General features: G+C 70.1%; 54 protein-coding genes and 1 pseudogene (1 of these 55 cut by a window edge). 25 read left to right on the top strand and 30 right to left on the bottom strand.

Annotation, left to right across the window (positions count from 1 at the left end):
• Window positions 1-1,041, bottom strand: the 5' portion of a protein-coding gene (locus AC2SGK_RS10275; protein WP_488323452.1) for a leucyl aminopeptidase. It extends 543 nt beyond the left edge of the window; the window shows 1,041 of its 1,584 coding nt (coding positions 1-1,041); its start codon is at window positions 1,039-1,041; its stop codon lies beyond the left edge, outside the window.
• Window positions 1,042-1,148: 107 nt separating this feature from the next.
• Here AC2SGK_RS10275 and lptF point away from each other — a divergent pair, with 107 nt between their 5' ends.
• The 6 genes from lptF to rsmA are packed head-to-tail and all read left to right on the top strand — an operon-like array spanning window position 1,149 to window position 8,960.
• Window positions 1,149-2,270 (top strand): LPS export ABC transporter permease LptF, encoded by a 1,122-nt coding sequence (gene lptF / locus AC2SGK_RS10280; protein ID WP_488323453.1) that lies wholly within the window; start codon window positions 1,149-1,151, stop codon window positions 2,268-2,270.
• The gene (lptG, locus tag AC2SGK_RS10285) at window positions 2,267-3,376 is read left to right on the top strand and encodes an LPS export ABC transporter permease LptG (RefSeq protein ID WP_488323454.1); all 1,110 of its coding nucleotides are present in this window, start codon (window positions 2,267-2,269) and stop codon (window positions 3,374-3,376) included. The genes lptF and lptG overlap by 4 nt, the downstream gene beginning before the upstream one ends.
• The gene (locus tag AC2SGK_RS10290) at window positions 3,373-5,751 is read left to right on the top strand and encodes an LPS-assembly protein LptD (RefSeq protein WP_488323455.1); all 2,379 of its coding nucleotides are present in this window, start codon (window positions 3,373-3,375) and stop codon (window positions 5,749-5,751) included. The genes lptG and AC2SGK_RS10290 overlap by 4 nt, the downstream gene beginning before the upstream one ends.
• Window positions 5,752-5,782: 31 nt before the next feature.
• Window positions 5,783-7,051: a peptidylprolyl isomerase gene (locus AC2SGK_RS10295; RefSeq protein WP_488323456.1), complete on the top strand. Its 1,269-nt coding sequence runs from the start codon at window positions 5,783-5,785 to the stop codon at window positions 7,049-7,051.
• On the top strand, window positions 7,048-8,118 hold the full coding sequence (gene pdxA, locus AC2SGK_RS10300) for a 4-hydroxythreonine-4-phosphate dehydrogenase PdxA (protein WP_488323508.1): 1,071 nt from the start codon (window positions 7,048-7,050) through the stop codon (window positions 8,116-8,118). The genes AC2SGK_RS10295 and pdxA overlap by 4 nt, the downstream gene beginning before the upstream one ends.
• The gene (rsmA, locus tag AC2SGK_RS10305) at window positions 8,115-8,960 is read left to right on the top strand and encodes a 16S rRNA (adenine(1518)-N(6)/adenine(1519)-N(6))-dimethyltransferase RsmA (protein WP_488323457.1); all 846 of its coding nucleotides are present in this window, start codon (window positions 8,115-8,117) and stop codon (window positions 8,958-8,960) included. The genes pdxA and rsmA overlap by 4 nt, the downstream gene beginning before the upstream one ends.
• Window positions 8,961-9,021: 61 nt before the next feature.
• On the opposite strand, the gene AC2SGK_RS10310 is transcribed toward rsmA, so the two are convergent.
• The 5 genes from AC2SGK_RS10310 to AC2SGK_RS10330 all read right to left on the bottom strand — a co-directional run bounded on the left by AC2SGK_RS10310 (window position 9,022) and on the right by AC2SGK_RS10330 (window position 13,472).
• Window positions 9,022-9,801: a DUF4167 domain-containing protein gene (locus AC2SGK_RS10310; RefSeq protein ID WP_488323458.1), complete on the bottom strand. Its 780-nt coding sequence runs from the start codon at window positions 9,799-9,801 to the stop codon at window positions 9,022-9,024.
• Between the two features lie 254 nt (window positions 9,802-10,055).
• Entirely contained in the window at window positions 10,056-10,892 is an 837-nt protein-coding gene (prmC, locus tag AC2SGK_RS10315; protein WP_488323459.1) for a peptide chain release factor N(5)-glutamine methyltransferase, read from the bottom strand.
• The gene (gene prfA / locus AC2SGK_RS10320; RefSeq protein WP_488323460.1) at window positions 10,889-11,944 is read right to left on the bottom strand and encodes a peptide chain release factor 1; all 1,056 of its coding nucleotides are present in this window, start codon (window positions 11,942-11,944) and stop codon (window positions 10,889-10,891) included. The genes prmC and prfA overlap by 4 nt, the downstream gene beginning before the upstream one ends.
• A 107-nt stretch (window positions 11,945-12,051) precedes the next feature.
• The gene (speB, locus tag AC2SGK_RS10325) at window positions 12,052-13,011 is read right to left on the bottom strand and encodes an agmatinase (protein WP_488323461.1); all 960 of its coding nucleotides are present in this window, start codon (window positions 13,009-13,011) and stop codon (window positions 12,052-12,054) included.
• Window positions 13,012-13,094: 83 nt separating this feature from the next.
• Window positions 13,095-13,472 carry a rhodanese-like domain-containing protein gene (locus AC2SGK_RS10330; protein ID WP_488323462.1) on the bottom strand — a complete coding sequence of 126 codons (378 nt, stop codon included), beginning with the start codon at window positions 13,470-13,472 and terminating at the stop codon, window positions 13,095-13,097.
• 250 nt (window positions 13,473-13,722) lie between these two features.
• On the opposite strand from AC2SGK_RS10330, the gene rpsF reads away from it, so the two are divergent.
• The 4 genes from rpsF (at window position 13,723) to bmt (ending at window position 16,119) form a co-directional block, all read left to right on the top strand.
• Window positions 13,723-14,163 carry a 30S ribosomal protein S6 gene (gene rpsF / locus AC2SGK_RS10335; RefSeq protein WP_488323463.1) on the top strand — a complete coding sequence of 147 codons (441 nt, stop codon included), beginning with the start codon at window positions 13,723-13,725 and terminating at the stop codon, window positions 14,161-14,163.
• Between the two features lie 13 nt (window positions 14,164-14,176).
• Window positions 14,177-14,404 carry a 30S ribosomal protein S18 gene (rpsR, locus tag AC2SGK_RS10340; protein WP_042247758.1) on the top strand — a complete coding sequence of 76 codons (228 nt, stop codon included), beginning with the start codon at window positions 14,177-14,179 and terminating at the stop codon, window positions 14,402-14,404.
• 13 nt (window positions 14,405-14,417) lie between these two features.
• Entirely contained in the window at window positions 14,418-14,999 is a 582-nt protein-coding gene (gene rplI, locus AC2SGK_RS10345) for a 50S ribosomal protein L9 (RefSeq protein WP_488323464.1), read from the top strand.
• A 163-nt stretch (window positions 15,000-15,162) separates the two neighbouring features.
• Window positions 15,163-16,119, top strand: coding sequence for a betaine--homocysteine S-methyltransferase (bmt, locus tag AC2SGK_RS10350; RefSeq protein ID WP_488323509.1), 957 nt, complete (start codon window positions 15,163-15,165; stop codon window positions 16,117-16,119).
• Here bmt and AC2SGK_RS10355 read toward each other — a convergent pair.
• Window positions 16,116-17,195 (bottom strand): PA0069 family radical SAM protein, encoded by a 1,080-nt coding sequence (locus AC2SGK_RS10355; protein ID WP_488323465.1) that lies wholly within the window; start codon window positions 17,193-17,195, stop codon window positions 16,116-16,118. The two genes, bmt and AC2SGK_RS10355, sit on opposite strands and share 4 nt — an antisense overlap.
• Window positions 17,196-17,292: 97 nt before the next feature.
• On the opposite strand from AC2SGK_RS10355, the gene yghU reads away from it, so the two are divergent.
• A complete protein-coding gene (yghU, locus tag AC2SGK_RS10360) occupies window positions 17,293-18,156 on the top strand; it encodes a glutathione-dependent disulfide-bond oxidoreductase (protein WP_488323466.1) in 864 nt (287 codons plus the stop codon).
• Window positions 18,157-18,285: 129 nt separating this feature from the next.
• Here yghU and ilvC read toward each other — a convergent pair whose 3' ends face one another.
• The gene (gene ilvC / locus AC2SGK_RS10365; RefSeq protein ID WP_488323467.1) at window positions 18,286-19,308 is read right to left on the bottom strand and encodes a ketol-acid reductoisomerase; all 1,023 of its coding nucleotides are present in this window, start codon (window positions 19,306-19,308) and stop codon (window positions 18,286-18,288) included.
• 127 nt (window positions 19,309-19,435) lie between these two features.
• On the opposite strand from ilvC, the gene AC2SGK_RS10370 reads away from it, so the two are divergent.
• The gene (locus tag AC2SGK_RS10370; protein WP_488323468.1) at window positions 19,436-19,891 is read left to right on the top strand and encodes an Lrp/AsnC family transcriptional regulator; all 456 of its coding nucleotides are present in this window, start codon (window positions 19,436-19,438) and stop codon (window positions 19,889-19,891) included.
• Window positions 19,888-20,346 carry an Lrp/AsnC family transcriptional regulator gene (locus AC2SGK_RS10375; RefSeq protein ID WP_488323469.1) on the top strand — a complete coding sequence of 153 codons (459 nt, stop codon included), beginning with the start codon at window positions 19,888-19,890 and terminating at the stop codon, window positions 20,344-20,346. Before AC2SGK_RS10370 ends, AC2SGK_RS10375 begins: the two co-directional genes overlap by 4 nt.
• A 21-nt stretch (window positions 20,347-20,367) precedes the next feature.
• Here AC2SGK_RS10375 and ilvD read toward each other — a convergent pair whose 3' ends face one another.
• Window positions 20,368-22,206 (bottom strand): dihydroxy-acid dehydratase, encoded by a 1,839-nt coding sequence (ilvD, locus tag AC2SGK_RS10380; RefSeq protein WP_488323470.1) that lies wholly within the window; start codon window positions 22,204-22,206, stop codon window positions 20,368-20,370.
• Window positions 22,207-22,378: 172 nt separating this feature from the next.
• On the bottom strand, window positions 22,379-22,693 hold the full coding sequence (locus tag AC2SGK_RS10385; protein WP_488323471.1) for a DMT family transporter: 315 nt from the start codon (window positions 22,691-22,693) through the stop codon (window positions 22,379-22,381).
• Between the two features lie 232 nt (window positions 22,694-22,925).
• Here AC2SGK_RS10385 and AC2SGK_RS10390 point away from each other — a divergent pair, with 232 nt between their 5' ends.
• Window positions 22,926-23,099, top strand: coding sequence for a hypothetical protein (locus AC2SGK_RS10390; RefSeq protein WP_488323472.1), 174 nt, complete (start codon window positions 22,926-22,928; stop codon window positions 23,097-23,099).
• Between the two features lie 10 nt (window positions 23,100-23,109).
• Here the strand turns inward: AC2SGK_RS10390 and AC2SGK_RS10395 are convergent, their stop codons facing one another.
• From AC2SGK_RS10395 to AC2SGK_RS10410, 4 genes are all read right to left on the bottom strand, one after another.
• Entirely contained in the window at window positions 23,110-23,709 is a 600-nt protein-coding gene (locus AC2SGK_RS10395; protein ID WP_488323473.1) for an HNH endonuclease, read from the bottom strand.
• 150 nt (window positions 23,710-23,859) lie between these two features.
• Window positions 23,860-24,516, bottom strand: coding sequence for an alpha/beta hydrolase (locus tag AC2SGK_RS10400; protein ID WP_488323474.1), 657 nt, complete (start codon window positions 24,514-24,516; stop codon window positions 23,860-23,862).
• Entirely contained in the window at window positions 24,513-25,145 is a 633-nt protein-coding gene (locus AC2SGK_RS10405) for a DNA-3-methyladenine glycosylase family protein (protein ID WP_488323475.1), read from the bottom strand. Before AC2SGK_RS10405 ends, AC2SGK_RS10400 begins: the two co-directional genes overlap by 4 nt.
• On the bottom strand, window positions 25,138-25,761 hold the full coding sequence (locus AC2SGK_RS10410) for a GntR family transcriptional regulator (RefSeq protein WP_488323476.1): 624 nt from the start codon (window positions 25,759-25,761) through the stop codon (window positions 25,138-25,140). The genes AC2SGK_RS10405 and AC2SGK_RS10410 overlap by 8 nt, the downstream gene beginning before the upstream one ends.
• A gap of 64 nt (window positions 25,762-25,825) precedes the next feature.
• Between AC2SGK_RS10410 and AC2SGK_RS10415 the strand changes: the two genes are divergently transcribed.
• Both AC2SGK_RS10415 and AC2SGK_RS10420 read left to right on the top strand, forming a co-directional pair.
• A complete protein-coding gene (locus AC2SGK_RS10415) occupies window positions 25,826-26,488 on the top strand; it encodes a pyrimidine 5'-nucleotidase (RefSeq protein ID WP_488323477.1) in 663 nt (220 codons plus the stop codon).
• Window positions 26,489-26,559: 71 nt separating this feature from the next.
• The gene (locus AC2SGK_RS10420; protein ID WP_488323478.1) at window positions 26,560-27,759 is read left to right on the top strand and encodes a UbiH/UbiF family hydroxylase; all 1,200 of its coding nucleotides are present in this window, start codon (window positions 26,560-26,562) and stop codon (window positions 27,757-27,759) included.
• A gap of 64 nt (window positions 27,760-27,823) precedes the next feature.
• On the opposite strand, the gene dapA is transcribed toward AC2SGK_RS10420, so the two are convergent.
• Window positions 27,824-28,699, bottom strand: a complete 876-nt coding sequence (gene dapA / locus AC2SGK_RS10425; protein ID WP_488323510.1) for a 4-hydroxy-tetrahydrodipicolinate synthase — start codon at window positions 28,697-28,699, stop codon at window positions 27,824-27,826.
• 123 nt (window positions 28,700-28,822) lie between these two features.
• On the opposite strand from dapA, the gene AC2SGK_RS10430 reads away from it, so the two are divergent.
• The gene (locus AC2SGK_RS10430; RefSeq protein WP_488323479.1) at window positions 28,823-30,886 is read left to right on the top strand and encodes a lytic transglycosylase domain-containing protein; all 2,064 of its coding nucleotides are present in this window, start codon (window positions 28,823-28,825) and stop codon (window positions 30,884-30,886) included.
• Here AC2SGK_RS10430 and AC2SGK_RS10435 read toward each other — a convergent pair.
• From AC2SGK_RS10435 to AC2SGK_RS10445, 3 genes are all read right to left on the bottom strand, one after another.
• Window positions 30,852-31,805 (bottom strand): DMT family transporter, encoded by a 954-nt coding sequence (locus AC2SGK_RS10435; protein WP_488323480.1) that lies wholly within the window; start codon window positions 31,803-31,805, stop codon window positions 30,852-30,854. The genes AC2SGK_RS10430 and AC2SGK_RS10435 overlap by 35 nt on opposite strands.
• A gap of 99 nt (window positions 31,806-31,904) precedes the next feature.
• The gene (locus AC2SGK_RS10440; RefSeq protein ID WP_488323481.1) at window positions 31,905-32,696 is read right to left on the bottom strand and encodes an inositol monophosphatase family protein; all 792 of its coding nucleotides are present in this window, start codon (window positions 32,694-32,696) and stop codon (window positions 31,905-31,907) included.
• Window positions 32,697-32,766: 70 nt separating this feature from the next.
• On the bottom strand, window positions 32,767-33,681 hold the full coding sequence (locus tag AC2SGK_RS10445) for a LysR family transcriptional regulator (protein WP_488323482.1): 915 nt from the start codon (window positions 33,679-33,681) through the stop codon (window positions 32,767-32,769).
• Window positions 33,682-33,772: 91 nt separating this feature from the next.
• Here AC2SGK_RS10445 and metF point away from each other — a divergent pair, with 91 nt between their 5' ends.
• Entirely contained in the window at window positions 33,773-34,645 is an 873-nt protein-coding gene (gene metF / locus AC2SGK_RS10450; RefSeq protein ID WP_488323483.1) for a methylenetetrahydrofolate reductase [NAD(P)H], read from the top strand.
• Window positions 34,646-34,655: 10 nt separating this feature from the next.
• Here metF and AC2SGK_RS10455 read toward each other — a convergent pair whose 3' ends face one another.
• A complete protein-coding gene (locus AC2SGK_RS10455; protein ID WP_488323484.1) occupies window positions 34,656-35,732 on the bottom strand; it encodes a T6SS phospholipase effector Tle1-like catalytic domain-containing protein in 1,077 nt (358 codons plus the stop codon).
• A 34-nt stretch (window positions 35,733-35,766) separates the two neighbouring features.
• Complete coding sequence (locus AC2SGK_RS10460) at window positions 35,767-36,921, bottom strand: type III PLP-dependent enzyme (protein ID WP_488323485.1); 1,155 nt, start codon at window positions 36,919-36,921, stop codon at window positions 35,767-35,769.
• Between the two features lie 160 nt (window positions 36,922-37,081).
• Here AC2SGK_RS10460 and AC2SGK_RS10465 point away from each other — a divergent pair, with 160 nt between their 5' ends.
• The 4 genes and pseudogenes from AC2SGK_RS10465 to AC2SGK_RS10480 all read left to right on the top strand — a co-directional run.
• Window positions 37,082-37,513: an Lrp/AsnC family transcriptional regulator gene (locus AC2SGK_RS10465; protein ID WP_488323486.1), complete on the top strand. Its 432-nt coding sequence runs from the start codon at window positions 37,082-37,084 to the stop codon at window positions 37,511-37,513.
• 56 nt (window positions 37,514-37,569) lie between these two features.
• On the top strand, window positions 37,570-37,920 hold the full coding sequence (locus AC2SGK_RS10470) for a DUF1428 domain-containing protein (protein WP_488323487.1): 351 nt from the start codon (window positions 37,570-37,572) through the stop codon (window positions 37,918-37,920).
• Window positions 37,921-37,978: 58 nt separating this feature from the next.
• Entirely contained in the window at window positions 37,979-40,840 is a 2,862-nt protein-coding gene (locus tag AC2SGK_RS10475; protein WP_488323488.1) for a valine--tRNA ligase, read from the top strand.
• A gap of 115 nt (window positions 40,841-40,955) precedes the next feature.
• A pseudogene (locus tag AC2SGK_RS10480) lies at window positions 40,956-41,078 on the top strand (DnaJ family domain-containing protein); the annotation flags it as partial.
• A 155-nt stretch (window positions 41,079-41,233) separates the two neighbouring features.
• Here AC2SGK_RS10480 and AC2SGK_RS10485 read toward each other — a convergent pair.
• Genes AC2SGK_RS10485 through AC2SGK_RS10495 form a run of 3 tightly spaced genes read right to left on the bottom strand, consistent with a single transcriptional unit; the run spans window position 41,234 to window position 43,966 of the window.
• Complete coding sequence (locus AC2SGK_RS10485) at window positions 41,234-42,334, bottom strand: pyridoxal phosphate-dependent aminotransferase (RefSeq protein ID WP_488323489.1); 1,101 nt, start codon at window positions 42,332-42,334, stop codon at window positions 41,234-41,236.
• Window positions 42,334-42,570, bottom strand: coding sequence for an Lrp/AsnC ligand binding domain-containing protein (locus tag AC2SGK_RS10490; protein ID WP_488323490.1), 237 nt, complete (start codon window positions 42,568-42,570; stop codon window positions 42,334-42,336). Before AC2SGK_RS10490 ends, AC2SGK_RS10485 begins: the two co-directional genes overlap by 1 nt.
• Window positions 42,571-42,592: 22 nt before the next feature.
• Complete coding sequence (locus AC2SGK_RS10495; RefSeq protein WP_488323491.1) at window positions 42,593-43,966, bottom strand: MATE family efflux transporter; 1,374 nt, start codon at window positions 43,964-43,966, stop codon at window positions 42,593-42,595.
• A gap of 129 nt (window positions 43,967-44,095) precedes the next feature.
• Here AC2SGK_RS10495 and AC2SGK_RS10500 point away from each other — a divergent pair, with 129 nt between their 5' ends.
• The 3 genes from AC2SGK_RS10500 to plsY are packed head-to-tail and all read left to right on the top strand — an operon-like array spanning window position 44,096 to window position 46,910.
• A complete protein-coding gene (locus AC2SGK_RS10500; RefSeq protein ID WP_488323492.1) occupies window positions 44,096-45,055 on the top strand; it encodes an aspartate carbamoyltransferase catalytic subunit in 960 nt (319 codons plus the stop codon).
• Window positions 45,055-46,335, top strand: a complete 1,281-nt coding sequence (gene pyrC / locus AC2SGK_RS10505; RefSeq protein ID WP_488323493.1) for a dihydroorotase — start codon at window positions 45,055-45,057, stop codon at window positions 46,333-46,335. The genes AC2SGK_RS10500 and pyrC overlap by 1 nt, the downstream gene beginning before the upstream one ends.
• Complete coding sequence (gene plsY, locus AC2SGK_RS10510) at window positions 46,332-46,910, top strand: glycerol-3-phosphate 1-O-acyltransferase PlsY (RefSeq protein ID WP_488323494.1); 579 nt, start codon at window positions 46,332-46,334, stop codon at window positions 46,908-46,910. Before pyrC ends, plsY begins: the two co-directional genes overlap by 4 nt.
• Window positions 46,911-46,916: 6 nt before the next feature.
• On the opposite strand, the gene AC2SGK_RS10515 is transcribed toward plsY, so the two are convergent.
• The 7 genes from AC2SGK_RS10515 to uvrC form a co-directional block, all read right to left on the bottom strand.
• Window positions 46,917-47,285 (bottom strand): hypothetical protein, encoded by a 369-nt coding sequence (locus AC2SGK_RS10515; RefSeq protein WP_488323495.1) that lies wholly within the window; start codon window positions 47,283-47,285, stop codon window positions 46,917-46,919.
• Window positions 47,286-47,488: 203 nt separating this feature from the next.
• On the bottom strand, window positions 47,489-48,859 hold the full coding sequence (locus AC2SGK_RS10520) for a glutamate--cysteine ligase (protein WP_488323496.1): 1,371 nt from the start codon (window positions 48,857-48,859) through the stop codon (window positions 47,489-47,491).
• A gap of 71 nt (window positions 48,860-48,930) precedes the next feature.
• Window positions 48,931-49,437: a hypothetical protein gene (locus tag AC2SGK_RS10525; RefSeq protein ID WP_488323497.1), complete on the bottom strand. Its 507-nt coding sequence runs from the start codon at window positions 49,435-49,437 to the stop codon at window positions 48,931-48,933.
• Between the two features lie 28 nt (window positions 49,438-49,465).
• Window positions 49,466-49,906 (bottom strand): molybdenum cofactor biosynthesis protein MoaE, encoded by a 441-nt coding sequence (locus AC2SGK_RS10530; RefSeq protein ID WP_488323498.1) that lies wholly within the window; start codon window positions 49,904-49,906, stop codon window positions 49,466-49,468.
• Window positions 49,906-50,157, bottom strand: coding sequence for a molybdopterin converting factor subunit 1 (moaD, locus tag AC2SGK_RS10535; RefSeq protein ID WP_488323499.1), 252 nt, complete (start codon window positions 50,155-50,157; stop codon window positions 49,906-49,908). The genes AC2SGK_RS10530 and moaD overlap by 1 nt, the downstream gene beginning before the upstream one ends.
• Window positions 50,147-50,779, bottom strand: coding sequence for a CDP-diacylglycerol--glycerol-3-phosphate 3-phosphatidyltransferase (pgsA, locus tag AC2SGK_RS10540; RefSeq protein ID WP_488323500.1), 633 nt, complete (start codon window positions 50,777-50,779; stop codon window positions 50,147-50,149). The genes moaD and pgsA overlap by 11 nt, the downstream gene beginning before the upstream one ends.
• Window positions 50,780-50,885: 106 nt before the next feature.
• Window positions 50,886-52,736 carry an excinuclease ABC subunit UvrC gene (gene uvrC, locus AC2SGK_RS10545; protein ID WP_488323501.1) on the bottom strand — a complete coding sequence of 617 codons (1,851 nt, stop codon included), beginning with the start codon at window positions 52,734-52,736 and terminating at the stop codon, window positions 50,886-50,888.
• Window positions 52,737-52,839: the final 103 nt, after the last annotated feature.

Below are 52,839 nucleotides of genomic sequence, written 5' to 3' on the forward strand. Positions count from 1 at the left end.
CATGTTCTCGACCAGGCCCACCAAACCCACGACATTGGCCTTGGCGCGGCGCAGCGCCAGGGCGCGCATGGTGCCCGCGACGACGCCCGCGCCGCCCATGTCCATGGTCATCTCCTCCATGCCCGCGCCGGGCTTGATCGAGATGCCGCCGGTGTCGAAGACGACGCCCTTGCCGACCAGGGCCAGCGGCGCCTCGTCGCCGCCGCCGTTCCAGCGCATCACCACCACCTTGGAGGGCGATTCGCTGCCCTGACCCACGGCCAGCAGGGCGCGCATGCCCAGGGCGGCCAGCTGATCCTCCTCCAGCACCTCGACCTCCAGGCCGATCTCCTGCATGGCCAGCAGGCGGTCGGCAAAGTCGCTGGTGGTCAGCACGTTGGCGGGCTCGTTCACCAGGTCGCGGGTGAAGAACACGCCCTCGGCCACGGCGGCGGCATCTTGGGCGGCCTTGGCCAGCGCCTCGGGGTCCTTGACCATAACGGTCACGCGGGCCTTGTCGCCGATGGGCGCATCCGCGGCCTCGGGCGCGTCGGCGGCCTGGGCGTCGTCCAGAACCGCGTTGCCGGCGGCGGTCTCGGCCTCGGGGACCATCCCGTCGCCCGCGGCGGGGCTGACCGGGGCGGGCGCGGGCCTGGTCTTGTAGACCGAGAAGTCATAGCCGCGCAGCGCCAGCCCGAAGGCCAGATCGCCCGCGCGCTTGTGATTGCCCGCCAGGATCAGCGTGTGACCCCGGCCCAGCTTGGCGCCCAGGGCGGCCCCGGCGCGGCGCGCCTCGGCCTGGGTGGCGGTCGCGGGCAGCATCACCAGGACCAGCGCCTCGGCGGCCATGCCGGCGGGAAAGGCCAGCTCCAGCACCTGCCCCGGCTTCAGCGCCTTGCCGGCCTTGGAGGCCAGCGCGCGGGCGGCGGCCTCGCGCGCGGGGCGCGGCAGGCGGCCGGGCAGCTTGTCCGGGCCGGTCAGCACCAGCGCGACGCGGCCCTCATGGCCGGCCAGCGCCTCGGGGGCGGTTTCGGTGAAACTGATTTCGACGGGCTGGGTCATCGGTCTTCCTTCCGTTCGGGTGCCCGTGACCCTAGCCCCCGCTCCGGCCCTTTTCCAGAGCCGCCCTTGCGGCTAAGCAGGACGGAACGTCACGCCAAGGACCATCCATGCCGCGCATCGACCGATACATCCTGGGGCAGCTGCTGACGCTGTTCGGGTTCTTTGCTCTGGTGCTGGTCTCCGTCTACTGGATCAACCGGGCGGTCAGCCTGTTCGACGATCTGCTGAACGACGGCCAGACCGCCCTGGTGGTTCTGGAGTTCACGGCGCTGACGCTGCCGCTGGTCATCTCGGTCGTGCTGCCGGTGGCGGCATTCGCGGCGACGGCCTACGGCACCAACCGCCTGGCCGGCGAATCCGAACTGGTCGCGATGCAGTCGGCGGGCCTGGGGCCGTGGCGGCTGGCGCGGCCGGTGCTGGTCTTCGGCGTCTTCGTGGGGGTGATGGTCGCGGTGCTGGTCCACGGGCTGGTGCCCATGGCCCGCGCCCGCCTGTCCGACCGCAGCGCCGAGATCGCCGAGAACGTGACCGCGCAGTTCCTGCGCCCCGGCAGCTTTCAGTATCCGGTCCGCGGGGTGACGCTGTTCATCCGCGACGTGGCGGGCGACGGCCGCCTGCTGGACCTGTTCATCGAGGATGCGCGCGACCCCGCGGCCCAGGTCACCTATACCGCGCAGGAGGCGCTGGTGGTGCGGGCCGAGGCCGGGCCGGTGCTGGTCCTGCTGGAGGGCCTGTCACAGACCCTGCGCCCCGGCGACGGCACCCCCAGCCTGGAGGTCACGCGATTCGCCGAACTCAGCTATGACATGGCGGGCATGTTCGCGGGCGAGGGCGACCGGGGGCGCGACCTGCGCGACTATGGCACGCCCACCCTGCTGGCCGCGCCGCCCGCCCTGCTGGAGGCCACGGGCGCCAGCGCGGGCGATGCGCGGCGCGAGGCGCATGAACGGCTGGCCCAGCCCCTGCTGTCGCCGGTCGCCGCGATGCTGGGCTTTGCCACGCTGATGATCGGGGGGTTCTCGCGCTTCGGGGTCTGGCGGCAGGTGGGTTGGGCGGTGCTGGGGCTGATCGGGGTGCAGTTCCTGTCCAACGCCGCCGCCAACCAGGTGGGCCGGGACGCAGACCTGTGGCCGCTTCTGTACCTGCCCGCGCTGCTGGGCGCCGCGCTCTGCGCGGGGCTGTTGTGGCTGGCCGCGCGACCGCGCGGACCCAGGGGGAGTGCGCGATGATCCTGGCGCAATATGTGGCGCGGCGCTTTCTGCGCGCCTTCCTGCTGGTCGCGGGGGTGTTCCTGCTGATCCTGTTCCTGATCGACATGATCGAGATCATCCGCCGCTTCTCGGGGCGCGGCATCGGGCTGGCGGGGGCGGCGCGGCTGGCGGGGCTGAACATCGCCGGCAGCTTCTATTCCATCCTGCCGCTGATGACGGTGCTTGCCGGGATCATGCTGTTCCTCGGGCTGGCCCGCAGCTCCGAGATGGTGGCGATCCGTGCCTCGGGTCGCTCGGGGCTCAGGGTCGTGCGCGCGCCGGTGGCCACGGCTGTGCTGCTGGGCGCGCTGGCCGTGGGGCTTCTGAACCCGCTGGTGGCCGCGACCGGCTCGCTCTACGACGATGCGGTGGCCGAGATCGACCGCGCGGGCAGCCAGACCGTCAGCCTGGGCGACAGTGCCGTCTGGCTGCGCCAGGCCCTGCGCGTGAACGGGGAGGAGGCGGGCCAGGTGGTGATCCGCGCCCGCCGCGCCAGCCCGGACGCGGTGACGCTCTACGACGCAAGCTTCCTGGTCTTCGACGCCGAGGCCGGTCCCGTCCGCCGCATCGAGGCGCGCGAGGCGCGGCTGACGCCCGGGGCCTGGGACCTGCGCGAGGTCAGCGACTTTCCCCTCGACCGGCCCAACCCGCAGGCGGCGGTGACGCGCAGCGCGGCCATGACGCTGGCCTCGGACCTGACGGCGCAGCGCATCCGCGAGGGGTTCGGACGCCCCGAATCGGTGCCGGTCTGGCAGCTGCCGCAGTTCATCGCCGGGCTGGAGCGGGCGGGCTTTTCCGCCGCCCGCCACAAGGTCTGGTTCCAGATGGAGCTGGCCCGGCCCTTCCTGATGGGCGCGATGGTGCTGATCGCCGCGGCCTTCACCATGCAGCATGTGCGTGGCCGCAATACCGGGGCGGCGGTGCTGATGGCCTTCGGCGCGGGGATCGCGCTGTTCTTTCTGCGCAATCTGGCGCAGGTTCTGGGGGATAACGGGCAGATCCCGCCGGTCATGGCGGCTTGGACCCCGCCCCTCGTCGGCGCGATGCTGGCCCTGGGGCTGATCCTGAGACGGGAGGACGGATGAGCGTGCGCTGGAACACCCGCCTGATGCTGCGGGCCGGGGTGGCGCTGATCGCGCTGTCCGGGCCACTGGCCGCGCAGTCCATATTCGATGGTGACGGCGCGATGGGCGTCACGCCCCTGACCGGCATGCCCGGCGCCTCGCTCTATGACGGGGTGACGGCGCTGGCGCCCGAATCGGACGTGCTGGGCAGCAACCCGGTGGGCGACCGCACGCCCACCCCGCAGGACCCGGCCACCGCCGCCCCCGATGCCCGCGTGACCCTGCCCGGCGCCGCGACGCCCGGCACCGGTACGGGACCGGCAACGGTGCTGGCCGACCAGGTCCTGCTGCAGCAGGACCGGACCCTGATCGCGGCGGGCGGCGTGGTGGTCTGGCACCAGGGCGCGCGGCTGGTCGCCGAGCGCATCACCGTGGACGGAGAGACCGGCGACCTGACGATCGAGGGGCCGATCCACCTGTCCCGCCCCGGCAGCACCGACCCCGAGACCGACGCCATCCTGATCGCCGACAGCGCCCAGCTGGACCGCGAACTGCAGGACGGCATCGTGCTGGGCGCGCGGCTGGTCCTCGCGCGCGAGTTGCAGCTGGCCGCCACCCGGCTGGAGCGCCGCCAGGACGGGCGCATCAGCCAGCTGGACAATGTCGTGGCCTCCAGCTGCCGCATCTGCGCGGGCGATCCGACCCCCCTGTGGGAGATCCGCGCCCGCAGCATCGTCCACGATGCCGAGACGCGGCTGATCACCTTCGACCGCCCGCAGCTGCGCGCCTTGGGCGTGCCGCTGGCCTATGCGCCCTTCCGCGTGACCGCGCCCGACCCGACCGTGGACCGCCGCTCGGGCTTTCTGCGGCCCGAGGTGCGCACGACCTCGGGCCTGGGCTTCGGGGTCAAGCTGCCCTATTTCCAGACCCTGGGCGACAGCGCCGACCTGACCCTGACCCCCTATGTCAGCCGAAGCCGCACCCGCACGCTGGAGCTGCGCTATCGTCAGGCCTTCGCCACGGGCGCGACCGAATGGAACGGCGCCATCAGCCGCGACGACCTGCGCGAGGGCGAGACGCGCGGCTATGTCTTCGGGGCGGCGCAGTTCCTGCTGCCGCGCGACTATCGCCTGGCGCTTCAGGTCCAGCAGGCCAGCGACCGCGCCTATCTGCTGGACTACGGCATCACCGATGCCGACCGGCTGTGGAGCGGCGTCAGCCTGGAGCGGGTGCGCCGCGACAAGCTGTTCTGGGGCCGGGTCGGCAATTACGAATCGCTGCGCGAGGACGAGGACAACGCGACCTCGCCCACGCAGGTCGCCGACGCGATCTGGCTGCGCCGCGTGACCCCGCGCCTGATCGGGGGCGAGGCGCTCTTGGAATGGTCGGCCCATGCGCATCGGCGCCCCTCGGACGACGACATCGTGGGGCGCGACGTGGCGCGGGCCTCGGTCGGGGTGGACTGGCGGCGCAGCCGCATCCTGCCCGGGGGCGTGGTGGCGGCGGCGCTGGCCGGGCTGGACGCGGATCTCTACCGCATCGCGCAGGACGACCGCTTCGACGACGTGGTGACCCGCGTCGATCCGCAGGTGGGGGTCGAGCTGCGCTGGCCCCTGGCGGGCGGCTCGGGCGCCGCCACCCATGTGGTCGAGCCGGTGGTCCAGATCCTCTATTCCCCGCATGGGCGCGACGACGACATCCCGAACGAGGACAGCCGCCTGATCGAGTTCGACGAGGGCAACCTCTTCTCCGACAACCGCTTTCCGGGCTGGGACGCGCGCGAGACCGGGCTGCGCGCCAATGTGGGCGCGAGCTGGACGCGGATCGACCCGACCGGCTGGAGCCTGGGCGTCACCGGCGGGCGCATCCTGCGGGCGCGCGACGCGGACAACCTGGACGAGGACAGCCCCCTGGGCGGCCGGTCGTCGGACTGGCTGCTGGCGGCGCATTACGACAGCGGCACGGGCCTGGCCATCGCCAACCGCGCGCTGTTCGACGATGCCGCGCGGATCTCGCGCAACGAGCTGCGGGTGGGCTGGCTGCGGCCCGACCTGAACCTGTCGGCGGGCTACATCTGGATCGACCGCGACGAGGACGAGGGCCGCGCCGTCGATGCCTCCGAGCTGGCCGCCAATGTCGGCTGGCAGATCGCCCCCGGCTGGTGGGGCGAGGCCGAGACGCGCTATGACTTCTCGGCCGACCGGGCGCAGCGCGCGGCATTGCGCGTGGCCTATCGCAACGAGTGCATTACGCTGGAGACGGGCCTCTCGCGGCGCTTCTCCAGCAGCGACCTGCTGCGGGCCGAGACTAGCTTCGATCTGTCGGTGCGCCTTGGGGGGTTCGGCGCGCAAGAGAACGGCCCCGGCACGGTGGCGCGCCGGAACTGCATGCGCTAAGTTGCGCACCAAGGACCAGATGAGGGCAAAAATGCGGCATTTCCTTTCGGGTATCGCTTTGGCGGCGGTCATCGCCACCGGGGCCGCGGCGCCAGTGGCGGCGCAGAACCTGTTCGCGCCCGTCGTCTATGTGAACGACAGCGCCGTGACCGCCTATGAGGTCGATCAGCGGATGCGGTTCCTGCAGGTCATCGGCGCCCCCGATGCCAGCGCCGCCGCCGCCGAACAGGCGCTGATCGACGACCGGCTGCGCGTGCAGGCCGCCCGCCAGATCGGCATCGAGATCACCCCGGAGGGCCTGCAGGAGGGTCTTGAGGAATTCGCGGGCCGCGCCGGGCTGGACGCCGCCTCCTTCATCGCCCAGTTGGAACGCGCGGGCATCGAGGAGGGCGTTTTCCGCGACTTCGTCGAGGCCGGCACCGTCTGGCGCGAGGTCGTGCGCGCCCGCCTGCTGAGCCGCATCGAGATCACCGATGCCGAGATCGACCAGGCGCTGCAGCGCGTGATCGAGACCCCGATCATCGACCGCGTCCTTCTGTCCGAACTGATCATCCCCGCTCCTCCGGGCCAAGAGGCGCAGGCCCTGCAGCTGGCCGAACGCATCTCGGGCTCGCGCCCGACCGAGGCGCAGTTCGCCGAGGCCGCGCGCCAGTATTCGGCCACCCCCTCGGCCGAGGCCGGCGGGCGGCTGGAGATGCTGGCCCTGGACGACCTGCCGCCCAGCCTGCGCCCGATCATCGCCGGGCTTCAGCCGGGCCAGACCACGCCCCCCCTGCCGGTCGAGGGCGCGGTGGTGCTGTTCCACCTGCGCGACGCGCAGGGCACGCTGCGCCCCGGCGCGCGCGAACAGCTGCTGGAATACCTGACGCTGCGGGTCGCCTCGACTACCGAGGCGGCGCGGTTGGCCTCGGTCGTGCAGGGCTGCGACGACCTCTTCGTGCAGGCCGGCGAAGCGTCCGCCGCCGTGCAGCGCCAGACCCTGTCGCAGGGCGCGATCCCGCAGCTGATCGCGGCGCGGCTCGCCTCGCTGGACGCCGGAGAGGCGGGCGTGGTCCCGGCCGGGGCGGCGGCCGACGTGGTCGTGCTGTGCTCGCGCCAGCCGGCCCTGGCCGCCCAGGCCCAGGTCGCCACGACCGCCCTGCCCGATGACGGGGTCGAGGCCGCGATCCCGCAATCCGCGACCCCCGGCATCCCCTCGCGCGATCAGGTCCGCGACCAGCTGTTCAACACGCGCATCAACACCGCCGCCGAGGGGCTTCTGGCCGATCTGCGCGCCGACGCGATCATCCGGCGCCCCTGATGGCGCGCGTCCTGCTGACCTGCGGCGAACCGGCGGGCGTCGGTCCCGAACTGGCACCCCTGGCCTTGGCCGCGGGCGCCGACATCGTCTGGATGGGCGATCCGCGCCACCTGCCCCAAGGCACCGCCTGGACCCCGGTGGCGACCCCGGGCGACGCCGTGCCCCGCGGCCACCTGCCGGTCCTGCGCCATGACTTCGCGGGCCCCGCCACGCCCGGCCGCCCCGACCCGGCCCATGCCGCGGACGTGATCGCGGTCATCGCCCGCGCGGTCGATCTGGCGATGACGGGCGAGGTCGCGGCGATCTGCACCGCCCCGATCAGCAAGGAGGCCCTGATCCGCGGCGCAGGCTTTGCCTTCCCGGGCCATACCGAGTTCCTGGCGCATCTGGCGGGCGACGTGCCGGTGGCGATGATGCTGGCCTCGACGACGGTGACGCCGCCCTGCCGCGTGGTGCCCGCGACGATCCACATCCCGCTGGCGGAGGTGCCCGCGGCCCTGACCGAACAGGCGCTGGAACAGGCGATCCGCCTGACCCATGCCGCGCTGATCCGCGACTTCGGCCTCTCCGCCCCCCGCATCGCGGTGGCCGGTCTTAACCCCCATGCGGGCGAGGGCGGCATGATGGGCACCCAGGACCGCGACCTGATCGCGCCGCTGATCGCGCGGCTGCGCGCCGAGGGCCTGCACGTCACCGGCCCCCATCCGGCGGACACGATGTTCCACGCCCCGGCACGCGCCCGCTATGACGCGGCCGTCGCCTGCTATCACGACCAAGGCCTGATCCCCATCAAGACGCTGGATTTCGACGGCGGCGTGAACGCGACGCTTGGCCTGCCCTTCATCCGCACCTCGCCCGATCACGGCACCGCCTTCGACATCGCGGGCAAGGGCTTGGCCGATCCCTCATCGACCATCGCCGCCCTGCGCCTGGCCGCCGACATGGCCGCCGCCCGCGCGCTTCCTCTTCACGACAATACCCTCAGGGGGTCGCCGGACGGGCGCCATCGGTCCGAGGCCCGACCGGCGACGGGCAGAATGCCCCCAGCATCCGGCAAGGCACCATGATCGACGACCTCCCCCCCCTGCGCGAGGTGATCGCCACCCACGACCTGCGCGCGAAAAAGCAGCTGGGCCAGAACTTCCTCCTGGACCTGAACCTGACGCACAAGATCGCGCGGCAGGCGGGCGAGCTGACCGGCTGCGACGTGCTGGAGGTGGGCCCCGGTCCCGGCGGACTGACCCGCGGCCTTCTGGCCTGCGGCGCGCGCCATGTGCTGGCCATCGAAAAGGACCCCCGCGCCCTGCCCGCGCTGGCACAGATCGCGGAGGCCTATCCGGGCCGCCTGACCGTCATCAACGGCGACGCGCTGGAGATCGACCCGCTGGCGCATCTGACGCCGCCCATCCGCATCGCCGCGAACCTGCCCTACAACGTGGGCACCGAACTGCTGATCCGCTGGCTGACGCCAAAGGACTGGCCGCCCTTCTGGCAGTCCCTGACGCTGATGTTCCAGCGCGAGGTGGCCGAACGCATCGTGGCCCGTCCGGGATCGAAGGCCTATGGCCGTCTGGCGCTGCTGGCGCAATGGCGCGCGGATGCGCAGATCATGATGTCCCTGCCGCCCGAGGCCTTCGTGCCCGCGCCCAAGGTCCATTCGGCGGTTGTCCACCTGACCGCCCTGCCCGCGCCGCGCTTTCCCGCCGATGCGTCGGTCCTGTCGCAGGTGACGGCGGCGGGCTTCAACCAGCGCCGCAAGATGCTGCGCGCCAGCCTGAAATCCCTGCATCCGCAGATCGAGGCTCTGCTGGAAGAGGCGGGCATCCCCCCCACCGCCCGCGCCGAGGAGATCGACCTGGAACGCTTCTGCGCGCTGGCCCGCCTGCTCAAGGCCGCGCGGCAGGGCTGACCCCCGAACGAAAAAGGGCGCACCCGCAGGCGCGCCCTCTCCCCTTCAGATCAGCAGAGGCTCACTCCGCCTCGCCCTCGCGCGGGGCGGCGGGGACGGGCTTGCGACGGCTGCGCGCCGGGGCGGCGACTTCGCCACCTTCGGCCGGCGCGGCCGGACGCGGGGCGCGGCTGCGGGGCGCGCGGCTGCGCACGGGCTTCGGCGCGGCATCGGGCGCGCTCTCGACGGGCTGGACGGCCGGGGCGTCGGTCTCGGGCGTGTGGACGGGGGCTGCACCGTCCTCGTCGCGGGCCGAGATCACGTCGGGCAGTGTCGGCTGCTCATCCTGCGGCGCCGGCCGCGCCTCGCGGAAGCCGCCGTCGCGCGGCGCATTGTCGCGACCCTGATTCTCGCGGCTCTGGTCCCGCTGCTGATCGCGGCCCTGATCGCGCTGATGGTCACGCTGCCCGTCGCGGTTCTGCCCGTCGCGGTTCTGGCCGTCACGCTGGTCGCGGTGACCGCCATTGCCGTTGCCATTGCCGTTCTGGTGATAGCCGTGACCGCCCTGATGGTCGTCGTCGCGGCCCTGGCCCTGCTGGCCCTGGCGCTCGGCCATCTCACGGTTCGCCTCGCCCAGCATCCGGGTATAGTGCTCGGCGTGCTGCAGGAAGCTCTGTTCCGCCACGCGGTCATGGGACAGCTGGGCGTCGCGGGCCAGCGTCAGGTACTTCTCGATGATCTGCTGGGGGGTGCCGCGCACCTTGCCCTCGGGTCCCGAGCTGTCGAAGACGCGATTGGTGATGTTCCCCAGCGTACGCTGGCGGTTCGATTTGCTACGCGAGCGGGATTTTGATGATCTCATCAGTCTTGTCTGCAAGGTTTCCGGGCGTCGGGGTGCCAGAATGAACTGGACGGTGATGCGGGATGGCTACGGGGGCGGTGACCTCTCCGTTCAGCCCGGACCTGTCCCATCCGCGACGCGTCGCTGCGTCCCTTCGGTATCGGCGGTTTCGGGCTGACCCATGCGCCGGCCCAAGGCCCGTCGCATGCCGTCGACTAACCATGCCCCGCGCCCCAAGACAAGGGAAAACTGCAGAAAACCCGCGCCAATGGGCGTCAAACCGCCGGATCGCCGCCGAATTCCGCCATCACCACCCTGTCGCGCCCGTCCAGGTCTGGCAGCACCCTGACCCGCGCGCCCCGGGCCGCGAAAAGGCCTGCGACCGCCTGGCCCTGGCTTGGCCCGATCTCGACCAGCACGGCGCCGTGGGCGGTCAGATGATCGCGGGCGCCCGCCGCGATCTCACGGTAGGCCCCCAAGCCGTCGCCGCCGTCGGTCAGGGCCTGATGCGGCTCCCAATCGCGCACGTCGGGGTCCAGAAGCGGCATCTCGACCGCCGCGATGTAGGGCGGGTTCGACACGATCAGGTCGAACTGCCCCTCGACCCCCGCGAACCAATCGGCGCGGCGGAACCGGGCATCGACGCCGATGCGGCGCGCATTGTGCCGCGCCACCGCCAGCGCCGCCTCCGAGATGTCGGTGCCGACCCCTTGCGTCCCCGCCCGCGCCGCCAGAAGCGAAATCAGGATCGCACCTGTCCCGGTCCCCAAGTCCAGGACCCGCCGCCACGGCCGGGCCAGCGCGGCCTCGACCAGCGCCTCGGTCTCGGGGCGCGGGTCCAGCGTATCGGGCGTCACCCGGAACCGATGCGCCCAGAAGTCGCGAAAGCCCACGATCTGCGCGACCGGCTGGCGCAGGGCGCGCGCGGCGATGCCGCGATGAAAGGTCGCTGCCTGGTCGGGCGTCAGGTCGCGGTCGTCGGTCACGCGCAGCTGTCCCGGCTCGATCTCCAGCACCGCGGCCAGGATGCGGTCCGCGTCGCGCGCGGCCCCCGCGATGCCCGCCGCGCGCAGCAGCGCCGCGCCCTCGGCCTGGGCGCGCGACAGCCTCACAGCGCCTCGGCCAGGCGCGCGGCCTGGTCATGCGCGGTCAGCGCGTCGATGGTCTCGGTCAGGTCGCCCGCCATGATGCGGTCCAGCGCATAGAGCGTCAGGTTGATGCGGTGATCGGTCATGCGGCCCTGCGGAAAGTTGTAGGTGCGGATGCGTTCGCTGCGGTCGCCGCTGCCCACCTGCGCGCGCCGGTCGGCGGCGCGTTCGGCATCGGCCGCCGCGCGCTGCATGTCGTAGAGCCGCGCGCGCAGCACCGCCATCGCGTTGGCGCGGTTCTGGTGCTGGGACTTCTCGCTGCTGGTGACGACGATGCCGGTGGGCAGGTGGGTGATGCGCACCGCCGAATCGGTGGTGTTGACATGCTGGCCGCCTGCACCCGAGGCACGCATCGTGTCGATGCGGATGTCAGCGGCGGGAATGTCGATCTCCACGTCTTCGGCCGCCTCGGGCAGGACGGCGACGGTGGCCGCGCTGGTATGGATGCGCCCGCCGGATTCGGTCGTGGGCACGCGCTGGACCCGGTGGACGCCCGATTCGTATTTCAGACGGGCAAAGACCCCCTCGCCCTCGATCCGGGCGATGGCCTCCTTGACGCCGCCCAGCTCGGTCCGGGTCAGCTCCAGCATCTGGAACTGCCAGCCCTGCCCCTCCGCATGGCGGCGATACATCTCCAGCAGGTCGCCCGCGAACAGCGCCGCCTCGTCGCCCCCCGTGCCGGGGCGGATCTCCAGGATCGCGGGCTGCGCATCCGCCGCGTCGCGCGGCAGCAGCGCGATGCGCAGATTCCGCTCCAGCGCGGGCAGCTCCGCCTCCAGGCGGCGCAGCTCGTCCTGGGCCAGGTCGCGCATCTCCGGGTCCGACAGCAGGGCGCGGGCCTCCTCCAGCCCGGCGCGGCCGGCGCGCCAGCGGTCGATCTGGGCCACGACGGGCTTCAGCTCCGCATATTCGCGGCTGATGCGGGCGATCTGGTCGGGGGCGGCGCCGTCGTTCAGCTGCGCCTCGAGAAACTCGAAACGCTGGACGATCTGGGCAAGGCGGTCTTCGGGCAACATGGCTGCGCCTTACCCCCCGGCCCGCGTGGCGACAAGCCGCCGTTGCCGGCGCGACGCCGGGGGGGTCCGGGGGGCGCGCAGCCCCCCGGCGCGGCGCGGGACGCCATTCATCGCCGACCCCAGCCCAAGAGCGCGATCAGCTCCATGCCGACATGGGCCCCCGCGATGGCCGTGGCCCCGGTCGTGTCATAGGGCGGAGAGACCTCGACCACGTCGCCGCCGATCAGATCGACCCCCGCCAGCCCGCGCAGCAGCGCCGCCGCCTGCCAGCTGGCAAGCCCGCCCCAGACCGGCGTGCCCGTGCCCGGCGCGAAGGCCGGGTCCAGCGCGTCGATGTCGAAGGTCAGATAGCAGGGCCGGTCGCCCACCACCGCGCGCATGCGCGTCAGCGTCGCCTCGACCCCGTCCCGATGCACCGAGGGTGCGTCCAGGATCGTGACGCCCATCGTGTCCGGATTGTCGGTGCGGATGCCCACCGACACGCTGGCCAACGGATCGACCAGCCCCTCGCGGATCGCCTTGTAGAGGAAGGTTCCGTGGTCGATCCGCTCCGGGTCGTCATCAACCCAGGTGTCGGAATGCGCGTCGAACTGGATCAGCGCGACCGGCCCGCGCCGCGCCGCCACCGCGCGCAGGATCGGCAGCGTGATGAAATGATCGCCCCCGAAGGTCACCGGCGCCGCGCCCGCGTCCAGGATGGTGCCCAGATGCGCCTCGATCCGGCCCGGCACGTCGCGCACCATGGCATAGTCGAACGCCATGTCGCCGTAATCCACGACATCCATCACCGACAGCGGATCATAGCCCCAGCCATAGGGCGCATCGAAGGCCTGCAGGGTCGAGGCCTCGCGGATCGCGCGGGGCCCGAAGCGGCTGCCGGGCCTGTGCGTCACCGCCTGGTCGAAGGGGATGCCCGTCACCGCCACATCGACCCCGGTCAGGTCCTTGGTATAGCGCCGGCGAAGGAAGCTGGTCGCACCGCCGAAGGCGTTCTCGAAGGACAGGCCCCGCAGGCCGTCGCGGGTGAAGGCCTGATCGACCTGGGTCTTGGCATCTTCCAGCGCCATCGCATCCTGTCCTTGCTGAGCGTCGCGGGTCTAGGCGCCGCGGGGCGCAGATTGGCCGCGCCCTCGCGCGACCGCAAGGGCCATCAGCGCACCAGCACCGGCGCGCCCGTGGTCATGTCCGTGCCGCGATAGGGCTTGCCCGCCGCCTTCCACGCGCCGAACCCGCCCTCCAGATGGGCGATGCGGTCCACGACCCCCGCCTCCAGGATCTGCCTGCCCACCGCCTCGGACCGCTTGGAGCCGCCGCAATAGAGGACCACCGGCTTCTCTCCGCCCAGGGGCAGGCGTTCGGGGACGATATAGGCCATGGGTGCCAGCAGCGCGCCCTCGATATGCTCCTGCATGAACTCGGCCGGGCTGCGCACGTCGATCATCGCGATCTCGTCGGCGGCCAGGGCGCGGGCGACCTCGTCGGGGGTCCAGGTCTCCAGGGTTCCGTGCCCGGTCTCTTCGGTTCTCATCGGCGGCGCTCCCGGTGCCAGGGGTGGGGATGGGCGCGGCGGTCGGGCGCGCGTCACGGGGAACGGCGCGGGCCGCGATGCGGTTCCCCGGCCCGGCGCCGGCACGGCGAATCGCCTTGCAATCGCGCCGATCGCTGCTAGAAGACCCCATCCTTCCGCCATGCTTCCTCTGTAACGGCGCAGCCTCTCGTGACGGGTGCGGAAGGGACGACCCGTCGATGAAATGCGCACAGACACCGAAAGGATCGCCATGCCTCTGTACGAGCATGTGCTGATCGCCCGCCAGGACCTGTCGAACACGCAGGCCGAAGGGCTGATCGAACACTTCTCGACCGTTCTCGCCGACAATGGCGGCAAGGTCGTCGAGCACGAATACTGGGGTGTGCGCACCCTGGCCTACAAGATCAACAAGAACCGCAAGGGCCATTACGCCTTCCTGCGCACCGACGCCCCCTCGGCCGCAGTGCTGGAGATGGAACGCCTGGCCCGCCTGCATGACGACGTGATGCGCGTGATGACCATCCGCGTGGACGAACATCAGGAAGGCCCCTCGGTCCAGATGCAGAAGCGCGAAGAGCGCGGCGAGCGTGGCGACCGTCCGCGCGGCGACCGGGGTGACCGTGGCGACCGCGATCGCGGCGACCGTGGTGATCGTGGCGGCGACCGCGGCGAACGCCGCGAGCGGAACTGAGAGGATCTGACCCATGGCCAACAAACCCTTCTTCCGTCGCCGCAAGGTCTGCCCGTTCTCGGGCGATAACGCACCTGCGATCGACTACAAGGATACCCGCCTGCTGCAGCGCTACATCAGCGAACGCGGCAAGATCGTGCCCTCGCGCATCACCGCCGTCTCGGCCAAGAAGCAGCGCGAGCTGGCCCGTGCCATCAAGCGCGCCCGCTTCCTGGCCCTGCTGCCCTATGTCGTGAAGTAAGGAGACCTGAGAGATGCAAGTCATCCTGCTGGAACGTGTGGCCAAGCTGGGCCAGATGGGCGACGTCGTGAACGTCAAGCAAGGCTTCGCGCGCAACTTCCTGCTGCCGCAGGGCAAGGCGATGCGTGCGTCGGAAGCCAACATCAAGGCTTTCGAAGGTCAGAAGGCGCAGCTGGAGACCCGCAACGCGGAGTCGAAGGCCGAAGCCCAGAAGATCGCCGAAAAGCTGGACGGCCAGACCTTCGTGGTCATCCGCTCCGCCTCCGATTCGGGCGCGCTCTACGGTTCGGTCACCACGCGTGACGCGGCCGATGCGGCGACCGAGGCCGGCTTCACCGTCGACCGCAAGTCGGTCGTCCTGCGCGAGCCGATCAAGGAGCTGGGCCTGCATGACGTGACCGTCGTGCTGCACCCGGAGGTCGAGGCGACGATCACCATGAACGTCGCGCGTTCCGCCGAAGAGGCCGAGCTGCAGGCTCAGGGCAAGTCCATCCAGGACCTGGCCGCCGAAGCCGATGCCGAGGCCGAGTTCGAGATCGCCGAGCTGTTCGACGACATCGGCGCCGCCAATGACGGCGACGACGACCGGAACTGATCGGTTCGGCAAAAGTTAAGGCAATTTGCCGCGCCGGGAAACCGGCGCGGTTTTTCGTTCGTTGTCCGCGAAATTGTCACCACAGTTCCGACGGATTATCATGGACCAGATCTTGGGCGATCTCTGGGCGGTCGCCATCGACCCGCAACGAAGGACGGCGACCATGACCGACCCGCTCAGCCGCATGCTGTCCACGCGGTCCCATGTCTTGGCCGACGGTGCCACCGGCACCGCGCTGATGAACATGGGTCTGGGCCAGGAACCGGCCGAGCTGTGGAACCTGACCCGCCCCGAGGATGTCGCGCGCCTCTATCGCGGCGCGGTCGAGGCGGGGTCGGACCTGTTCCTGACCAACAGCTTCGGCGCAAATGCCAGCCGCCTGCGCATGGCAGGCCTGTCCGACCAAGTCGGCGCGATGAACCGCCGCGCCGCCCAGATCGGCCGCGAGGTCGCGGACGCCGCCGGGCGCGACGTGATCGTGGCCGGTTCGATCGGGCCGATCGGAGAGTTCATGGCCCCCATGGGCAGCCTGACCCATGCCCGCGCGGTCGAGATGTTCCACGAACAGGCCGAGGCCCTGCGGGAGGGCGGCGCCGACATCCTCTGGGTTGAGACGCTGGCCTCGCTGGAGGAGCTGCGCGCCGCCTCCGAGGCCGCGCGCCGCGTCGGCATGGCCTGGTGCGGCTGCCTCAGCTTCGACACGGCGGGCCGCACGATCATGGGCGTGACGCCCGCGCAGCTGGCCGCGGCGGTCGAGGCCCTGCCCCATCCGCCCGTCGCCTATGGCGCGAATTGCGGTATCGGCGCCTCTGACCTGCTGCGCACGGTGGCGGGCTTCGTCGCGTCGGGCAACGAACGCCCGATCATCGCCAAGGGCAATGCGGGCGTGCCGCATCTGCTGCATGGCGACATCCATTACGACGGCACGCCCGAGCTGATGGCCGATTACGCCTGCCTCGCCCGCGACATGGGGGTGCGGGTGATCGGCGGCTGCTGCGGCACAATGCCCGCGCATCTGCGCGCCATGCGCAAGGCGCTGGAGAGCCGCCCGCAGGGGCCGCGCCCTTCGCTGGACCAGATCACCGCCAAGCTGGGCGGCTTTGCCAGCGCGCGGCACTAGAACAGCGACAGCTGATCCCCGGCGCGCGGCGGCGGGCCGAACCGGCTGCAATCCAGTGCCGGGCCGCCCTCGCGATAGCCCAGCCTGCGCCGCGCCAGCCGGAACCGTTGCTGCGCCAACTGGGCATGCAGCCCCTCGCCGCGGAAGCGGTGCCCGAAGCGCGGATCGTTGTCGCGCCCGCCGCGCATGTCCTGCACCCGGTTCATCACATGCGCCGCCATGCCGGGGCGGTGCCGCTCCAGCCAGTCGCGAAACAGCGGCGCCACCTCATGCGGCAGGCGTAGGGGGATCATCGTGGCGGTGGTCGCGCCCGCCTCGCGCGCGGCGGTCAGGATGGATTCGATCTCGGGCTCGGTCAGGACCGGGATGACCGGAGCGACCATGACCCGGACCGGGACACCCGACCGCGACAGCTCGCGGATCATCGTCAGCCGGGTGGCAGGCGCGGGCGCGCGCGGCTCCAGCGCGCGGGCCAGGTCCGCGTCCAGCGTGGTCACGCTGACCCCCACCGCCGCCTGATCGCGCGCCGCCAGTTCCGCCCAGAGGTCTAGATCGCGCAGCACCGTTCGGCCCCGCGTCACCAGCGTCACCGGGTGGTTCCAGTCGCGCAGCACCCGCAGGATGCCCGGCATGATCGCCAGCCGCGCCTCGACAGGCTGATAGGGGTCGGTGTTGGTGCCAAGCGCGATGGGCGCGGGGCGATAGCTGGGCCGGGCCAGTTCGCGCGCCAGCAGTGACGCCGCATCCGGCTTGGCGGTGATCCGCGTCTCGAAATCCAGACCCGGCGAGAGGCCCAGATAGGCATGGCTGGGCCGGGCATAGCAGTAGATGCAGCCATGCTCGCAGCCCCGATAGGGGTTGATCGACCGGTCGAAGCTGATGTCCGGAGAGCTGTTGCGGGTGATGATGCTGCGCGGGCGTTCGGTCGTGACCTCGGTCCGCAGCAGGGACTGGTCCTCCGGGATGTCCCAATCGTCGGATTCACGGATGCGGCTCTCACGCTCGAACCGCCCGGCGGGGCGGGTGTCGGCCCCGCGGGCCTTCAGGCGCTGGTCTGGGTCACGGGGCGGCAGCATGGGGCGATTATAGAACATAAACGGAACATCGCAAGCGCGCGGTTGATGTCCCCCGCCCCCGCCCACATCTTGACCCCAGACATCGACAGGAGACGTCATGAGCGACGACTATACCCCGCCCAAGGTCTGGACCCCAGGCAAGGCGAATGGCGGCCAGTTCGCCAGCATCAACAAGCCCACCGCCGGCGCGCAGTTCGACCGCGACCTGCCCGTGGGCAAGCATCCGCTGCAGCTCTATTCGCTGGCGACGCCCAACGGGCAGAAGGTCACGATCCTGCTGGAGGAGCTGCTGGAGGCGGGTCACGACGCCGAATACGACGCCTGGCTGATCAAGATCGGCGATGGCGACCAGTTCGGCAGCGGCTTCGTCGCCGCGAACCCCAACAGCAAGATTCCCGCGCTGATGGACCATTCCGTGAGCCCGCCGCAGCGGGTCTTCGAATCGGGGTCGATCCTGCTCTATCTGGCCGAGAAATACGGCGCCTTCCTGCCGAAGGACCCGGCCGCGCGGACCGAGACGCTGAACTGGCTCTTCTGGCAGATGGGCGCGGGCCCCTATCTGGGCGGCGGCTTCGGGCATTTCTACGCCTATGCGCCCACCAAGATCGAATATGCGATCGACCGCTTCACCATGGAGGTCAAGCGGCAGCTGGACCTGCTGGACAAGCGCCTGGCCGAGACGCGCTTCATCGCGGGCGACGACTACACCATCGCGGACATGGCGATCTGGCCGTGGTACGGGCGGCTGATCACCGGCGGCGCCTATGGCGATGCGGCGACCTTCCTGGACGCTGACAGCTATCGTAACCTGCACCGCTGGCAGGCCGAAATCGCGGCGCGTCCGGCCGTGCAGCGCGGGATCATGGTGAACAACGTGTCGGGCGATCCGTCAAAACAGCTGCATGAGCGCCATGATGCGTCGGACTTCCAGACGCAGACGGAGGACAAGCGTCAGGCATGAGAATGGGGGGCGTTGCCCCCCGTCCTTCGGACGCCCCCCAGGATATTTGAGTGAAGAAGAAAGAGTGCTTCTTCTTCAAGAAAATATCCCACGCGGGTCCGGGGGTGTGAAACCCCCGGCCTTGACCTGTCAGTTGCGCGCGCGGTCGACCATCTTGCCCTTGGAGATCCAAGGCATCATCTCGCGCAGCTTGGCGCCGACCTGCTCGATCTGATGCTCGTCATTGGCGCGGCGCGAGGCCTTCAGCGTCGGCTGGCCGACCGCGTTCTCCAGCATGAAGTCGCGGACGAACTTGCCCTGCTGGATGTCGGTCAACACGGCCTTCATGCGGGCCTTGGTCTCATCGTAGGGCAGGATGCGCGGGCCGGTGACATACTGGCCGTATTCTGCCGTGTTCGAGATCGAGTAGTCCATGTTGGCGATGCCGCCCTCATAGATCAGGTCGACGATCAGCTTCACCTCGTGCAGGCATTCGAAATAGGCCATCTCGGGGGCATAGCCCGCCTCGACCAGCGTCTCGAAGCCGCAGCGGATCAGCTCGACCAGGCCGCCGCACAGGACCGCCTGCTCACCGAACAGGTCGGTCTCGCATTCCTCGCGGAAATTGGTCTCGATGATGCCCGACCGGCCGCCGCCGATGGCCGAGCAATAGGACAGGCCGATATCCATCGCCTTGCCCGATGCGTCCTGATGCACCGCGACCAGGCAGGGCACGCCGCCGCCCTTGGTGTATTCGCCGCGCACCGTGTGGCCGGGACCCTTGGGCGCCATCATGATGACGTCGACGCCGGGTTTCGGCTGGATCAGGCCGAAATGGACGTTCAGGCCGTGGGCAAAGGCGATCGCCGCGCCGTCGCGCAGGTTGTCATGGACGTACTTCCTGTAGGTCTCGGCCTGCAGCTCGTCCGGCATGGTGAACATGATCACGTCGCACCAGGCGGCGGCTTCGGCGATGCCCATGACCTTGAGGCCCTCGGCCTCGGCCTTCTTGGCCGAGGGGCTGCCCTCGCGCAGGGCGACGACCAAATTCTTGGCGCCGCTGTCGCGCAGGTTCAGCGCATGGGCATGGCCTTGGCTGCCATAGCCCAGGATCGCGACCTTCTTGTCCTTGATCAGGTTCACGTCGCAATCGCGGTCATAGTAAACGCGCATGGGGGTATCCTTCCTATCTGCTGCACCTTTTCTAGCGGGAATGGCATGCAGACATCATGCAAACGACGCGATACGACATCGCTTGGCGAAAGGATCATGCCCTGATATGGCATCTGTCATGTCTTTCATGCCCGACACCATCGATCGCCGCATCCTGCGCCAGCTTCTAGCCGAACCCGAGGCCCCTGCCGCGGCGCTGGCGGAGCGCGCCGGGGTGACGCCGGCCAGCCTCTGGCGCCGGATGGAGCGGATGCGCGAGGCCGGTGTCCTGAAGGGCGTGCAGGCGCGCATAGACTGGCGCGCGATGGGCTGGGCGGTCGAGGTCAGCCTGCGCTTCACGCTGGACAAGACGAATCCGCGCGCCTTCGACGAATTCCTGGCCGCCCTGCGCCAGGTGCCCGAGGTGATCGAGATCCAGTCCTTTCTGGGCAGCGTCGATTGGCGTGCGTCAGTGATTGCGCGCGACATGGCGCATTGGCAGCAGGTCTATCGCGACCGCATCCTGACCCTGCCCCATATCGCCGAGTTGGACGCGCTGATGCTGGTCGCCACGATCAAGGACAGCGAGGGCCTGCCGCTGTGACCGATCTGGATGCGACCGACTTGGCGATCCTGCGGCTTCTGGCGGCGGATGCGACGCGCAGCGCCGCCGATCTGGGCCGCGCCGTGGGCATCGGCCAGCCCGCCGCCTGGCGCCGGGTCAGGCGGCTGACCGATAAGGGCGTGATCGCGGGGCGGCGCGTGGTGCTGGACCAGGCGGCCCTGGGCTTTGGCGTGACGGTGTTCCTGGGGATCAAGCTGGCCGCCAAGGGCCGCACCGGTCTCGAGGATTTCGAGCGCGCCGTGACCGCCATCCCCGAGGTGCAGCTGGTTCAGCATGTGCTGGGCCAGTTCGACTATCGCCTGCGCATCACCGCCCGCGACATCAGCGATTTCGAACGCATCCTGCGCCGCCGTATCATGACCCTGCCCGGCGTGGGCCAGGTCGAGGCGAACGTCATGCTGTCGGAGGAGCGGCGGCCGGGGCCCCTGGGATGACCCCAGGCCCCGACGCGCGGATCACTCCGGGATGACGCGGACGGCGCCGCGCGCCGCGCTGGTCGTCATCGCGGCATAGGCGCGCAGCGCAGTCGAGACCTTGCGCTGGCGCGGCTTGGCGGGCTTCCAGCCCTCGGCCTCGCGCTTCTCGCGCCGTGCCGCCAGGGTGGCGTCGTCCACGACCAGCTCGATCTTGCGGTTGGGGATGTCGATGCGGATCAGGTCGCCCTGTTCGACCAGGCCGATCGTGCCGCCCTCGGCCGCCTCGGGCGAGACATGGCCGATCGACAGCCCCGAGGAGCCGCCCGAGAACCGCCCGTCGGTGACCAGCGCACAGGCCTTCCCCAGGCCCTTCGACTTGAGGTAGCTGGTCGGATACAGCATCTCCTGCATGCCGGGACCGCCGCGCGGCCCCTCGTAGCGGATCAGCACGACCTCTCCGGGCTTGACCTTGCCGGTCAGGATGGCGCTGACGCTGTCGTCCTGGCTCTCGAAGACATGGGCCGGCCCCTCGAAGGTCAGGATCGAATCGTCCACGCCGGCGGTCTTCACGATGCAGCCGTCCTCGGCCAGGTTGCCATAGAGCACCGCCAGACCGCCATCGCGGCTAAACGGATGCTCGGGGCTGCGGATCACGCCCTTCTCGCGGTCCAGGTCCAGGCTGTCATAGCGCCGATCCTGAGAGAAGGCCGTCTGCGTCGGCACGCCGCCGGGCGCCGCGCGGAAGAAGTCGTGCACGCTGGCGGCCTCGGTGCGCGAGACGTCCCATCGCTCCAGCGCCTGCGCCAGCGTGCCGGAATGGACGCTGCCCACCGACGTGTCCAGAAGGCCCGCCCGGTCCAGCTGTCCCAGGATCGCCATGATGCCGCCGGCGCGGTGGACGTCCTCCATGTGAACGTCATCCTTGGCGGGCGCGACCTTGCACAGGACCGGCACCTTGCGCGACAGCCGGTCGATGTCGGACATGGTGAAGTCGACCCCCGCCTCATGCGCGGCGGCCAGCAGATGCAGGACGGTGTTGGTCGATCCGCCCATCGCGATGTCCAGCGTCATCGCGTTCTCGAAGGCGGCAAAGCTCGCGATGGCGCGCGGCAGGACCGAGGCGTCGTCGCCCTCGTAATGGCGCTTGGCCAGATCGACGACCAGATGGCCCGCCTCGACGAACAGCCGCTTGCGGTCCGCATGGGTCGCCAGCGTCGAGCCGTTGCCCGGCAGCGATAGGCCCAGGGCCTCGGTCAGGCAGTTCATCGAATTGGCCGTGAACATGCCCGAACAGGACCCGCAGGTCGGGCAGGCCGACCGCTCGATCACCTCGACATCCGCGTCGCTGACCGAATCATCGGCGGCCGCGACCATCGCGTCGACCAGGTCCAGCGCCTTGACGCGACCGTCCTGCAGCACGACCTTGCCCGCCTCCATCGGCCCGCCCGACACGAAGACGGTGGGGATGTTCAGCCGCAGCGACGCCATCAGCATGCCCGGCGTGATCTTGTCGCAGTTGCTGATGCAGACCATCGCGTCGGCGCAATGCGCGTTGACCATGTATTCGACCGAATCGGCGATGACCTCGCGCGAAGGCAGCGAATACAGCATGCCGTCATGGCCCATGGCGATGCCGTCATCAACCGCGATGGTGTTGAATTCCTTGGCGATGCCGCCTGCCGCCTCGACCTCGCGGGCGACCAGCTGGCCCAAGTCCTTCAGGTGGACGTGGCCGGGCACGAACTGGGTGAAGCTGTTGACGATGGCGATGATCGGCTTGCCGAAATCGCTGTCCTTCACGCCCGTCGCGCGCCACAGGCCCCGGGCGCCGGCCATGTTGCGGCCATGGGTGGTGGTGCGGGAACGATAGGCGGGCATGGGCTGTCTCCTTTGGCTGGCATTGCGTCTATCACCCCTTGCGCCGGAAGGAAATTACCCCCGGCGCGTGATTTTCGCGGTTTTCTGTCGGAGGGGCGAAGGCGGGGGGGTCCGGGGGGCGCCAGCGCCCCCGGCCGTCGCGGGACGCAAGCCGCACCCCGCCTGCGGTCCGTCAGGAGGCCATCTTCATCGTGACGATGCCCGCGACGATCATCGCCGCCGCCGCCAGCCGCATCGCGGTGACCGGCTCGGCCAGGAACACGACCCCCACGACAAAGCTGCCGACCGCGCCGATGCCGGTCCAGACCATGTAGGCCGTGCCCAGAGGCAGGGCGCGCATGGCCGTCGACAGCAGCCAGAAGGACGCGATCATCCCGACGATCATCACGATCGTGGGCATGGGCTTGGTGAAGCCCGCGGAATACTTCATCGCCGTCGCCCAGACGATCTCCAGAAGACCGGCGGCGAACAGCAGGATCCAAGGCATGGAAGGCATGGTGGGGTTCTCCCTCGACATCCGGGCCGTCCCGGCGGTTCTGCCCATCAGGGGGAGGTCGTCCTCGATCGCAAACCTAGGACCGGCCCGTCGGCGGGTCAAGACCGCGCCAGGACGGCGGGCGGCCCTGCGGCATCTTCGCCGAAATACCGGGCATTCGACGGGTGGTCTTTTCAACGCCCCCGAAGCGCCCCATATTGACCCTCAGGAGAAGGAGTGTCCCATGCCGCTGACCCATTTCCTCGCCGTGCTGGTCGTCGTGACGCTGGCTTCGGGCATCACGCTCTGGGCGGGCCTTTCGGCCGGCATTCCCCCGGTGGCCTTCCTGCTTCTGGCGCTCAGCGGTGCGCTGCTGCTGCACCTGAACCTGCGCGGCCATCAGGACCACGACGGCTGACCGGTCCCGCTCAGCTGTCCAGTTCGGCATCCCAGTAGAGGAAATCCATCCAGCTCTCGTGCAGGTGGTTCGGCGGAAAGCGCCGCCCGGCCGCATGCATCTCATCGGCGGTGGGCTGGCGCGGCGCGCGACGCAGCTGCAGGCCGGAATGGCGCAGGCTGCGGTTCGCCTTTCGCAGGTTGCAGGGCGAGCAGGCCGCGACCACGTTCGCCCAGCTGGTGATCCCCCCGCGCGAGCGCGGCACGACGTGATCGAAGGTCAGGTCGCCCTTGGCCCCGCAATACTGGCAGCAGAATTCGTCCCGCAGAAAAAGATTGAAGCGCGTGAATGCCACGCGCTTCTGGGGTCGGACGAAATCCTTCAGCACGACGACCGAAGGCATGCGGAAGGCTTGGCGCTGACTTCGCACCTCGTGGTCGTATTCCGCGATGATCGTCACCCGCTCCAGGAACACGGCCTTGATCGCCTCCTGCCACGGCCACAGCGACAGCGGGTAATAGGACAGCGGCCGGTAATCGGCATTCAGCACCAGCGCCGGGTAATGGCGCAGATTGGCCGGTTCGCGCACGAACTGCGTTCGAAAGTCGGAGCGAAGATGGTCGTCCAGCATAGCGCCTTCCCGTCTGCCCCGTGGGGTTGACCGGGGCGCCCGTCAGATCCGTCGTCTCGACTATATCTGGCGGGGACCGTCTGGCAAGTCCCCGCATCCATGGCCGATGCGGGAACCTCTATCCGCCCGAAATGACGGCAGCATGACAGATCAGTCCGGCAGGCGGTCCTTCAGGAAGGCCAGCGCCACCGACAGCCCGTCCGGCGAGATGCCATGCCCGGTCCCCTGCATCACATGACCATAGACGGTGAAGCCCGCCCCCTGAAGGGCCTGACCCGCCACCGCCATGTCGTCGAAGGGCACGACCTCGTCCTGATCGCCATGGATCAGCAGGACCGGCGGCTTGACCCGCGCCTCGGCCGCCAGCGTGTCGGGCGACAGCAGCCGGCCGGAGAAGCCCACGACCCCCGCCACGGCCCGGTCCCGGCGCGGCGCGACCTGCAGCGCCATCATCGTCCCCTGCGAGAACCCGACCAGCACCATCCGCTCCGGGCTCAACCCGTCGGCCGCCAGAACGGTGTCCAGAAACTCGTCCAGGGCCGCAATCGACTGGCCCATGCTGATCCGGGCATCGACCTCGGAGGAGCCGTCCAGCCAGGGGATCGGAAACCACTGATGCCCCATCGGATTGTTGCGGCACGGCTCGGGCGCGTCGGGGGCATAGAAGGCGGTCTTGGGCAGATGCGGGGCCAGCGGCTCGGAGAGACCCAGAAGGTCCGCCCCATCGGCCCCATAGCCGTGCAGGAAGACCACGACCGAAGTGACCTGTTCAGGCCCCCGGCGGGCGGATTGCAGCGGTTCCGTCATGATATTCCCTCGCGTCCTTTGGCCCAGCGGTAATAGGCCCAGAGCCCCCGCGCCGCAACCGCCCGCCATGGCGCCCAAGGCTGGGCCATCACCCGCAGGGCCGCCGGTCCGGGCCGTTCTGCCAGCCCGTACATGCCGCGCGCCGCCTCCTGCAGCGCCAGATCGCCCGCCGCGAAGACGTCCCGGCGGCCCAGAGCGAATTTCAGATAGATCTCGGCGGTCCAGACGCCGATGCCGGGCAGCGCGACCAGCGCCGCGATGGCCCGGTCGTCGGGCAGATCGCGCAGGCCGTCCCAATCCAGCCCCGCCGCGGCGATGCCGCGCAGATAGCGCGCCTTGGGCCGCGACAGGCCCGCGGCACGCAGGCTGTCGTCATCGGCCTCGCGCAGGGTCGCCTCGCGGTCCAGCCCCGCGGCCTGCAGCCGCCCCCAGATCGCCGCCGCCGCCGCGACCGAGACCTGCTGGCCCACGATGGCCTGCGCCATGGCCGCGAACCCGTCCGGCTGGCGGCGCAGCGGCAGCGGGCCCAGGTCGGGCAGCACCCGCGCCCAGACCGGGCAGACGGCCGCCAGATGCGCGGCACCTTCGTCGATGTCGTCCTGGGTCAGGATCAGGCGCGGCTCAGCCACCCGCCTGCGCCTCCAGCTTCAGCCGCGCCTCCCAAGCCATCGAGATGTGCTGGCGCAGCGCGCGGTCCGCCGCCGCCCCGTCCCCCGCCGCGATCGCCTCGACGATGCGGGCATGTTCGGCCAGCGCGGTCTCGCCCCGCCCTTCGGCCGCCAGAGAGGTCCGCGCCATCAGCGCCATGGTCCGATGCACCAGGTCCAGCTGCTGCACCAGATAGCGGTTGTGCGAGGCCAGATGGATCTGCCGGTGGAACCGCTTGTTGGCGCGGGCCAGCGCCTCGGGGTCGCCCTTGGTGCGGCGGTCCTCCTCGACCATCTGGGCCAGCACGCGCACCTCCTCGGGGGTGGCGTGGCGGGCGGCCAGGCGGGCGGCCAGCGCCTCCAGCTCAGCCCGAACGGTATAGAGTTCCGCCAGCTGGTTGTGGTCGAGCGAGGCGACGATCAGGCTGCGCCCGTCGCGCACCAGCATGGCCTGCGTCTCCAGCCGCTGCAGCGCCTCGCGCACGGGGGTGCGGCTGACGCCGAACCGCTCGGCAAGCTCGGATTCGACCAGCCGGTCGCCGGGGCGGTAGGTGCCGCCCTCGATGGCGGTCAGGATCAGGGAATAGGCGTCTTTCATCCGCGAACGATTGGCCCGCGCGCGCCGAATTGCAAGCGGTCCGCGCGCAAGCTATGCCCGGGGCATGGATTTTTCGCATGTCAACGTCTGGATCTTCGATCTGGACAACACCCTCTACCCGCCCGAGGCGCAGCTTTTCGCGCAGATCGAGGTCCGGATGACCGCCTGGATGATGCGCGCGCTGGACGTGCCGCAGGATCACGCGAACCGCCTGCGCGCGGATTACTGGCGGCTGCACGGCACCACGCTGGCCGGGCTGATGGCCAACCACCAGGTCGATCCCGCGGCCTATCTGGCCGACGTCCACGACATCGACTTCTCGGTGCTGACCCCCGACCCGGACCTGGCCGCCGCCATCGCCGCCCTGCCGGGGCGGCGGATCATCCACACCAATGGCGACGCGGGTTACGCCCGCCGCGTCCTGGCCGCCCGCGCCATGCCCGAGGACCTGTTCGACGCCGTATACGGCATCGAGGAGGCAGGCTTTCACCCCAAGCCCGACCCGCGCGCCTATGCGCCGATCCTGGCCGCCTCCGGCATCGACCCCGCGCGGGCCGCGTTCTTCGAGGACGACCCGCGCAACCTGATCGTGCCGCACGACCTGGGCATGCGCACCGTGCTGGTGGGCGACGGTCGCCACGGGCCCGACGCGCTGACCGGGGGGGTCGGCCCGCATGTCCAGCACCGCACCCATGATCTGACCGGATTTCTGCGCGCGCTGGTCTGACTGCGACAGCGCCGCCCCTTTCCCCCGCTTGCGCGGCGGGGCAGTCTGGGCATGAACCGAAAGGGCATCCCATGACCGACACGCGCATCGACGACATCGACATCCTGATCTCGGGCGGCGGGCTGGCCGGGCTGATCGCCGCCTGCGCCTTCGGGGCCGAGGGGTTCTCGGTCCTCTGCGTCGATCCCGCCCCCCCGGTGACCGAGGAGGGTGCGGCGGGCGCCGACCTGCGCTCCACCGCCTTCCTGATGCCCTCCGTCGCGCTTTTCGAACGCATCGGGCTGTGGGAACACCTCGCCCCCCACGCCACCGCGCTGCAGGTCATGCGCATCGTCGATGCCGGGGGCGCCACCGCCACCCCCCGCCTGACCCGCGACTTCGACGCCGCCGAGATCGGCGACCAACCCTTTGGCTGGAACCTGCCCAACTGGCTGATGCGGCGCGAGTTGATGGCGCGCATCAAGGCGCTGCCCTCGGTCCGCGTCATCCACGGCACCGGCACGGCATCGGTCCTGCCCCGCTCCGAAGGCGCGGTGGTGACGCTGACCGACGGCCGCCGCCTGCGCGCGCGCCTGCTGATCGGCGCGGATGGCCGCGATTCGGCGGTCCGGCGCGCCCTGGGCATCGGGGTGCGGACCTGGCGCTATGGGCAGAAGGCGCTGGCCTTCGCGGTCACGCATGACCAGCCCCATCACAACATCTCGACCGAGGTGCATCGCGCGGGCGGCCCCTTCACGCTGGTCCCCCTGCCCGACCGCGACGGGCGGCCCGGCTCGGCCGTGGTCTGGATGGACGATGCCGCGGCCATCGATGCCCTGCTGGCCCTGCCCGCCCCGGAGTTTGAGGCCGCGCTGAACGACCGCTCGGCCGGTGTGCTGGGCCACCTGCGCCCGGCGACGCGGCTGACCGCCTGGCCGATCATCAGCCAGATCGCCGACCGCTTCGCCGGCCCCCGCACCGCGCTGATCGCCGAGGCCGCTCATGTCCTGCCCCCCATCGGCGCGCAGGGCCTGAACATGAGCCTCGCGGACCTCGCCACGCTGCTGGATCTCAGCCGCGCCGATCCCGGCAGCGCCGAGAGCCTGGCGCGCTACGACCGCAGCCGCCGCCCCGAGGCGCTGGCCCGCACCCTGGGCATCGACGCGCTGAACCGCGCCAGCCAGATGCGCCTGCGCCCGCTGCGCGACCTGCGCGCCGCGGCGCTCGGCGGGCTCTACGGGATCGTCCCGGTCAGGCGGATGATGATGCGCGCGGGCCTCGGGGCACGCTGAGGCCCCGGCATCGCGCGACACCGGGGGGTGCGGGGGGCTGGCCCCCCGCCGTCGCGGGACGCAATCAGATCAGGCCCGCATGCTCCAGCGCCGCGTCGATCAGGCGGCGCGTCGGTTCGGTCAGCGGTGTCAGCGGCAGGCGCACCCGCTCATGGCACAGGCCCAGCCGCGACATCGCGTATTTCGCGCCGACCAGCCCCGGCTCCACGAAGATCGCCAGATGCAGCGGCATCAGCCGGTCCTGGATCTCCAGCGCCGCCGCGTAATCGCCGCGCAGCGTGGCCTCCTGGAACTGCGCGCAGAGGCGCGGCGCGACGTTCGCGGTGACGCTGATGCAGCCCACCCCGCCATGCGCGTTGAAGCCCAGGGCCGTCGCATCCTCTCCGGACAGCTGGATGAAATCCGCCCCGCAGGTCATGCGCTGGCAGCTCACGCGCTCCAGCTTGCCGGTCGCGTCCTTGACCCCGATGATCGACGGGATCTGCGCCAGGACGCCCATCGTCTCGGCCATCATGTCGACGACCGACCGCCCCGGGATGTTGTAGATGATGATGGGCAGGTCGCAGGCCTCGGTCAGCGCGGTGTAATGCGCGATCAGCCCCGCCTGCGTCGGCTTGTTGTAATAGGGGGTCACGACCAGACCCGCATCCGCGCCCACGCTGGCCGCGTGCTGCAGTAGGCCGATACCCTCGCGGGTCGAGTTCGACCCGGCGCCCGCGATGACCGGGATGCGACCGTTCACCGCACGCACCACCTCCTCGATGACAGTGCGATGCTCGTCATGGGTCAGGGTGGGGCTTTCGCCGGTCGTGCCCACGGGCACGATGGCGTGGCTGCCCTCTTCGACATGCCATTCGACCAGCTTCTTGAGCGTGTCCAGATCCAGCTCGCCGTCCGGGGTGAACGGCGTGACCAGGGCTGGCATCGACCCTTTGAACATGACACGCTCCATGATGATCCTTGGTGAAAGCAGGCGGTTTCGGGGCCATCCCTATCCAAGGGGCGGCAACTTGCCAAGGTTGTGAATTGCACGCGGGGCCTTTGGCGATGACACAGGGTGGTGATGCGACTTCTGCGTGACATGACGGCGGCGGGCCTTCTGGCCCTGTTCCTCTCCCTGCCCGCGCGGGCCGAGGAGCCTGGCGCGATGGCGCTGGCGCTGGCCGCGACGCAGGCCCGGGACTGGGTCACCGCCCGCGATGCGGCGCGCGCCGCGGGGCCGTTGGGGGAATCGCTGGTCGCGTGGCACGCCCTGCGCGCGGGCTATGGCGAGTTCGCCGATTACGCGGCCTTCCTGCGCGCCCATCCGGACTGGCCGGGCCTTGCGCTGCTGATCCAGCGGGGCGAGGCCAAGCTGCGCCCCGGCGCCGATCCCGACGACATCCGCCTGTGGTTCGACGGCCGCAGCCCCACGACCCGCGCCGGGCTGGAGGCGCTGACCGCCATCCTGCCCGCCGATGACGCGGCCGCCACCCGGCGCGCCTTCTTCCTGGTCCAGCCCCTCTCGGCCACGGACGAGGCCGCGCTGCTGGCCGCCCATCCCGACTTGGCCGCGCTGATCCCGGCGCGCGTCACCGCGATGCTGGATGCCGGGGAATGGGCCGATGCGGAGCGCCTGCTGCCCCGGCTGCCCGATCCCGACCGCGCTTTGCCCCGCGCGCGCATCGCGCTGCAGGCCGGGCGCGACGGGGTGGACGACCTGATCCTGGCCCTGCCCCAGGACCTGCGCGCCGATCCGGGCCTGACGGTGGACCGCTTCGACTGGCGCGTGGGCGCGCGCCAGCATGAGGGGGCGCAGGCGCTGATGCTGGAGGTCTCGACCAGCGCGGAGGCGCTGCGCGACCCCGCGCGATGGGCCTCGATGCGGGTGGATTACGCCCGTCTGGCGATGCGCAACGGCGATTGGGACCGCGCCCTGCGGCTGGCCACGCCGCATTTCCTGACGCCCGACAACCGCTATTACGCCGATCTGGAATGGCTGGCGGGCTTTGCCGCGCTGAAGACCGGCGATGCGGCCCGCGCCCTGACCCATTTCGACCATCTGGAGACGGTCGTCGGTGCCGCGATCAGCAAGTCGCGCGCCTTCTACTGGCAGGGCCGCGCGCATGAGGCCCTGGGCGACGATGCCGCTGCCCGCACCGCCTATGACGCGGCGGCCGACCTGCCCGGCACCTATTACGGTCAGCTGGCGATGGAGAAGGTCGGCCGCACCCTGCCCGCCGATTACGCCCTGGCCGATCCGGCCATCGACACCCTGCCCGACTGGCGCGGCAGCGCGCTGCGCGAGAACCCGGTCTTTCGTGCTGGGCTGTGGCTGGTCGCCAGCGGACGGCGCGACGATGCGCAGCGCTTCCTGCTGCACTTGGCCGAGACCGCGGCCCCCGAGGACATCGCCCGCATGGCGCGCCTGATGTACGAGGCCGGGACCCCCTGGCACGGGCTGCGCCTGGCCAAGCAGTCGGCCAATCAGGGCGTCATCTGGCCCGTCGCGCATTTCCCCCTGACCGGGCTGGAGCGCGAGGATCTGGGTCCGCCGCCGGAACTGGTCATGGCCATCGCGCGCCAGGAATCCGAATTCAACCACACGGCCAGCAGCCCGGTCGGCGCGCAGGGGCTGATGCAGGTGATGCCCGGCACCGCCGAACAGGTCACGCGACAGATCGGCATGCCCTATGACCTGGCGCGCCTGTCCAGCGATGCCCGCTACAACGCGCGGATCGGGTCGCAATACCTGATCGACCTGGCCGACCGGTTCGGCCCGTCCGTGGCGCTGATCGCGGCGGGCTACAATGCCGGGCCGGGGCGGTCGGCACGCTGGCTGAACGATTTCGGCGACCTGCGCCGCGATGCCGATCCGGTGGACTGGGTCGAGCTGATCCCCTTCGACGAGACGCGCAATTACGTCATGCGCGTGGCCGAGGCGCTGCCAATCTATCGTGCGCGCATCCATGGCGCGCCTGCGCCGGTCGTCACCCGGTGGGACCTGTCGGGCGGCGGCGCGGTGCCGCCTCCGCCACAGCGCCTGACGCTGGCCCTGTCGGCCAAGCCGCGGCCCAAGCCCTTCATCGGCCCGCGCCTGCCGGCGGAATGGTTCACCGCGATCGGGCCCGCTGTCGCCACAGAGTGAACAGGCTGGCCGCGACCACGATCACGGCCCCGATGACCACGTTGCTGCGCAGCGTCTCGTCGAACAGGACCACGCCCAGGATGCTGACCCAGACCAGCTGCGTATAGCCGAAGGGCTGCAGCGCCGAGGCCTCGGCCAGCTCATAGCTGCGGATCATCAGGTAATGCGAGGTCATGCCGCAGACGCACAGGCAGGCCATCCAGACCCAGTCCATCGGCGCCAGCCACTGCCAGTCCCAGATGCCCGCCAGCGTCATGGCCACCGCCCCCGACACGCCGGTCCAGAAGAAGCTGACCATCGCCGGATCGTCGCGCGACACATGCCGCGTCAGCAGACCGTAGAGCGCGAACATCAGCGCCGCCGCAAAGGGCAGCAGCGCCGCCCAGCTGACCACGCCCCCGCCGGGATTGAGGATCACCAGGATGCCCGCGAAGCCCACCCCGATGGCGGTCCAGCGCCGCCAGCCGACCGCCTCGCCCAGGACCGGCCCGGACAGGGCCGCGACCAGCAGCGGATAGACGGAAAAGACCGCATGCGTCTCGATCAGGCCAAGGCGGACGAAGGCCTCGACCATGATCAGCACCTCCAGGGCCAGGATCACGCCGCGGGCGATCTGGGTCAGGGGCCGTTTCGTGCGGATGGCGCGGCGCAGCCCGCCGGGCTGCCGAGCGACCAGCGCGACGACGAACAGCGCGAAGACCCAATAGCGGATCATCACGATCAGCACCGGCGGATACTGCCCGCCCAGGATGCGCGAGAACACGTCCTGAAAGGCGAAGATCAGGCTGACCGCGCACATCATCGCGATGGCCAGACCGGTGCGGTCGCGCAGGGGCGCCGGTGTGGCGGGCGGCACCGGCGGCGGGGCCGCGACGGCGGCGGACGCGGCATAGGGCTGGGGGGATCGGTCGTCGGACATGGGGGCGCGCTTTCGGGATCAGCCCCTGTTGCGCCCCCGTCCGGACAAGGTCAAGGGAGGGTCAGGGTTGCACGGAATGCAATCCCGACCTGTTGCGCCTCAGTCGCGGGCGCGGATGATCTTGGCGAAGGGCTCCAGCAGCGTCGGGTTCGCCGCGATGAGGCGCCCCGATTCCAGCGGATCGTCGCCCTCGCGGATGCCGTGGACGAAGCCGCCGGCCTCGCGCACCATCAGGATGCCCGCGGCCACGTCCCAGGGCTTGGTGCCCCGCTCCCAGTAGCCGTCGAAGCGGCCGCCCGCCACATAGGCCAGGTTCAGCGCGGCCGAGCCGAAGCCCCGCACGCCCGCGACCGCGGGCATCAGCTGCGCCAGGTCCTGGATCATCGCGGGCAGCGGGCCGGTCCCGGCATGGGGGATGCCGGTCGAAAAGACCGAATCGGCCAGCCGCGTGCGCCCCGAGACGCGCAGGCGCTGGTCGTTCATGTAGGCGCCGGCGCCCTTCTCGGCCACGAACAGCTCGTCCTTGGCGGCGTCGAAGATGACGGCGGCAACGATCTCGCGCTTGTGCTCCAGCGCGATCGAGACCGCCCAATGCGGCAGGCCGTGCAGGAAGTTCGTGGTCCCGTCCAGCGGATCGACCAGCCAGCGGCGGGTGGGGTCGTCGCCATCCTCGGCGCCGGTCTCCTCGCCCAGCCAGCCATAGCTGGGGCGGGCGGTGCGCAGCTCCTCCTTGATGATGCGCTCGGCCTCGCGGTCGGCGCGGGTGACGAAGTCGCCCGCCCCCTTGACGCTGACCTGAAGGTTCTCGACCTCGCGGAAATCCTTCACCAGGGCGCGCCCGGCCTTGCGGGCGGCCTTGATCATGACGTTCAGATTGGCGCTTGCCATCACATGCTCCGGGAATAGGGGTTGGCCGCGTCATAGGGCAGACGCGCCGGAAAGCCAAGCATCAGGCGGCCCGTCAAGTCTGGGGCCCGCGCAGCATGCGCAGGGGCTCGGTCCGCGACAGGCGCAGCACATGCGCCATGTAGGGCTGGGACAGATCGCCCGTGCGCACCGCGGCGTAAAGCCTGCGCCGGATGCCCTGCGACCCCAAAGGCAGCAGCGCCAGTTCGGGATTGGCCGCCTCGCGCCGCAGGACCCAGTCCGGCATGACCGCCACGCCGCGCCCCGAGGCGACCAGCATCACCGCCACGGCGGTCAGCTCCACCGTGCGCTGGCGGGCGGGCTCGATGCCCGCGGGGGTCAGGAACTGGCTGAACACGTCCAGCCGCGCGCGGTCCATGGGATAGGTGATCAGCGTCTCGCCGGCCAGGTCGGCGGGGTCGGCATGGCCCTTGGCGACCAGCGGATGGTCCGCCGGTACGATCAGCGTCGGCGCATAGTCGAACAGCGGCTGGAAGGTGACGCCCGCCAGATCCTCGGGGTCCGAGGAGATCACCAGGTCCACCTCCTCGCGCACCAGCGCGGGCAGCGCGCCGAAGGCCAGGCGCTGGCGGATGTCCACGTCGACCTCGGGCCATGCGCGGCGGAAGATGTCCAGCACCGGCAGCAGCCAGTCGAAGCAGGCATGGCATTCCATCGCGATGTGCAGCCGACCGATGCGGCCCGCCTCGACGCCCTTGAACTCGGCCTCGGTCGCCGCGACCAGGGGCAGGACCTGCTCGGCCAGGCGCAGCAGGCGCATGCCCGCGGCCGACAGGCGCATCGGCTTGGCCCGACGGACGAACAGTTCGACCCCGGCCTGCTCCTCCAGTGCCTTGACCTGATGGGACAGCGCGCTCTGCGTGATGTTCAGCACCTCGGCCGCGCGCGCGAGGCCGCCCTGTTCGTGGATCGCGTGGACGGTGCGCAGATGCCGCAGCTCTAGATGCATGATGAATGAAACTCACGTTGATCTTGAGGATTATGAATTTGTCTCACGCGTTGCCGCGTGGCACAAGTCCCGCCAACAGAAAGGATTCGCCATGAGCACGCCCAGGATCAGCTTCGAATTCTTCCCGCCCAAGACGCTGGAAGCCTCGTTCAAGCTGTGGGAGACCGCGCGCGCCCTGGCGCCGCTGGACCCGGATTTCGTCTCGGTTACCTATGGCGCGGGCGGCACGACCCGCAAGCTGACTCATGAGGCCGTGACCACGATCAACCGCCAGTTCGGCCTGGAGGTCGCGGCCCATCTGACCTGCGTCGAGGCCACCCGCGCCGAGACGATGGAGATCGTGCAGTCCTATGCCGATGCCGGCATCCGCGAGATCGTGGCGCTGCGCGGCGACGCGCCCCAGGGGGCCGAGCGCTTCACCCCGCATCCCGATGGCTTCGCCCATTCGGTCGAGCTGATCGAGGCGATCGCGGCGCGCGGCGACATGACGATCCGCTGCGGCGCCTATCCCGAACCCCATCCCGACAGCCCGGACAGCGATGCCGACGTGGCCTGGCTGAAGCGCAAGATCGAGGCCGGGGCCAGCAGCGCGATCACGCAGTTCTTCTTCGAGCCCGAAACCTTTTTCCGGTTCCGCGACAAATGCGTGGCGGCGGGCATCGACGCGCCGATCATCCCGGGCCTGCTGCCGGTCCAGAGCTGGGCGGGCACCAAGCGCTTCGCCGCGACCTGCAACACGACCGTCCCGGACTGGGCCGAGGAGGCGTTCCAGCTGGCCGCGCTGGACGGGCCGGAGGCAACGCGCCAGCTGGCCACCGGCCTCTGCGTCGATCTGTGCGAGCAGCTGATCGCAGGCGGGGTCGAGCAGCTGCATTTCTACACGCTGAACCGCCCCGACCTGACCCGCGACGTCTGCGCGGCCCTAGGCGTGCGCCCCAAGGGCGGGCTGGAGGCCGTGGCCTGAGACCAGGCCCCTATACCGGATCGACGGGAGGGCCGCGCCAGCGGGCGGCCACCGCCACGCGGACCGGCCTGCGGGGCGGGCGGTGCGCGGCCAGGTGACCGGTCAGCCGCACGGGTCCGGGCACCGGCGTCGGAACGGTGGGGTGCAACGCCTCGGTCGCATAGCGCCCGGCCAGCCGCGACGTCCGCGCCAGGAACGCCTTGCCCCAGTTGCGCCATGTGCCGATGGACGGCGCGGTCGCGTCGCAGGGGAACAGGCCGCGCCAGTCGGACGGCAAAGGCAGGCCGACCTGCTCGGCCCGCTCCAGCATCCAGACCAGCGGAATGTTGGCCAAAGGCCGCGCGAACTCGAACCCGCCCAGCTGGCCGCCAACGTCGGGATGGGCGCCGCGGAACCACATCTGCTCGATCCGCCCGGCGGCATGGTCGTCGTCCCACAGCATCGGCGCGAAGGCGGCGCGGGTCTCATCCAGCGCCAGGGCCTGGAAGCCATGTTCGATCCCCTCGCCAAGAGAGGCGTCGTGAAAGCGGAAGCGCGGCTCGGTCAGCATCCACAGGACCGGCAGGCGCAGGCCCAAGGCCATCACCGTGTCAAAGCAGCCGACCATCCGGATCGGCGCCTGCGCATGGCAGCGTCTGCGCCGGAACGCGGCCATCGCCTGCGCCGTGCCGCCCTGATGATAATAGCGCCAGGCCAGCCGGATATGGCGTTCGGTCGCGGCCTCCGCGCGCAGGAGGCCGACGCGGCTGATCATCCCCGCCAGGCTGCGCACCGCGAAGGCCCCCCGCGAATAGCCCAGCATCACGATCCGGTCGCCGGGGCGATAACCCGAGGCCAGCCAGCCATAGGCCTCGGTGATGCGCGTCTCCAGGATGCGGCCCATGATCAGGTCCGGCAGGGTCCGCCAGTGCGCCCATTGCTGGCCCATGCCGTAATGGATGCGCGGCCGGCCGGGCGGCATGGCGCCCAGCTGTCCGGTCAGCAGCCGGTGGATGCGGCCGATGGAGCTGCGCCTGCCATCGGCCAGCGAGGCGAAGGTGCTGTCCATCAGCACGACATGGGTGGTGGGGGGTCGGATGGCGCTCATGCCCCGACCCTAGCACGGGGGCATGAGCAAATGGTTACGACAGGCGCATCACCGTCGCGTGGGTCATGGCGCCGAAGCCGTTGAAGCGCGTGTTGGTGACGGTCGAATAGGCCCCCGCGCCGTGGAAGATGACGTAATCGCCCTCGGCGATGTCCTCGGGAAGGGGCAGCTCGCCCGGCAGGCGGTCGACCGAATCGCAGGTCGGGCCGAAGATCACGCGGCCGCCCAGCTCTCCGCCGCGGGGGCGGCCCTGGGGGTCCAGGACCTCGATCCGGTCGATATTGCCGATGATCGGCAGCTCGGCCAGACCGCCATAGACGCCGTCGTTCAGGAAGACATGGCCGCCGTCGCGTACGCCCTTGACGCGGGTGATCAGCGCATAGGCATCGGCCACCAGACCCCGGCCCGGTTCGCAGACCAGCGCGGGGGCATCTTCGCCGAACATCTCGGTCACGGTGTCGGCGATCTCCTGGAAGATCGAGGCCAGGTCCGGCTCGACCCCGACCACGCGATGCGAGGGGAAGCCGCCGCCCACGTTCAGGCGCACCGCGCGCACGCCGGCCATATCGCAGATGTCCTTGGACACGCGGATATAGCTCTCCCACGCGATGGGATCGGTGCATTGCGTGCCCGGATGGAAGGTCAGCGAGGGCACATAGCCGCGCCGCGCGACCTCGGCCAGCAGTTCGGCCGCCAGTTCGGGCGATGCGCCGAATTTCGATCCGAAATCATAGGCCGCGCCCAGCACCGGCAGCTTGAAGCGCGGAGAAATCTCGACCCCCTGCCCGTCCACCTGGGTCGGCACCTGATCGAACAGCTTCTCCAGTTCGGAACGGCTATCCACCGACCAAGCACGGATGCCCTGGGCCACGCCATGCGCGATCTCGGAGCGGGCGCGGACCGGATTGTGGTAATGGCGCGCGGCATGGGGCGCCATTCGGCCGATCAGGTCGATTTCGAAGGGGGATGCCACGTCGAAGCCCTGGATGCCCGCGGCGACCAGGTTCTGGATCACGGCCTCCTCGGGGTTTGACTTGACCGCATAGGTCACCAAGCCCGGAAAGCCCTCGATGAACTGCCGCGCCCTGTCCTGCAGGACCGTCGGCGCAAAGACCATGACCGGATGTTCCGGGGCCAGATGTCGGATGACCTCGGCCGGATTGTCCCAGACGGTCTTCTGCTGTCCCATCGATGTTCCTTTCAGGAGCTGGAGCGGTGGCCGGAATGGCGCAACCAAGATGGCGCTTTTCGGTTCCGATTTCACCGATGAAAAGGGTAGAATCACGCGCCTCATCAGTTATTATGCCCAAGATCATGTCATTTTGACGAAAGCGGCGGGCAGGCACCCCTTGGACGATCTGGATCGGAACATTCTTGCGCAGCTGTCGGGCGATGCGCGCATGTCGGTGGCGGTCCTGGCCCGCCGGTTGCGGGTCGCGCGGTCGACCGTGCAGGCCCGGCTGGAGCGGCTGGAGACGACCGGCGCCATCGCCGGATACACGCTGCGCCTGGGCGAGGCGGCGCGTGCCGCGCGCATCCGCGCCACGGTCCTGCTGGCGATCGAGCCGCGCGCCCAGGCCGCGGTGCTGTCGCGCCTGAAGACCATCCCGCAGGTCGAGCGCATCCACACCACCAGCGGGCGGGTGGACATGCTGCTGCTGCTGGCGGCGGAATCGACCAGCGATCTGGACGACACGCTGGACCGGATCGGCGCGGTCGAGGGGGTGCGGTCCTCCGAGAGCCTGATCCACCTCTCCACGAAGCTGGACCGCGCGGTCTGATCGGGCTTGATCCGAATCCGCGACAGGCGGACAGTTTGTCGCAGAGGAGGAGTGCCATGACCTATTATTCCGGTTTCGTCGCCGCCGTGCCCGCCGACCGGCGCGACGACTACATCACCCATGCCAAGGCCGCCTGGCCGATGTTCAAGCGTCACGGCGCGCTGCGCATGGTCGAGGGCTGGGGCGAGGATGTCCCCCACGGCACGCGCACCGACTTCTATCGCGCCACCGAGGCCAGGGAGGGCGAGGTTCCCGTGTTTTCCTGGATCGAATGGCCCGACCGCGCCACCGCCGACGCGGCCTGGGCCGCGATGATGGCCGAGGAGCACCCCGAGATGGGCGAGATGCCCTTCGACGGGGCGCGCATGTTCTGGGGCGGCTTCACGCCGATCGTGGACGTTTCCTGACGGGCTTGGCCTTTGGCCCTTCATTCGCTAATCCCGACGCAACAGATGGGGTGACGCGATGACGATGGACAAGAGCTTTGACGCACAGGCCGCCGAGGCCCGGATCAGCGCCGAATGGGAACGGACCGGCGCCTTCGCCGCCGGCGCCAATGCGCGGCGGTCCGAGACCTTCACCGTGATGATCCCGCCCCCGAACGTGACGGGCAGCCTGCATATCGGCCACGCGCTGAACAACACGCTGCAGGACATCCTGGTCCGCTGGCACCGGATGCGCGGCTTCGACACTTTGTGGCAGCCGGGACAGGACCATGCGGGCATCGCCACGCAGATGGTCGTGGAACGCAAGCTGGCCGCCGAGGGTAAGCCCCCGCGCCGCGAATGGGACCGCAACGATTTCACCGCCGAAATCTGGAAGTGGAAGCAGGAATCCGGCGACACGATCATCAATCAGCTGAAGCGCCTCGGTGCCAGCGCGGACTGGTCGCGTAATGCCTTCACCATGTCCGGCGCTCCCGGCGCGCCTGCCGGCGAGGAGGGCAATTTCCACGACGCGGTGATCCGGGTCTTCGTGGACCTCTACAACAAAGGCATCATCTATCGCGGCAAGCGGCTGGTGAACTGGGACCCGCATTTCGAAACCGCCATCAGCGATCTGGAGGTCGAGAACCGCGAGGTTCCGGGCCACATGTGGCACTTCAAGTACCCGCTGGCGGGCGGCGAGACCTATGAATATGTCGAGCGCGACGAGGACGGCCGCGTGACCCTGCGCGAGCTGCGCGACTATATCAGCATCGCCACGACCCGCCCCGAGACCATGCTGGGCGACGGCGCGGTGGCCGTGCATCCGTCGGATGCGCGCTATGCCCCCATCGTCGGCAAGCTGGTCGAGATCCCGGTCGGCCCCAAGGAGCACCGCCGCCTGATCCCGATCATCACCGACGAATATCCGGACCCCGATTTCGGCTCGGGCGCGGTCAAGATCACCGGCGCGCATGATTTCAACGACTATGGCGTGGCGATGCGCAACGGCATCCCGCTCTATGCCCTGATGGACGGCAATGCGCAGATGCGTGCCGACGGGCTGTCCTATGCCGACAGCGCGGCCATCGCGACCCGCGCCGCGCGGGGCGAGGATGTGGGCGATGTGTCCGCCGTGAACCTTGTCCCCGAGGATCTGCGCGGCCTTGACCGGCTGGAGGCCCGCAAGCGCGTGATCGACCAGGTCACCGCCGAGGGCCTGGCCGTCACCTATCTGCACAAGGAGATCGAGCCCGAGACCGGGGCCGAGCATCTGGAGCGCCGCCCGGTGGTCGAGGCCAAGCCCATCATGCAGCCCTTCGGCGACCGCTCGGGCGTGGTGATCGAGCCGATGCTGACCGACCAGTGGTTCGTGGACACCGCGCGCATCGTCGAGCCCGCGATGGAGGCCGTGCGGTCGGGCCGGACCGAGATCCTGCCCGAGCAGCACAAGAAGGTCTATTTCAACTGGCTTGAGAACATCGAGCCCTGGACCATCAGCCGCCAGCTGTGGTGGGGCCACCAGATCCCGGTCTGGTACGATGCGGAGGGCAACCAGTACTGCGCCGCCACCGAGGCCGAGGCGCAGGCCATGGCCCCGGGCAAGGCGCTGACCCGCGACCCGGACGTGCTGGACACCTGGTTCAGCTCGGGCCTCTGGCCCATCGGGACGCTTGGCTGGCCGGAGCCGACCGAGGAATTGAAGAAGTATTTCCCGACCGACGTGCTGGTCACGGGGTTCGACATCATCTTCTTCTGGGTCGCCCGGATGATGATGATGCAGCTGGAGGTCGTGGGCGACGTGCCGTTCAGGACCGTCTATGTCCACGGGCTGGTGCGCGACGAGAAGGGCGCCAAGATGTCCAAGTCCAAGGGCAATGTCATCGACCCGCTGACGCTGGTGGATGCCTATGGCGCGGATGCGCTGCGCTTCACGCTGACCAGCATGGCGGCGATGGGGCGCGACCCCAAGCTGGGGCCCAAGGCCGTCGAGGTGAACCGCAACTTTGTCACCAAGATCTGGAACGCCACCCGTTTCGCCGAGATGAACGGCGTGCGCGGCGGCGGCGCGCGGCCCGAGCCCGCGCATGTCGTGAACCGCTGGATCATCGGAGAGACGGCGCGCATCCTGATGGCTGTGGACGAGGCCTTGGCCGCCTATCGCTTCAACGATGCGGCGACGGGGCTTTACGCTTTTGTCTGGGGCAAGGTCTGCGACTGGTATGTCGAGTTCGCCAAGCCGCTGTTCGACGGCGATCATGCCGAGGAGACGCGGGCCACGATGGGCTGGGTGCTGGATCAGTGCTTTGCCATGCTGCACCCGATCATGCCCTTCGTCACCGAGGAGCTGTGGGCGCTGACCGGCGAGCGCGACCGCATGCTGGTCCATGGCGACTGGCCGGAGCTTGGCGCCGATCTGATCGACGCCGAGGCCGACCGGCAGATGAACTGGGTCATCGCGCTGATCGAGGGCGTGCGCTCGGCCCGCGCGCAGATGGGCGTGCCGGCGGGGGCCAAGCTGGACCTGGTCGTGACCGAGGCGGATGAGGCGGCCCGCGCGGCGCTGTCGGCCAACGGCCCGCTGATCGAGCGGCTGGCCCGCGTCAACGCGCCCGCCGATGGCGTGGCGGGCAAGGGGATGATCGCGGTGTCGGTGCAGGGCGCGAGCTTCGCGCTGCCCATCGGCGACGTGATCGACGTGGCGGCCGAGACCGCGCGCCTGCAGAAGGCGGTGCAGAAGTCCGGCAAGGATGCCGAGGGCCTGCAGAAGCGTCTGTCGAACCCGAAATTCGTCGAGAATGCCGAGGCCGAGGTGATCGAGGAGACGCGGGGCAAGCTGTCCGCGCTGGAGGATGACATCGCGCGGCTGAATGCGGCGCTGGCGCAGCTGGCGGCGATGTGAGCCTGCGCCGCCGGAGGCGCCCGGCCTTGCGGGCGGGTGCCTCCGGCGGGGATATTTGGGTGAAGAAGAAGCGGGGGCGGCCATGGGCTGGCTGGAGCGGATCGCCGAGAGGATGATGCTGGAGGCCCGTGCCGAGGGCAAGCTGAGCGGCCTTGAGGGCGAAGGGAAACCCCTGCCCGACCGGCCCGTGGAGCGGGACGGGACCGCCGCCGGGTTCCGGATCATGGCGCAGGCGGGCGTGCTGCCGCCCGAGATCGTCCTGAAAAAGGAGGTTCAGGCCGCGCAGGCCCGCTTGGCCGGGATGCCCGAAGGGGGCGGAGCGGGAGGCGCTCCTGGCCGAGATCGCCCGGCTGCAGATGCGTCAGGCCATCGCCGAGGAATCGCGCCGCCGCTTCATGCGGGATTGATCGCGGCCAGGGCGCGGGGCAGCGCGTCCTCCAGCACGTCGAGTTCGTGGAGCGGCGCGGTGCTGATGCGGATGCAGCGGTCCAGGGGGGACACGCCGGGCATCCGGGCGAAGACGGCCTGATCCGCCAAGGCGGCGATCAGGGCGCGGGCATGGTCCCCGTCGCGATGCGTGTCCAGCGCCACGAAATTGGTGGCCGAGGGCAGTGCCGTCAGGCCGTTCGCGGCGCCGATGGCGGCGATGCGCTCGCGGGCGGCGGCGACCTCGGCCACGACATGGGCGAGCCAGCCCTGATCGGCCAGCGCGGCCAAGGCACCGGCCTGCGCGATGCGGTTCACGCCGAAATGGTTGCGGATGCGGTCGAAGGCCGCGATCAGGTCCGGCGCGCCCAGGGCATAACCGATGCGCGCACCCGCCAGCCCATAGGCCTTGGAGAAGGTGCGCATGCGGATCACGCGGGGATCGTTCGCGGCGATGTCGGGAATGGCCGAGGCCGGCGCGAATTCCGCATAGGCCTGGTCCAGCACCAGCAGGCAGTCGGCCGGCAGGCGGTCCAGCAGGGCGGTGATCGCCGGGGCGTCGTGCCAGCTGCCCATCGGATTGTCGGGATTGGCCAGATAGACCAGCCGCGCGCCGGTCGCATGGGCGGCCTCCAGCAGGGCCTCGGGGTCCTCGGCATCGTCGCGATAGGGGACCTTGTGCAGCACGCCGCCGAAGCCCGCGACGTGATAGTTGAAGGTCGGATAGGCCCCGTCCGAGGTCACCACCGCATCGCCCGGCGCGACGATCAGCCGGACCAGGGTGCCCAGAAGGCCGTCGATCCCCTCGCCCACCATGACGTTCCGGGGCGCGACCCGGTGATGGGCCGCCAGCGCATGGGTCAGGTCATGGTTCGTCGAATCGCCATAGCGCCAGACATGGCCCACCGCCTCGCGCATGGCGCGCGCGGCGAGCGGGCTGGGTCCGAAGGCGCTCTCGTTCGCGCCCAGACGGGCGGCGAAGGGCGCGCCGCGGCGGCGTTCCAAGGTCTCGGGGCCGACGAAGGGGACGGTGGCGGGCAGGCCCGCAGGCAGGGGTGCGAAGCGCATCAGAAGGCGCGGAAGGTCATCGTGGTCAGGGTCCGGCTGATATGGGGGATGTCGAACAGCCGCTCCGACAGGAAGCGGCCGACATCCTGATCCTCAGGGATGTAGACCTTGGCGATCAGGTCGAAATCGCCCGAGGTGGAATAGAGTTCGCTGACCACCTCGCGGTCGTAGATGGCCTCGGCCACCTGATAGGTCTTGCCGGGATCGCAGCGGAACTGGACGAAAACGGGGCGCATCGGGGTCTCCTTCGCGGGCAGGTTAGACCGGTGCCGCGGCGCGGGTCCAGTCCCCCCGCGCATGGCCCGACCAGAAGCGGCGCATCAGCAGGACCGCCGCGACCGTCAGCCCGACGCAGAGCCCCAGCCATAGCCCCGCCGGGCCGAACCCCAGGGGAAAGGCCAGCGCCCAGGCCACCGGCATGCCCACGACCCAGTAGCTGAACCCCGCGATCCACATCGGCACGCGGGTGTCCTGGACCCCGCGCAGGAAGCCCAGAGCGATCACCTGGAAGGCGTCGGTCAGCTGGAACAGCGCGGCATACATCAGCAGCGTCGCGCCAAGCGCCACGATCTGCGGGGCCTGCGGATCGGTCGGGTCCAGATAGAGCCGCACCAGCTGTTCGGAGAAGAGCAGATAGACGGCGATGAACACGACCGAGAAGGCCAGCGACATCCACACGACCGTCAGCGCCGCGTCGCGCATCCAGCCGCGATCGCCGCGTCCCATGGCCTGCCCGACCCGCACCGTCGCGGCGTTGGAAAGGCCCAGATGCGCCATGAAGGTGATCGCGGTGATCTGCAGCGCGATGCCGTGGGCGGCCAGCTGCTGCGTGCCGATCCAGCCCATCATGACGTTGGAAGCCACGAACAGCCCGCCCTCGGCCTCCATGGTCAGCCCGATGGGCCATCCGATCCGCGCGACCTGCGCCATGGCCTGCCAGTCGGGGCGCCAGAAGCGCTGGAACAGCCGATACTGGCGCGCAGCGGGCAGCCAGGCGGCATAGGCGGCCAGCAGGACCAGCTGGACCACCTGGACCGTCACGCTGGCCAGCGCCGCGCCCTGCACGCCCAGTTCCGGCGCGCCAAGATTGCCGAAGATCAGCACCCAGTTCAGGCCCAGGTTCAGCGGCAGCCCCGCCAGCGTCACCCACATGACGATCTGCGTCCGCTCCAGCGCGGCCAGGTAGGAGGACAGGGTCAGCTGGCCCAGCACCACCGCCAGGCCCCAGCCCGCGATGCGCAGGTAATCCTGCGCCAGGGCCGCGACCACGGGCGACTGGCCCAAGGCCAGCAGGATCGGTTCGGACACCCACATCAGCGGCATCATCGCCAGGCCGAAGCCCGCCGACAGCCACAGCGCCATGCGCGCGCCGCGCCGGACCTCGGTCTGGCGCCCTGCGGAGACATGGGCCGCGATCAGGCCCAGGACGCCCGTGCCGAAGCCCATGCCCAGGAAGAACAGGATGTGAAAGAAGCTGGTCGCGATGACCAGGGCCGCCAGCGGCTCGATCCCGTACCAGCCGACCATGACCGTGTCGCCCACCCCGATGGCCATGCGGGCCAGGTGGCTGCCGATCAGCGGCAAGCCCAACGACAGGGTCGCAAGAACATGGGGGCGATACTTTCCGTGCATGGCATCGCCATATCCGGGCGCGGGGGATGCGGCAAGGGGGCTGTTGCACGTCATGCAAGGGGCGGGACGCTTGCCGCCCCTGCCCCCATCTGCGATAGATCGCGCGACCCCCCAGCCATGAGGCCCCGCATGAGCTTTCGCGCCCGCCACCTTCTGGGCATCGACCATCTCAGGCCCGACGAGATCGTCACCCTGCTGGATCTGGCCGAGAACTATGTCAGCCTGAACCGCCGCACGGTGAAGCATTCCGACGCGCTGGCCGGGATGACCCAGATCAACATGTTCTTCGAGAACTCCACCCGCACCCAGGCCAGCTTCGAACTGGCGGGCAAGCGGTTGGGCGCGGACGTGATGAACATGGCGGTGGCCCAGTCCAGCGTGAAGAAGGGTGAGACGCTGATCGACACGGCGCTGACGCTGAACGCGATGCAGCCCGACCTGCTGGTGGTGCGCCACCCGCATTCCGGCGCGGTGAACCTGCTGGCGGAGAAGGTCAACTGCGCGGTCATCAACGCGGGCGACGGGCGGCACGAACACCCGACCCAGGCCCTGCTGGACGCGCTGACCATCCGCCGCGCCAAGGGGCGGCTGCAGCGCCTGACCATCGCCATCTGCGGCGACATCGCCCACAGCCGCGTGGCCCGGTCGAACCTGATCCTGCTGGGCAAGATGGAGAACCGCATCCGCCTGATCGGCCCCGCGACCCTGATGCCCGCCGGCGTGGCCGACATGGGGGTGGAGCTTTACGAGGACATGCGCGAGGGCCTCAAGGGTGCCGATGTCGTCATGATGCTGCGCCTGCAGAAGGAGCGGATGGATGGGGGCTTCATCCCGTCCGAACGCGAATATTTCCACCGCTTCGGGCTGGACGCCGAAAAGCTGGCCCTGGCCGCGCCCGACGCGATCGTCATGCATCCGGGTCCCATGAACCGGGGTGTCGAGATCGACGGCACCATCGCCGATGACATCAACCGCAGCGTCATCCAGGACCAGGTCGAGATGGGCGTCGCCGTTCGCATGGCCGCGCTGGACCTGCTGGCCCGCAACCTGCGCGCCACCCGTGGCCGCGCCGCCGCCGGAGAGCCGTGATGGATCTGATCTTCCGCAACGCCCGCCTGATCGACCCCGAGGCCCAGACCGAGGATCTGGGCAGCCTGCGCGTGACCGACGGCCGCATCGCCGGACGCGGCGGGCCTGAGGAGCCCGCCCCCGAAGGTGCGACCGTCATCGATTGCCGCGCCCGCGCGCTGGCGCCGGGCCTGATCGATTGGGGCGTCAAGATCGGCGAGCCGGGCGAACGCCACAAGGAAAGCTTCCGCAGCGCGGGCCGCGCGGCCGCGGCGGGCGGCGTCACCACGATCATCGCGCGCCCCGACACCACGCCCCCCATCGACACGCCCGAGGCGCTGGAATTCGTCGCCCGCAGGGCCGTCGACGCGCCGGTGAACATCCGCCACATGGCCGCCCTGACCAAGGCCCGCGAGGGCCGCGAGATGGTCGAGATCGGCTTTCTGACCGATCTGGGCGCGGCGGCCTTCACCGACGGCGTGCGCGTGGTGCGCGACGCGAAGCTCTTGGGCCGCTGCATGACCTATGCGCGGGGTCTGGACGCGCTGATCGTGGGCCATCCGCAGGACCCGTCCCTGTCGGCGGGGGCCGCAGCGACCAGCGGCAAGTTCGCCTCCCTCTACGGCATCCCCGCCGTGTCGCCCATGGCCGAGGTGATGGGCCTGGACCGCGACCTGGCCCTGGTCGCGATGACGCGCGGGCGCTATCACGCCGACCAGATCACCGTTGCGGCCAGCCTACCCGCGCTTGCGCGGGCGCGAGACGCGGGGCTGGACGTGACGGCCGGGATCTCGATCCACCACCTGACGCTGAACGAGTTCGACGTAGGCGACTACCGGACGTTCTTCCGCTTCACGCCGCCGCTGCGGTCCGAGGATGACCGCCTGTCCATGGTCGATGCCGTAGCCCAGGGGCTGATCGACACCATCGCCAGCTTCCACACGCCGCAGGACGAGGAATCGAAACGCCTGCCCTTCGAGGCCGCGGCCCCCGGCGCCGTGGGCCTGCAGACCCTGCTGCCCGCGGCCCTGCGCCTCTATCATCAGGGCGGGCTGAGCCTGCCGCAGCTGTTCCGCGCCATGGCGCTGAACCCGGCACGCAGGCTCGGCCTCTCCGCAGGCCGCCTGTCGGAGGGCACGCCCGCCGACCTGGTGCTGTTCGATCCCGACGCACCCTTCGTGCTGGACCGCTTCGCGCTTCTGTCCAAATCCAAGAACACCCCCTTCGACGGCGCGCGCATGCAGGGGCGCGTCCTGGGCACCTGGGTCGCAGGCACCCCCGTCTTCGGAGACCACGCATGATCCTCTGGGCCATCTTCGGCTATCTTCTGGGCTCGGTCCCCTTCGGCCTGGTCATCACGCGCGCCCTGGGCCTGGGCGATCTGCGCCGGATCGGCTCCGGCAATATCGGCGCGACCAATGTCCTGCGGACCGGGAACAAGCCCGCCGCGCTGGCCACGCTGCTGCTGGATTCGGGCAAGGGCGCCATCGCCGTCCTGCTGGCCCGTCAGTTCGGCGGAGAGACCGCCGCGATCCTGGCGGGCGGCGCAGCCTTCCTGGGGCACTGCTTCCCGGTCTGGCTGTGCTTCAAGGGCGGCAAGGGCGTCGCGACCTTCCTCGGCACGCTGATCGCGCTGGCCTGGCCGGTGGGTCTGGCCGCCTGCGGGATCTGGGCGCTGACGGCCGCGGTCACGCGCATCTCCAGCCTCTCGGCGCTGGTCGCGGCGGTGCTCTCGCCCGCCGTGGCGCTGTGGGGTCTGGGCCGGGGCGACATCGCCGCCGTCGCGGCCTTCATGGCGGCGCTGATCCTGATCCGCCACCACGCGAACATCCGCCGCCTGCTGAACGGCACCGAACCCCGGATCGGCCGAAAGTAGCGCGCCTCAGCGCCGCGCGACCAGCATCGGCGCCCCGCTGCGCGTCGCGCGCAGCGGCGGTCCCTGACGGGGACGCTCGGGCATGTCGGGCTCCGCCATCTCCACGGCGGCGGTCTCCGGCGCCGCCTCGACGACGGCCTCCGCCGCGACCGGCACGCCCCGCCGCAGCGACACCGCGATCGAGACCAGCGCCAGCGCGATCGTCGCCAGCAGGATCAGCGCCACCAGACCCAGCAGTCCCAGAGCGATCGGCATCGGCGGCACGCCCTCCGCCTGACGCAGGATCCGCACGACCAGCACCAACAGCGCCAGCACGCCCAGACCGAAGACCCCGGCCACCATCCGCCCAAACCAGACCAGACTGTCCGCCCGCATTTCCTGCCCCTTGCCTCTGAAACCTTTGCGATCCCCGTGCCACCATGGATGGGCCGGATCAAGCCGCCGCCGCGCGCAGCCCGCTCACCTTGTCGTGCGCTGCGCCGCCGGTCCGCGCGACGCCGCAGGGGGGTGCGGGGGGACGCGCAGTCCCCCCGCCACGCCGCGGGACGCAAGCGGCGCCCCGCCCGCGGCCCGGTCCGTCAATAGGAGTATTCGTCGTAGATGCGGCCCAGATCGCCGCCCCAGACCCCGTGATACTTCTCCAGAAGCTCGTCGGCCGGGACCTTGCCGCTGTCGACGCTCTCCTTCAGCGCGTTCAGGAAATGCGTCTCGTCGGGAACCAGCCCGTCATTGCCGGAGCGGCCGCGCGCCTTCAGCCCGCCCTCGGCGATGGCCAGGACCTCGCGGGCCAGATCGTGCATCCGCACGCCCCCCGCCTCGGCCTGCAGCCCGTCGCGGCCCGCGGCCACGCGCAGCGCCTCTCGGGTCTCGACGTCCCAGCCCTTGATCAGGTCGCTCGCCGCATCCAGCGCGCCCTGGTCATAGGTCAGCCCGACCCACAGCGCAGGCAGCGCGCACAGACGCCGCCACGGCCCGCCATCGGCGCCGCGCATCTCGATGTATTTCTTGACGCGCGCCTCGGGGAACACGGTCGTCATGTGATCGGCCCAATCCGACAGGGTCGGCACCTCGCCCGGCAGGGCGGGCAGGCGACCGTCCAGAAAATCGCGAAAGCTCTGGCCCAGGGCGTCGATGTATTTCCCGTCGCGATAGACGAAATACATCGGCACGTTCAGCACGTAATCGACCCAGGCCTCATAGCCGAATCCGTCCTCGAAGACGAAGGGCAGCATGCCGGTCCGCGCCGCATCCAGGTTCTGCCAGATATGCGCGCGCCAGGATTTCATGCCGTTGGGCTTGCCGTCCAGGAAGGGCGAATTGGCAAACAGCGCGGTGGCCACCGGCTGCAGCGCCAGGGCCACGCGCATCTTCTGGACCATGTCGGCCTCGGAGGCGAAGTCCAGGTTCACCTGCACCGTGCAGGTCCGATACATCATCTGCGTGCCAAGCGTGCCGACCCGGCCCATGTAATCGGTCATCAACCGATAGCGCCCCTTGGGCATCATCGGCATGTCGCCCTGCCCCCAGATCGGCGCCGCACCCAGCCCGATGAAGCCCGCGCCGATGTCGGAGGCCACGGCCTCGACCTCGGCCAGGTGGCCGTTCACCTCGTCGCAGGTCTGGTGGATCGTCTCCAAGGGCGCGCCGGACAGCTCCAGCTGGCCACCCGGCTCCAGGCTGATGTTGGCGCCGTCGCGCTCCAGCCCGATCAGCCTGCCGGCCTCCAGGACCGGGCTCCAGTTGAAGCGGTCGCGCAACCCCTCCAGCATGGCCGTGATCGAGGCCTCCCCCTCATAGGGCAGCGGCATCTTGCGCGCATCGTCATAGCCGAATTTCTCGTGCTCGACGCCGATGCGCCAGGCCGATTTCGGCTTCTCGCCGCTGGCGATATAGGCCGCCAGCTGGTCGCGATGTTCGATGGGGCCTCCGCCCTGCTGTGGAATGGACATGGGCAGCGAGGCCTTTCAAGGGTTTCCGGTCGGTCACAGGTGGCAATGCGGGCGGGCCAAGTCAAGTCGCCTCAGCCCGGCCTCCGCCAAACGGTGCGCATCGCGTCCTGCTGGCGGGCGACCTGCGCCAGCGCCGCGGACACCGCGCCCATGTCCAGCCCCGGCAGCGCGGTGAAGGCATCGGCCAGCGCCCCGGCCCCCGCCGCATCCGCGGGGATCAGCAAGGCCTGCCCGTCCTGGCTGCGCAGCCGCCAATGGGCGCGCCCCTCCAGCCGCAGCAGGCGGATCTCCACCAGGTCGCGCAGGGGGATCTCTCCGCCCCGGTCGGTCGCGCCGTAATAGCGCACCGCCCCCTCGACGATCTCGACCAGTCCGGGGGCCGCGACGGCGCGGCGGAAGGGCGTGCGGCGCAGCGCGCCCAAGGCCAGGCTGCCCGCGACCAGCGCCCCGCCCCCGCCCACGACCGCGAAGAACCAGCCGCCGCGCAGCGCCAGCCACAGCGCCGCCAGCGTCAGGGCCGTGAACACGATCAGTTCGGCATGGCGACCCAGCTGGTCGCGCAGCGCGGGGCGGATCATCGCGTCCGCGCGCAGGGGGTCATGGGGGTCACCACCGGCTCAGCGCGTCCTCGTCCTCGGGGCGCGCCTCGACCCATGCGGTGGCGCCGTCCCGCGCGACCTGCCGCTTCCAGAAGGGAGCGCGCGATTTCAGCCAGTCCATCAGGAACTCGGCCCCTGCGAAGGCGGCGCGGCGATGGCGGGCGGCGGTGGCGACCATCATGATCGGGTCGCCGACCGGGATGCGGCCGTGGCGATGCACGATCCGCCAGTCCGACAGCCCGAAGCGCGCGGCGGCGTCCTGTCCGAATTCGCTCAGCGCGCGTTCGGTCATGCCGGGGTAATGCTCGATCTCCAGCGCGGCCAGGGTGCCGCCCTCGTCCCGCACGATGCCGGTGAAGGTGACGACCGCCCCCGCCCCCGCCCCCGCGCCGAAGCCCCGCAGCTCGGCGGCCATGTCGAACGGGTCGGCCTGCACGCGCGCGGTCATCAGCCGCCCGTCATCGGCGGAAAGAAGGCCACCTCGCGCGCGCCGTCCAGGGGCGCGTCCAGATCGGTCAGCCGCTGGTCGACGGCACAGCGCAGCGCGGCCATGTCGGCAAAGGCCGCCGCATGCCCCTCGGACCGGGCGACCAGTTCTGCGATCAGCGCGCGGGGCGTCGGGGCGTCGGTCTGCACGGTCTCGCGCGGCTGGCCCACGCGTTCGCGCAGCCAGGCGAAATACAGGACCTCAAGCGTCATGGCGCGGCTCGCGCAGGAAGGGCAGCGCCTTGACGAAATAGTCCCAGCCCGTCCAGGCCGTCAGCGCCGCCGCGATCCAGATCATCGTCAGGCCCGCATGCGTGGCCATGGCGGCCCAGCTGCCGGACCAGATCAGCCCCGTCTCGCCCACGCGCGGCGCGCCGCCGGATTCGACATAGGCCAGGCCCGTGCCCAGGAACAGGACCGAGATGGCCACCATCTGCAGCGTGGTCTTCCATTTGGCCAGCTTGGTCACCGCCAGCAGGCGCGACTTGTCGCCCAGATACTCGCGCAGGCCCGACACGAAGACCTCGCGGAACAGGATGATCGTCACCGGCAGGATCAGCCACGGGTTCATGCCCGAATAGCCGGTGATGACGACCAGGGCGATCACCACCATGGCCTTGTCCGCGATCGGGTCCATGGCCGCGCCGAAGCGGCTCTCCTGCTTCCAGGCGCGGGCCAGATAGCCGTCGATCCAGTCGGTGATCGCCGCCCCCATGAACAGCGCCAGCGCCGCCCAATCGGCCCAGGGGCGTTGGAAATACAGGAACATCAGCGGGACCCCGGGGGCCGCCAGCAGACGCAGAAGGGTCAGGACATTCGGAAGGTTCCAGCGCATGTCGGCACGCTAGTCCCTGCCGCGGCGGTTGGAAAGGCCCAAGCGTCGCCCCGACGCAGCCGTGATCGGCCGCCCCTCAATCGGCCGCCCCTCAATGGACCGGCCCTCAGCCGCGCGCGTTGAAATGGTCGTGGACCTTCTGCGCGATCGCCGCTGATATGCCCTCGACCGCCTGCAGGTCGGCCAGACCGGCGCGACCCACCGCCTTGGCGCTGCCGAAATGGGCCAGCAGGGCGCGCTTGCGCGCCGCGCCGATGCCCGCGATCTCGTCTAGGGGGTTGGCCATCTGCGACTTGGCCCGGCGCGCGCGGTGAGTGCCGATGGCCCAACGGTGCGCCTCGTCGCGCAGCCGCTGGACGAAGTACAGGACCGGGTCGTTCATGCGCAGCGCGAAGGGGCGCTGGCCCGGGCGGTGGAACTCCTCCTTGCCGTGGTCGCGGTCCTGGCCCTTGGCGACGCCGATCATCGGGATGTCCTCGACGCCCAGCTCGGCCATGATCTCATGGACGGCGCTGACCTGCCCCGCGCCGCCGTCGATCAGCAGAAGGTCCGGCCAGGCCTCGGTCTGGCGGTCCGGGTCGTCCTTCAGAAGGCGGGTGAAGCGGCGGGTCAGCACCTCTTTCATCATGCCGAAATCGTCGCCGGGGGTGATCTCGGTCCCCTTGATGTTGAACTTGCGGTACTGGCTCTTCATCCAGCCGTCGGGCCCCGCCACGATCATGCCGCCGACCGCGTTGGTGCCCATGATGTGGCTGTTGTCATAGACCTCGATCCGGCGCGGGGGCGCGGGCAGTTCGAACGCGTCGGCCAGACCCTCCAGCAGGCGCAGCTGGGTCGCGCTCTCGGACATGCGCCGGGCCAGGCTCTCACGTGCGTTGCGCAGCGCGTTGGTCACCAGGTCCGACTTCTCGCCGCGCAGCGGTACGGCCACCTCGACCTTGCGGCGGGCCCGTTCGGACAGGACATCCGCGGTCAGGTCGGGGTCCTCGGGCGGGTGGGACAGCAGGATCTGCCGGGGCGGCGGGGTGTTGTCGTAGAACTGCAGCAGGAAGGCCTGCATCACCTCCTCCGCCCCCTCGGCCCCGCCCAGCCTGGGATAGAAGTCGCGGTTGCCCCAGCTCTGGTTGCCGCGGATGAAGAAGACCTGCACGCAGGCCTGCCCCCCCTCCATGTGCAGCGCCACGATGTCGGCCTCGGCCACGCCCTTGGGGTTGATGGCCTGCACCGACTGCACGGCCGTCAGCGCCTTGATGCGGTCGCGCAGGGCGGCGGCGCGCTCGTATTCCATGTTCTCGGCGGCCTGGGCCATCTCGCGTGCCAGATCGGCCTGGATGGTGGTCGTCTTGCCCTGCAGGAAGCGTTCCGCGTCATTGACCAGCGCGTTGTAGTCCGGCGCGCTGATCCGCCCGGTGCAGGGCGCGCTGCAGCGCTTGATCTGGAACAGCAGGCAGGGGCGGGTGCGGCTCTCGAACACGCTGTCGGTGCAGTTCCTCAGCAGGAAGACGCGCTGCAGCTGGGTCAGGGTGCGGTTCACCGCGCCCGCGCTGGCGAAGGGGCCGTAATAGTCGCCCTTCTCGGTCTTGGCGCCGCGATGCTTCTTGATCTGCGGATAGGCGTGGGACTTGGCCACCAGGATGTTCGGGAACGACTTGTCGTCGCGCAGAAGCACGTTGTAGCGCGGCTTCAGCTGCTTGATCAGGTTCTGCTCCAGCAGCAGCGCTTCGGTCTCGGTGTTGGTGGTCAGGAACATCATTGAGGCCGTCTCACGGATCATCCGCGCGATGCGCCCCGAATGGCCCGAGGGCCGGGCATAGTTCGACACCCGCGCGCGCAGGTCGCGCGCCTTGCCGACATAGAGCACTGCTTGGCTCGCATCCAGCATGCGATAGACGCCGGGACTGCTGTCCAGCGTGCGGAGGTAATCCTGGATGAGGGCGTGGCCTGTTTTCTGGGTCATGATGCCTAGTACTACAGTTGCGCATTGATGCGCAACTTCCGATGTGCGATGGCAGCGATCGCTTGATGTTCTCGTCGCCATCGTGACCAGTCCCAGACAAAGG

The sequence above is a fragment of the Paracoccus sp. NIOT.M2S5SZ12 genome, assembly GCF_057748165.1.

Coding starts and splice junctions, on each gene's coding strand:
- lptF (WP_488323453.1), top strand. CDS start 1,149: ATGCCGCGCATCGACCGATACATCCTGGGGCAGCTGCTGACGCTGTTC.
- lptG (WP_488323454.1), top strand. CDS start 2,267: ATGATCCTGGCGCAATATGTGGCGCGGCGCTTTCTGCGCGCCTTCCTG.
- AC2SGK_RS10290 (WP_488323455.1), top strand. CDS start 3,373: ATGAGCGTGCGCTGGAACACCCGCCTGATGCTGCGGGCCGGGGTGGCG.
- AC2SGK_RS10295 (WP_488323456.1), top strand. CDS start 5,783: ATGCGGCATTTCCTTTCGGGTATCGCTTTGGCGGCGGTCATCGCCACC.
- rsmA (WP_488323457.1), top strand. CDS start 8,115: ATGATCGACGACCTCCCCCCCCTGCGCGAGGTGATCGCCACCCACGAC.
- AC2SGK_RS10310 (WP_488323458.1), bottom strand. CDS start 9,801: ATGAGATCATCAAAATCCCGCTCGCGTAGCAAATCGAACCGCCAGCGT.
- prfA (WP_488323460.1), bottom strand. CDS start 11,944: ATGTTGCCCGAAGACCGCCTTGCCCAGATCGTCCAGCGTTTCGAGTTT.
- speB (WP_488323461.1), bottom strand. CDS start 13,011: ATGGCGCTGGAAGATGCCAAGACCCAGGTCGATCAGGCCTTCACCCGC.
- AC2SGK_RS10330 (WP_488323462.1), bottom strand. CDS start 13,472: ATGAGAACCGAAGAGACCGGGCACGGAACCCTGGAGACCTGGACCCCC.
- rpsF (WP_488323463.1), top strand. CDS start 13,723: ATGCCTCTGTACGAGCATGTGCTGATCGCCCGCCAGGACCTGTCGAAC.
- rpsR (WP_042247758.1), top strand. CDS start 14,177: ATGGCCAACAAACCCTTCTTCCGTCGCCGCAAGGTCTGCCCGTTCTCG.
- rplI (WP_488323464.1), top strand. CDS start 14,418: ATGCAAGTCATCCTGCTGGAACGTGTGGCCAAGCTGGGCCAGATGGGC.
- bmt (WP_488323509.1), top strand. CDS start 15,163: ATGACCGACCCGCTCAGCCGCATGCTGTCCACGCGGTCCCATGTCTTG.
- AC2SGK_RS10355 (WP_488323465.1), bottom strand. CDS start 17,195: ATGCTGCCGCCCCGTGACCCAGACCAGCGCCTGAAGGCCCGCGGGGCC.
- yghU (WP_488323466.1), top strand. CDS start 17,293: ATGAGCGACGACTATACCCCGCCCAAGGTCTGGACCCCAGGCAAGGCG.
- ilvC (WP_488323467.1), bottom strand. CDS start 19,308: ATGCGCGTTTACTATGACCGCGATTGCGACGTGAACCTGATCAAGGAC.
- AC2SGK_RS10370 (WP_488323468.1), top strand. CDS start 19,436: ATGCCCGACACCATCGATCGCCGCATCCTGCGCCAGCTTCTAGCCGAA.
- ilvD (WP_488323470.1), bottom strand. CDS start 22,206: ATGCCCGCCTATCGTTCCCGCACCACCACCCATGGCCGCAACATGGCC.
- AC2SGK_RS10385 (WP_488323471.1), bottom strand. CDS start 22,693: ATGCCTTGGATCCTGCTGTTCGCCGCCGGTCTTCTGGAGATCGTCTGG.
- AC2SGK_RS10390 (WP_488323472.1), top strand. CDS start 22,926: ATGCCGCTGACCCATTTCCTCGCCGTGCTGGTCGTCGTGACGCTGGCT.
- AC2SGK_RS10395 (WP_488323473.1), bottom strand. CDS start 23,709: ATGCTGGACGACCATCTTCGCTCCGACTTTCGAACGCAGTTCGTGCGC.
- AC2SGK_RS10400 (WP_488323474.1), bottom strand. CDS start 24,516: ATGACGGAACCGCTGCAATCCGCCCGCCGGGGGCCTGAACAGGTCACT.
- AC2SGK_RS10410 (WP_488323476.1), bottom strand. CDS start 25,761: ATGAAAGACGCCTATTCCCTGATCCTGACCGCCATCGAGGGCGGCACC.
- AC2SGK_RS10415 (WP_488323477.1), top strand. CDS start 25,826: ATGGATTTTTCGCATGTCAACGTCTGGATCTTCGATCTGGACAACACC.
- AC2SGK_RS10420 (WP_488323478.1), top strand. CDS start 26,560: ATGACCGACACGCGCATCGACGACATCGACATCCTGATCTCGGGCGGC.
- dapA (WP_488323510.1), bottom strand. CDS start 28,699: ATGTTCAAAGGGTCGATGCCAGCCCTGGTCACGCCGTTCACCCCGGAC.
- AC2SGK_RS10430 (WP_488323479.1), top strand. CDS start 28,823: ATGCGACTTCTGCGTGACATGACGGCGGCGGGCCTTCTGGCCCTGTTC.
- AC2SGK_RS10435 (WP_488323480.1), bottom strand. CDS start 31,805: ATGTCCGACGACCGATCCCCCCAGCCCTATGCCGCGTCCGCCGCCGTC.
- AC2SGK_RS10445 (WP_488323482.1), bottom strand. CDS start 33,681: ATGCATCTAGAGCTGCGGCATCTGCGCACCGTCCACGCGATCCACGAA.
- metF (WP_488323483.1), top strand. CDS start 33,773: ATGAGCACGCCCAGGATCAGCTTCGAATTCTTCCCGCCCAAGACGCTG.
- AC2SGK_RS10455 (WP_488323484.1), bottom strand. CDS start 35,732: ATGAGCGCCATCCGACCCCCCACCACCCATGTCGTGCTGATGGACAGC.
- AC2SGK_RS10460 (WP_488323485.1), bottom strand. CDS start 36,921: ATGGGACAGCAGAAGACCGTCTGGGACAATCCGGCCGAGGTCATCCGA.
- AC2SGK_RS10470 (WP_488323487.1), top strand. CDS start 37,570: ATGACCTATTATTCCGGTTTCGTCGCCGCCGTGCCCGCCGACCGGCGC.
- AC2SGK_RS10475 (WP_488323488.1), top strand. CDS start 37,979: ATGACGATGGACAAGAGCTTTGACGCACAGGCCGCCGAGGCCCGGATC.
- AC2SGK_RS10485 (WP_488323489.1), bottom strand. CDS start 42,334: ATGCGCTTCGCACCCCTGCCTGCGGGCCTGCCCGCCACCGTCCCCTTC.
- AC2SGK_RS10490 (WP_488323490.1), bottom strand. CDS start 42,570: ATGCGCCCCGTTTTCGTCCAGTTCCGCTGCGATCCCGGCAAGACCTAT.
- AC2SGK_RS10495 (WP_488323491.1), bottom strand. CDS start 43,966: ATGCACGGAAAGTATCGCCCCCATGTTCTTGCGACCCTGTCGTTGGGC.
- AC2SGK_RS10500 (WP_488323492.1), top strand. CDS start 44,096: ATGAGCTTTCGCGCCCGCCACCTTCTGGGCATCGACCATCTCAGGCCC.
- pyrC (WP_488323493.1), top strand. CDS start 45,055: ATGGATCTGATCTTCCGCAACGCCCGCCTGATCGACCCCGAGGCCCAG.
- plsY (WP_488323494.1), top strand. CDS start 46,332: ATGATCCTCTGGGCCATCTTCGGCTATCTTCTGGGCTCGGTCCCCTTC.
- AC2SGK_RS10515 (WP_488323495.1), bottom strand. CDS start 47,285: ATGCGGGCGGACAGTCTGGTCTGGTTTGGGCGGATGGTGGCCGGGGTC.
- AC2SGK_RS10520 (WP_488323496.1), bottom strand. CDS start 48,859: ATGTCCATTCCACAGCAGGGCGGAGGCCCCATCGAACATCGCGACCAG.
- AC2SGK_RS10525 (WP_488323497.1), bottom strand. CDS start 49,437: ATGATCCGCCCCGCGCTGCGCGACCAGCTGGGTCGCCATGCCGAACTG.
- AC2SGK_RS10530 (WP_488323498.1), bottom strand. CDS start 49,906: ATGACCGCGCGCGTGCAGGCCGACCCGTTCGACATGGCCGCCGAGCTG.
- moaD (WP_488323499.1), bottom strand. CDS start 50,157: ATGACGCTTGAGGTCCTGTATTTCGCCTGGCTGCGCGAACGCGTGGGC.
- pgsA (WP_488323500.1), bottom strand. CDS start 50,779: ATGCGCTGGAACCTTCCGAATGTCCTGACCCTTCTGCGTCTGCTGGCG.
- uvrC (WP_488323501.1), bottom strand. CDS start 52,736: ATGACCCAGAAAACAGGCCACGCCCTCATCCAGGATTACCTCCGCACG.